The 54,211-nt window shown below is 70.0% G+C and carries 56 protein-coding genes and 1 tRNA gene (1 of these 57 cut by a window edge); 24 read left to right on the top strand and 33 right to left on the bottom strand.

What is annotated here, in order from left to right; translation table 11 throughout:
* Positions 1–417 carry the 5' portion of an RNA polymerase-binding protein DksA gene (gene dksA, locus ACTOWL_RS17130; RefSeq protein WP_441322465.1) on the bottom strand. 3 nt of this gene lie to the left of the window's left edge, so only the first 417 of its 420 coding nucleotides appear in the window; the start codon lies at positions 415–417; its stop codon lies off the left edge, out of view.
* A gap of 498 nt (positions 418–915) precedes the next feature.
* Between dksA and ACTOWL_RS17125 the strand changes: the two genes are divergently transcribed.
* The gene (locus ACTOWL_RS17125; RefSeq protein ID WP_441322464.1) at positions 916–1,524 is read left to right on the top strand and encodes a hypothetical protein; all 609 of its coding nucleotides are present in this window, start codon (positions 916–918) and stop codon (positions 1,522–1,524) included.
* A gap of 6 nt (positions 1,525–1,530) precedes the next feature.
* Here ACTOWL_RS17125 and ACTOWL_RS17120 read toward each other — a convergent pair whose 3' ends face one another.
* Positions 1,531–2,205, bottom strand: coding sequence for a hypothetical protein (locus tag ACTOWL_RS17120; protein ID WP_441322463.1), 675 nt, complete (start codon positions 2,203–2,205; stop codon positions 1,531–1,533).
* Positions 2,206–2,348: 143 nt separating this feature from the next.
* Here ACTOWL_RS17120 and ACTOWL_RS17115 point away from each other — a divergent pair, with 143 nt between their 5' ends.
* The gene (locus tag ACTOWL_RS17115) at positions 2,349–3,362 is read left to right on the top strand and encodes a DUF4424 domain-containing protein (RefSeq protein ID WP_441322462.1); all 1,014 of its coding nucleotides are present in this window, start codon (positions 2,349–2,351) and stop codon (positions 3,360–3,362) included.
* Positions 3,363–3,374: 12 nt separating this feature from the next.
* Here ACTOWL_RS17115 and ACTOWL_RS17110 read toward each other — a convergent pair whose 3' ends face one another.
* The 4 genes from ACTOWL_RS17110 to ACTOWL_RS17095 are packed head-to-tail and all read right to left on the bottom strand — an operon-like array spanning position 3,375 to position 5,213.
* Positions 3,375–3,800 (bottom strand): periplasmic heavy metal sensor, encoded by a 426-nt coding sequence (locus ACTOWL_RS17110; protein WP_441322461.1) that lies wholly within the window; start codon positions 3,798–3,800, stop codon positions 3,375–3,377.
* Entirely contained in the window at positions 3,797–4,207 is a 411-nt protein-coding gene (locus ACTOWL_RS17105; protein WP_441322460.1) for a hypothetical protein, read from the bottom strand. Before ACTOWL_RS17105 ends, ACTOWL_RS17110 begins: the two co-directional genes overlap by 4 nt.
* A 1-nt stretch (position 4,208) precedes the next feature.
* Complete coding sequence (locus ACTOWL_RS17100; protein ID WP_441322459.1) at positions 4,209–4,769, bottom strand: RNA polymerase sigma factor; 561 nt, start codon at positions 4,767–4,769, stop codon at positions 4,209–4,211.
* A 3-nt stretch (positions 4,770–4,772) separates the two neighbouring features.
* Complete coding sequence (locus tag ACTOWL_RS17095; RefSeq protein WP_441322458.1) at positions 4,773–5,213, bottom strand: EF-hand domain-containing protein; 441 nt, start codon at positions 5,211–5,213, stop codon at positions 4,773–4,775.
* A 129-nt stretch (positions 5,214–5,342) separates the two neighbouring features.
* On the opposite strand from ACTOWL_RS17095, the gene ygfZ reads away from it, so the two are divergent.
* From ygfZ to ACTOWL_RS17080, 3 genes are all read left to right on the top strand, one after another.
* Positions 5,343–6,224, top strand: a complete 882-nt coding sequence (gene ygfZ / locus ACTOWL_RS17090) for a CAF17-like 4Fe-4S cluster assembly/insertion protein YgfZ (RefSeq protein WP_441322457.1) — start codon at positions 5,343–5,345, stop codon at positions 6,222–6,224.
* Between the two features lie 83 nt (positions 6,225–6,307).
* On the top strand, positions 6,308–7,126 hold the full coding sequence (locus tag ACTOWL_RS17085) for a c-type cytochrome (protein ID WP_441322456.1): 819 nt from the start codon (positions 6,308–6,310) through the stop codon (positions 7,124–7,126).
* Positions 7,127–7,207: 81 nt separating this feature from the next.
* Positions 7,208–8,596 (top strand): dipeptidase, encoded by a 1,389-nt coding sequence (locus tag ACTOWL_RS17080; protein ID WP_441322455.1) that lies wholly within the window; start codon positions 7,208–7,210, stop codon positions 8,594–8,596.
* Positions 8,597–8,601: 5 nt separating this feature from the next.
* On the opposite strand, the gene ACTOWL_RS17075 is transcribed toward ACTOWL_RS17080, so the two are convergent.
* Both ACTOWL_RS17075 and ACTOWL_RS17070 read right to left on the bottom strand, forming a co-directional pair.
* Positions 8,602–9,432, bottom strand: coding sequence for a GNAT family N-acetyltransferase (locus ACTOWL_RS17075; RefSeq protein ID WP_441322454.1), 831 nt, complete (start codon positions 9,430–9,432; stop codon positions 8,602–8,604).
* Positions 9,429–9,860 (bottom strand): EamA family transporter, encoded by a 432-nt coding sequence (locus tag ACTOWL_RS17070; RefSeq protein WP_441322453.1) that lies wholly within the window; start codon positions 9,858–9,860, stop codon positions 9,429–9,431. Before ACTOWL_RS17070 ends, ACTOWL_RS17075 begins: the two co-directional genes overlap by 4 nt.
* A gap of 404 nt (positions 9,861–10,264) precedes the next feature.
* Between ACTOWL_RS17070 and ACTOWL_RS17065 the strand changes: the two genes are divergently transcribed.
* The 5 genes from ACTOWL_RS17065 to ACTOWL_RS17045 all read left to right on the top strand — a co-directional run bounded on the left by ACTOWL_RS17065 (position 10,265) and on the right by ACTOWL_RS17045 (position 16,511).
* Positions 10,265–10,672, top strand: a complete 408-nt coding sequence (locus ACTOWL_RS17065; protein ID WP_441322452.1) for a hypothetical protein — start codon at positions 10,265–10,267, stop codon at positions 10,670–10,672.
* A 14-nt stretch (positions 10,673–10,686) separates the two neighbouring features.
* Positions 10,687–14,529 carry an nSTAND1 domain-containing NTPase gene (locus tag ACTOWL_RS17060; RefSeq protein WP_441322451.1) on the top strand — a complete coding sequence of 1,281 codons (3,843 nt, stop codon included), beginning with the start codon at positions 10,687–10,689 and terminating at the stop codon, positions 14,527–14,529.
* Positions 14,530–14,572: 43 nt separating this feature from the next.
* Positions 14,573–15,259 (top strand): helix-turn-helix transcriptional regulator, encoded by a 687-nt coding sequence (locus ACTOWL_RS17055; RefSeq protein ID WP_441322450.1) that lies wholly within the window; start codon positions 14,573–14,575, stop codon positions 15,257–15,259.
* Entirely contained in the window at positions 15,249–15,857 is a 609-nt protein-coding gene (locus ACTOWL_RS17050; protein ID WP_441322449.1) for a superoxide dismutase, read from the top strand. The genes ACTOWL_RS17055 and ACTOWL_RS17050 overlap by 11 nt, the downstream gene beginning before the upstream one ends.
* An 84-nt stretch (positions 15,858–15,941) precedes the next feature.
* Positions 15,942–16,511: a flavin reductase family protein gene (locus ACTOWL_RS17045; RefSeq protein WP_441322448.1), complete on the top strand. Its 570-nt coding sequence runs from the start codon at positions 15,942–15,944 to the stop codon at positions 16,509–16,511.
* A 12-nt stretch (positions 16,512–16,523) separates the two neighbouring features.
* Here the strand turns inward: ACTOWL_RS17045 and otnC are convergent, their stop codons facing one another.
* A complete protein-coding gene (gene otnC, locus ACTOWL_RS17040; RefSeq protein ID WP_441322447.1) occupies positions 16,524–17,192 on the bottom strand; it encodes a 3-oxo-tetronate 4-phosphate decarboxylase in 669 nt (222 codons plus the stop codon).
* A gap of 151 nt (positions 17,193–17,343) precedes the next feature.
* On the opposite strand from otnC, the gene ltnD reads away from it, so the two are divergent.
* The 4 genes from ltnD to ACTOWL_RS17020 are packed head-to-tail and all read left to right on the top strand — an operon-like array spanning position 17,344 to position 20,713.
* Entirely contained in the window at positions 17,344–18,273 is a 930-nt protein-coding gene (gene ltnD, locus ACTOWL_RS17035) for an L-threonate dehydrogenase (RefSeq protein WP_441322446.1), read from the top strand.
* Positions 18,274–19,056 (top strand): 2-oxo-tetronate isomerase, encoded by a 783-nt coding sequence (gene otnI, locus ACTOWL_RS17030; protein WP_441322445.1) that lies wholly within the window; start codon positions 18,274–18,276, stop codon positions 19,054–19,056. It abuts the gene before it with no gap.
* Positions 19,057–19,066: 10 nt separating this feature from the next.
* Complete coding sequence (otnK, locus tag ACTOWL_RS17025) at positions 19,067–20,338, top strand: 3-oxo-tetronate kinase (protein ID WP_441322444.1); 1,272 nt, start codon at positions 19,067–19,069, stop codon at positions 20,336–20,338.
* A 45-nt stretch (positions 20,339–20,383) separates the two neighbouring features.
* Entirely contained in the window at positions 20,384–20,713 is a 330-nt protein-coding gene (locus ACTOWL_RS17020; RefSeq protein ID WP_441322443.1) for a hypothetical protein, read from the top strand.
* 12 nt (positions 20,714–20,725) lie between these two features.
* Here the strand turns inward: ACTOWL_RS17020 and murB are convergent, their stop codons facing one another.
* The 5 genes from murB to ACTOWL_RS16995 form a co-directional block, all read right to left on the bottom strand.
* A complete protein-coding gene (gene murB, locus ACTOWL_RS17015; RefSeq protein WP_441322442.1) occupies positions 20,726–21,784 on the bottom strand; it encodes a UDP-N-acetylmuramate dehydrogenase in 1,059 nt (352 codons plus the stop codon).
* Between the two features lie 95 nt (positions 21,785–21,879).
* Complete coding sequence (locus ACTOWL_RS17010; protein ID WP_441322441.1) at positions 21,880–22,590, bottom strand: DUF1194 domain-containing protein; 711 nt, start codon at positions 22,588–22,590, stop codon at positions 21,880–21,882.
* The gene (locus ACTOWL_RS17005) at positions 22,587–23,504 is read right to left on the bottom strand and encodes an alpha/beta fold hydrolase (protein ID WP_441322440.1); all 918 of its coding nucleotides are present in this window, start codon (positions 23,502–23,504) and stop codon (positions 22,587–22,589) included. The genes ACTOWL_RS17010 and ACTOWL_RS17005 overlap by 4 nt, the downstream gene beginning before the upstream one ends.
* A gap of 9 nt (positions 23,505–23,513) precedes the next feature.
* A complete protein-coding gene (ppdK, locus tag ACTOWL_RS17000) occupies positions 23,514–26,189 on the bottom strand; it encodes a pyruvate, phosphate dikinase (RefSeq protein ID WP_441322439.1) in 2,676 nt (891 codons plus the stop codon).
* A gap of 492 nt (positions 26,190–26,681) precedes the next feature.
* Complete coding sequence (locus tag ACTOWL_RS16995) at positions 26,682–27,125, bottom strand: hypothetical protein (RefSeq protein ID WP_441322438.1); 444 nt, start codon at positions 27,123–27,125, stop codon at positions 26,682–26,684.
* Between the two features lie 102 nt (positions 27,126–27,227).
* On the opposite strand from ACTOWL_RS16995, the gene ACTOWL_RS16990 reads away from it, so the two are divergent.
* Positions 27,228–27,869, top strand: a complete 642-nt coding sequence (locus ACTOWL_RS16990; RefSeq protein WP_441322437.1) for a TetR/AcrR family transcriptional regulator — start codon at positions 27,228–27,230, stop codon at positions 27,867–27,869.
* A gap of 1 nt (position 27,870) precedes the next feature.
* Here ACTOWL_RS16990 and glyS read toward each other — a convergent pair whose 3' ends face one another.
* From glyS to ACTOWL_RS16960, 6 genes are all read right to left on the bottom strand, one after another.
* Positions 27,871–29,973 carry a glycine--tRNA ligase subunit beta gene (glyS, locus tag ACTOWL_RS16985; RefSeq protein ID WP_441322436.1) on the bottom strand — a complete coding sequence of 701 codons (2,103 nt, stop codon included), beginning with the start codon at positions 29,971–29,973 and terminating at the stop codon, positions 27,871–27,873.
* 11 nt (positions 29,974–29,984) lie between these two features.
* Positions 29,985–30,866: a glycine--tRNA ligase subunit alpha gene (locus tag ACTOWL_RS16980; protein ID WP_441322435.1), complete on the bottom strand. Its 882-nt coding sequence runs from the start codon at positions 30,864–30,866 to the stop codon at positions 29,985–29,987.
* A gap of 102 nt (positions 30,867–30,968) precedes the next feature.
* Positions 30,969–31,193, bottom strand: a complete 225-nt coding sequence (locus ACTOWL_RS16975; protein WP_441322434.1) for a hypothetical protein — start codon at positions 31,191–31,193, stop codon at positions 30,969–30,971.
* Positions 31,194–31,201: 8 nt separating this feature from the next.
* Entirely contained in the window at positions 31,202–32,041 is an 840-nt protein-coding gene (locus ACTOWL_RS16970) for a S49 family peptidase (protein WP_441322433.1), read from the bottom strand.
* A gap of 85 nt (positions 32,042–32,126) precedes the next feature.
* On the bottom strand, positions 32,127–32,870 hold the full coding sequence (locus ACTOWL_RS16965) for a tRNA1(Val) (adenine(37)-N6)-methyltransferase (RefSeq protein ID WP_441322432.1): 744 nt from the start codon (positions 32,868–32,870) through the stop codon (positions 32,127–32,129).
* Entirely contained in the window at positions 32,863–33,081 is a 219-nt protein-coding gene (locus tag ACTOWL_RS16960; RefSeq protein WP_441322431.1) for a putative signal transducing protein, read from the bottom strand. Before ACTOWL_RS16960 ends, ACTOWL_RS16965 begins: the two co-directional genes overlap by 8 nt.
* A gap of 156 nt (positions 33,082–33,237) precedes the next feature.
* Between ACTOWL_RS16960 and ACTOWL_RS16955 the strand changes: the two genes are divergently transcribed.
* Positions 33,238–34,242, top strand: a complete 1,005-nt coding sequence (locus tag ACTOWL_RS16955) for a polyprenyl synthetase family protein (RefSeq protein ID WP_441322491.1) — start codon at positions 33,238–33,240, stop codon at positions 34,240–34,242.
* 65 nt (positions 34,243–34,307) lie between these two features.
* Positions 34,308–34,384, top strand: a tRNA-Pro gene (locus ACTOWL_RS16950).
* Between the two features lie 289 nt (positions 34,385–34,673).
* Here ACTOWL_RS16950 and ACTOWL_RS16945 read toward each other — a convergent pair.
* The 8 genes from ACTOWL_RS16945 to ACTOWL_RS16910 all read right to left on the bottom strand — a co-directional run bounded on the left by ACTOWL_RS16945 (position 34,674) and on the right by ACTOWL_RS16910 (position 43,158).
* Positions 34,674–35,003: an L-rhamnose mutarotase gene (locus ACTOWL_RS16945; RefSeq protein WP_441322430.1), complete on the bottom strand. Its 330-nt coding sequence runs from the start codon at positions 35,001–35,003 to the stop codon at positions 34,674–34,676.
* 21 nt (positions 35,004–35,024) lie between these two features.
* Positions 35,025–36,095 (bottom strand): DUF2252 family protein, encoded by a 1,071-nt coding sequence (locus ACTOWL_RS16940; RefSeq protein ID WP_441322429.1) that lies wholly within the window; start codon positions 36,093–36,095, stop codon positions 35,025–35,027.
* Between the two features lie 67 nt (positions 36,096–36,162).
* A complete protein-coding gene (locus tag ACTOWL_RS16935; protein ID WP_441322428.1) occupies positions 36,163–36,378 on the bottom strand; it encodes a formate dehydrogenase subunit delta in 216 nt (71 codons plus the stop codon).
* Positions 36,375–37,199 (bottom strand): formate dehydrogenase accessory sulfurtransferase FdhD, encoded by an 825-nt coding sequence (gene fdhD, locus ACTOWL_RS16930; protein WP_441322427.1) that lies wholly within the window; start codon positions 37,197–37,199, stop codon positions 36,375–36,377. Before fdhD ends, ACTOWL_RS16935 begins: the two co-directional genes overlap by 4 nt.
* A gap of 1 nt (position 37,200) precedes the next feature.
* Complete coding sequence (gene fdhF / locus ACTOWL_RS16925) at positions 37,201–40,047, bottom strand: formate dehydrogenase subunit alpha (protein WP_441322426.1); 2,847 nt, start codon at positions 40,045–40,047, stop codon at positions 37,201–37,203.
* A 12-nt stretch (positions 40,048–40,059) separates the two neighbouring features.
* The gene (locus ACTOWL_RS16920; protein WP_441322425.1) at positions 40,060–41,628 is read right to left on the bottom strand and encodes a formate dehydrogenase beta subunit; all 1,569 of its coding nucleotides are present in this window, start codon (positions 41,626–41,628) and stop codon (positions 40,060–40,062) included.
* The gene (locus ACTOWL_RS16915) at positions 41,625–42,104 is read right to left on the bottom strand and encodes a formate dehydrogenase subunit gamma (protein ID WP_441322424.1); all 480 of its coding nucleotides are present in this window, start codon (positions 42,102–42,104) and stop codon (positions 41,625–41,627) included. Before ACTOWL_RS16915 ends, ACTOWL_RS16920 begins: the two co-directional genes overlap by 4 nt.
* Positions 42,105–42,231: 127 nt before the next feature.
* Entirely contained in the window at positions 42,232–43,158 is a 927-nt protein-coding gene (locus ACTOWL_RS16910) for a LysR family transcriptional regulator (RefSeq protein ID WP_441322423.1), read from the bottom strand.
* 202 nt (positions 43,159–43,360) lie between these two features.
* Between ACTOWL_RS16910 and ACTOWL_RS16905 the strand changes: the two genes are divergently transcribed.
* On the top strand, positions 43,361–43,783 hold the full coding sequence (locus tag ACTOWL_RS16905; RefSeq protein WP_441322422.1) for a cupin domain-containing protein: 423 nt from the start codon (positions 43,361–43,363) through the stop codon (positions 43,781–43,783).
* Between the two features lie 85 nt (positions 43,784–43,868).
* Positions 43,869–45,032 (top strand): adenylate/guanylate cyclase domain-containing protein, encoded by a 1,164-nt coding sequence (locus ACTOWL_RS16900; protein ID WP_441322421.1) that lies wholly within the window; start codon positions 43,869–43,871, stop codon positions 45,030–45,032.
* Between the two features lie 3 nt (positions 45,033–45,035).
* Here ACTOWL_RS16900 and ACTOWL_RS16895 read toward each other — a convergent pair whose 3' ends face one another.
* Positions 45,036–46,628, bottom strand: coding sequence for a trimethylamine methyltransferase family protein (locus ACTOWL_RS16895; protein WP_441322420.1), 1,593 nt, complete (start codon positions 46,626–46,628; stop codon positions 45,036–45,038).
* A gap of 156 nt (positions 46,629–46,784) precedes the next feature.
* Here ACTOWL_RS16895 and ACTOWL_RS16890 point away from each other — a divergent pair, with 156 nt between their 5' ends.
* Positions 46,785–47,030: a DUF1289 domain-containing protein gene (locus ACTOWL_RS16890; RefSeq protein ID WP_441322419.1), complete on the top strand. Its 246-nt coding sequence runs from the start codon at positions 46,785–46,787 to the stop codon at positions 47,028–47,030.
* Between the two features lie 69 nt (positions 47,031–47,099).
* On the top strand, positions 47,100–47,918 hold the full coding sequence (gene aguB / locus ACTOWL_RS16885; RefSeq protein ID WP_441322490.1) for an N-carbamoylputrescine amidase: 819 nt from the start codon (positions 47,100–47,102) through the stop codon (positions 47,916–47,918).
* 64 nt (positions 47,919–47,982) lie between these two features.
* Here the strand turns inward: aguB and gcvA (ACTOWL_RS16880) are convergent, their stop codons facing one another.
* Positions 47,983–48,915 (bottom strand): transcriptional regulator GcvA, encoded by a 933-nt coding sequence (gene gcvA, locus ACTOWL_RS16880; protein ID WP_441322418.1) that lies wholly within the window; start codon positions 48,913–48,915, stop codon positions 47,983–47,985.
* Positions 48,916–49,063: 148 nt separating this feature from the next.
* Here gcvA (ACTOWL_RS16880) and ACTOWL_RS16875 point away from each other — a divergent pair, with 148 nt between their 5' ends.
* Entirely contained in the window at positions 49,064–49,246 is a 183-nt protein-coding gene (locus ACTOWL_RS16875) for a hypothetical protein (protein ID WP_441322417.1), read from the top strand.
* On the opposite strand, the gene gcvA (ACTOWL_RS16870) is transcribed toward ACTOWL_RS16875, so the two are convergent.
* Together gcvA (ACTOWL_RS16870) and ACTOWL_RS16865 are read right to left on the bottom strand one after the other, a co-directional pair.
* Positions 49,243–50,148, bottom strand: coding sequence for a transcriptional regulator GcvA (gene gcvA / locus ACTOWL_RS16870; RefSeq protein WP_441322416.1), 906 nt, complete (start codon positions 50,146–50,148; stop codon positions 49,243–49,245). The genes ACTOWL_RS16875 and gcvA (ACTOWL_RS16870) overlap by 4 nt on opposite strands.
* 177 nt (positions 50,149–50,325) lie before the next feature.
* The gene (locus ACTOWL_RS16865; RefSeq protein ID WP_441322415.1) at positions 50,326–51,684 is read right to left on the bottom strand and encodes an aspartate aminotransferase family protein; all 1,359 of its coding nucleotides are present in this window, start codon (positions 51,682–51,684) and stop codon (positions 50,326–50,328) included.
* Between the two features lie 192 nt (positions 51,685–51,876).
* Between ACTOWL_RS16865 and ACTOWL_RS16860 the strand changes: the two genes are divergently transcribed.
* Positions 51,877–52,509 carry a cupin domain-containing protein gene (locus tag ACTOWL_RS16860; RefSeq protein ID WP_441322414.1) on the top strand — a complete coding sequence of 211 codons (633 nt, stop codon included), beginning with the start codon at positions 51,877–51,879 and terminating at the stop codon, positions 52,507–52,509.
* Positions 52,510–52,681: 172 nt separating this feature from the next.
* Here ACTOWL_RS16860 and ACTOWL_RS16855 read toward each other — a convergent pair whose 3' ends face one another.
* Positions 52,682–53,359 (bottom strand): hypothetical protein, encoded by a 678-nt coding sequence (locus ACTOWL_RS16855; protein WP_441322413.1) that lies wholly within the window; start codon positions 53,357–53,359, stop codon positions 52,682–52,684.
* A gap of 281 nt (positions 53,360–53,640) precedes the next feature.
* Between ACTOWL_RS16855 and ACTOWL_RS16850 the strand changes: the two genes are divergently transcribed.
* Positions 53,641–54,123: a type I restriction-modification system subunit M N-terminal domain-containing protein gene (locus ACTOWL_RS16850; RefSeq protein WP_441322412.1), complete on the top strand. Its 483-nt coding sequence runs from the start codon at positions 53,641–53,643 to the stop codon at positions 54,121–54,123.
* The last annotated feature ends 88 nt before the right edge of the window (positions 54,124–54,211 follow it).

Below are 54,211 nucleotides of genomic sequence, written 5' to 3'. Positions count from 1 at the left end.
ATCGTCGCGGTGGGTGCGTTCCAGCCGCTCGTGGCGCTCCTGCGCCTCGAGGCTGAGGGTCGCGGTCGGCCGCGCCTCCAGCCGCTTGACGCCGATCGGCTCGCCCGTCTCCTCGCAGAAGCCGTAGGAGCCGTCCTCGATCCGCCGCATCGCGGAGTCGATCTTGGACAGGAGCTTGCGCTCGCGGTCGCGGGTCCTGAGCTCGAGCGAACGGTCGGTCTCGGCGGAGGCCCGATCGGTCAGATCCGGCTCCTGGATGCCGCCATCCTGCAGGCTGCTCAGGGTCGCGTTGGATTCGGCGAGGAGGTCGGCCCGCCACTTCAGAAGCTTGCGCCGGAAATATTCCAGCATCATCGGATTCATGAAGTCTTCATCATCCGACGGCCGATAATCCGGGGGCAGAAGCATCGCTGTCATCGCAACAACCACTCACTGTCTGACGTGCCGGCCTTCGTCCGAGCCTAAGCGGCGCGGAGTATAGGGAGACGCCGGAACGGAAACAATCGAAACGATGCGCGGATCGTGTTTTATAATGCGCTGTTTTTGTTGGACTTTTAACGACCGCACAAGATCCGTCGCCCCCGGACGCCGCTTCGCCTCGCAGCATCGGGGTGCCGCAGCGACCCACCGGCATCAGGGCCGGCCGGGCACATTGCGGCATGCGGCGCCCTGATAGCGCCGAACGGGGCGGGAACGCAAGGGGATCAGAGTGTGGCGGCAATCCGACCGGCCATGCGCCGGGCGAAAGGCTGCGCCCGAGCGCCTCCCCATTCCTCTCTCCATCAGCGCAATTCGGCCCCAATCCCACCGTCTTCTGGGCCGAAGGCGCCATCAGACGGGGAGAGGCAAATGAGCCTGGAACCGGATGGTCGCGGGCGGCCTTCGACGCGCGGCCCGGCCGGACGGCGCTGCAGAATGCTGCTGCCGATCCTGCTGGCCGGCGCGGCGGCCGGCTGCGCCCCGAAGACCGAGCCGCCCCCGCCATCGCCGCCGGGCACGGCCCAGAAGGACCGGATGGCCGAGATGCTTCAGGTTCCCATCCCCCAGGGATGGATCCTGGCCAATCGCGGCCCGATGCCGGGCATGATCCTGTCCGAATACGTTCCTGCCGGCCAGACCGTGGACCGGTGGACCGACATGATCGCGGTGATGACCATCGATCGCCGGGCGGCGCCTTCGCTGGCGGTGCTGGCGGAGAGACTGGATCAGAGGTTCCGGGCCGGGCCGGGATGCGCCGTGGCGCCACTCGTGGAGCCGCCGACGGTCCGGTCCGACGGTCCCTACCCCTATGCCGCCCAGGCGGTTCTCTGCGGCAGGACCGAACGGTGGGGCAAAGGCGAGTACATGGTGCACCGGATGATCGAGGGCCGTGATGCCTATTATGACATCCAGCGCTCCTGGCGCCTGCCGCCGGCGGCGACGAGTGCGGATCTGCCGGTGACGGCAGAGATGCGCGACGAGGCCATCGGGTTTCTGTGGACCGCCGCCGTCTGCGACAACCGCCTGCCGGACCGCAAATGCTAGGCCACCTTACTTTCCCGGCAACCGGACGAACTGGCTGAGGAAGATTACCAGGGCGCAGCCGATCGGGAACAGCACCTCGTTGACGCCGACACCGACCATCCGCGGCAGCTCGGGCGTGGCGCCGCCGGCCGAGAGGGCCTGCCAGGTCAGGGCGGTGATGGTGCCGCCGAACACCAGCCCGGTCGCGGCACCCGCCAGCAGGAACGGCGCCGGCCCCTTCGCCCCGCGCTGCACCATCCGCCCCAGCAGCCAGCCCAGCAGGCCGTATTCGACCGCCTTGACCGCGGCGATGACGACGAGCGGCACAACGGCGGGCTGGCCGACGGCGCCGAGCGACGCCGCCATCACCTTCTGCCCGGCATTGGCCGCGCCGATCGCGACCGGGGTGCAGATCGCGGCCAGGATCCCGGCCAGCACGGCCCGCAGTTTGACCAGGACGGTGCCCATGCTGACGCCGAAGCAGACCAGGACGGACCAGGTGATGCCCTGCACCAGATCGGCCAGGAACCGGATCCCGGGGATCTGGCCCCCGGCCGAGACCCGCGCCGACAGCACCAGCGCCTGCATGGCGAAGCCGAGCAGGATCGCCAGCCAGGCGATCGTGACGATCTTCCGCACGGTGTACCAGGAGACGCCGGTCTCCGCCCCGCCGTGGTCGAGGGATGCGTTCTCCGCAGCCATGAGGGTCTCCGCGACATCATTGGTCAGCAGGCCTCTGCTTACGGCACTCGCTCTCCGCCCCCTGTTCCCGAGGGAACGGCGCCCTGGAAAAGCCCGATCCGGCGCGCGACATTGCAGCGGGAGCCGACTGCCGTGAGCCGATCGTGACCACCGCCTTCACCGCCCTTTCGCTCGGCCTGGCCGCCCTCCTCGCCCCGCTGGCCGGCGCCTCGGCCAATGATTCGACGGCCGAGCTGGCCGCCGGCGGGCTGGTCCTGACCCGGACCGCCGACATCGAGATGAGGTCCGAGGACCTGTATGTCTCGGCCCAGGAGATCCGGGTCAGCTACCGCTTCTTCAACCGCGCGGCGCAGGACAAGACCGTGACCGTCGCCTTCCCGATGCCGGACGTGACGCTCGACTTCATCGGCGGGCTGACCGCCGTGCCGCATCCCGGCAGCGAGAACTTCCTGGATTTCTCGACCAAGGCCGACGGCAGGCCGGTGGCGACCGAGGTCGAGATCAAGGCCTTCGCCGAGGGCGTCGACCAGACGGCGCTGCTGCGCAAGCTGGGCGTGCCGCTGTATCCCGATGCCGATTATGACGGCCTGACCGCGCTGCCGAAGGCGCAGCGGGACGAGCTGATCGGGCTCGGCCTCGCCGCCGTCAACGAATTCGATTCCGGCCAGGGCTGGGAGCAGCATGTCGTCCCGAGCTGGACGCTGAAGACCACCTACCACTTCCAGCAGACCTTCCCCGCCGGGCGCGAGGTGGTGATCGAGCACCGCTACACGCCCGCCGCCGGATCGAGCGTCGGGTCGGTGATCGGCTCGCCCTATGCCGCCGGCACCCCCGAACATGCGGACGACGTGCGGCGCTACTGCATCGACCGGAGCTTCCTCGCCGCGGTCGAGCGGGCGCAGGCCAAGGCCGGCCAGGACGGCATGCCGTTCAGCGAGCAGCGGGTTTCCTACATCCTGACGACCGGCGCGAATTGGGCGGCGCCGATCAAGGACTTCCGGCTGGTGGTCGATAAGGGCGACGCCCGGAACCTGGTCAGCTTCTGCGCCGAGGGGGTGAAGAAGATCTCGCCAACCCGGTTCGAGGTGCGGCAGACCGACTTCACCCCCAGCGCGGACCTCGACGTGCTGATCCTGCGGCCGATCGCGCCCCAGTAGGAGTCGCAGGCCCTACAGCCGCCAGAGCGCGCTGCGCCGTTCCAGCATCTTCCGCCGCTGCTCGGCCGGCAGCTTGGGCATGATCTCGAGCACCGTCCCCTCCACCACGTCGCGGAGCTCGTTGAACTTGTCGCTCATCGCCGCCAGCGCCGCGGCGGCCTTGGCGGGGTCATAGGGGTCGGCCGACATCGCCTCGGTCGTCGCCGTGCGCAACTGGCCCAGGTCGTCCAAAATCGCCTTGCGCTCGGCGCGGCGCTGGTCGAGCAGATGCCCCAGCGTGGTGCGGTCGGGCTCCGGCAGGGTCGCGACGGCCTCGGCCAGCGCCGACGGATCGGACCGTGAATCCGAGCGCCACAGCCAGGTGCCGAGCACGCCGAGCAGAAGGAGGTTGAGCGCGAGCGAGGCGACGAGGGCCCAGCGCCACGAGCGTGCAATCACGGCGTTCCTCCGAAGGGCGACACGTCGTCGGCCAGGGCATAGCCGAGGGTCGACCAGTCGTCGTCATTGGCCTGCACCGTCGGCACCATGGCGCCGAGATAGACGCCCACCACCAGCGCGGCGGCGAAGGCGACCGCCGGCCGCCAGGACAGGATTTCCGAAATCCAGCGGCGCGGCCGCGGCGCCGCGTCGAGGATGCGGCCGAGCATCGCCGCCGAGGGTGGAGCCACCCGCAGATCGTTGAGCGCGGCGGCCACCGCCCGGGCGTCGGCCATGGCGGATCGCGCCTCGGCCGAGGCCGCCAGCAGCGCCTCCGCCCCGTCCTGATCGGAGGCGGGCCATCGGTCGATCACCGGACCGTGCCGGTCGAGCAGATCGAGGAACCGATCGAGCGTCATCTCGGCCATGTCACACCTCTCCCATCAGATCGGCCCGTTCCGCCGCCAGGGCCTGGCGGAGGGCGCGCCGGCCGCGCGCCAGGAGCGATTCCACCGCCTCGACCCCGACCCCGAGGGCCTCGCCGATCTCACGATTGCCGTGGCCCTCGTAGTGGCTGAGCAGAATCGCCGCCCGCTGCCGCTCGGGCAGCTGGGCCAGCGCCTCCCCGACCCGGCGCGAGACCCGGGCGCGCTGCAGCCCGGCCTCGGCGCCGGCAGCGGGGTCCGGCGGCTCCGGCACCGCGTCGAGCGCCACCGAAGGCTGCCGCCGCAACCGGTCGATCGCCCGGTTGTAGGTGACGCGGGTGAGCCAGGTCGAGACCGTGGCGCTGCCGTCCGGCCGCCAGCGCCCGGCCTCCTTCCACAAGGCCAGGAACGCGTCCTGGGCCACGTCCTCGGCATCGGCGCGGCTGCCCAGCATGCGTTGGGCGAAGGCGAGCAGGCGTCCGAGATGCCGGTCGACCAGGCGGCGGCAGGCGGCGGCGTCTCCCGCCGCCACCGCCGCCACCAGGGCATCGTCGCTCTCGGCCACGCTTCAGTTGCGGTGAGTCTTGAGGTCATCGATCGACAGAACACCCGTCTTGTCGGTGTCGCGGCGGTCGAAGCGGGCCAGAGCCGGCGCCTCGAATTCAGCCGCGGTCACCTTGCCGTCCTTGTTCGCATCGAGCTTGTCGAAGCGCTGTTCCAGGCGGGGGCGGATCTTCGCGATCATGGCGTCGACATACTGCGCCTCGGTCAGCGCCCCGTCACCTGCCGTGTCCAGCGTCTTGAACCGCGCCTCGGACCAGGCCAGAACCTCCGTCCGCTCGATCTTGCCGTCCTTGTTGGTGTCGAGCTGGCGGAAGAAGCCGCCGCGCCAGCCACCGTCCGGCGCGCCCTGGGCGGCCGCCATGGCGGTGCCGGCGACGAGGGCGAGCAGCGCGGAACCGACAATCCACTTCGTCTTCATGGTGCTCTCGACATTGCGCACCGCCATGGGTGCCTGATGTCCCCTTCACGACGCAGCGCGCCGCTTCCGTCGCAAGTCAGACTCGCAGGCGCTTGCGCTACCACCGGACTTGGCCCACCTCTTCCTGCAGATGCCGATCCGCAACCGGGCGATGCCATGGCCGAATTCACCTTCCTGGAGCGCGACGTCCTGCGCCTGACCGGCGAGGACCGGGCCGCCTTCCTGCAGGGGCTGGTCTCCAACGACATGCGGAAGGTGGCGCCGGACCGTGCCGTCTTCGCCGCCTTCCTGACGCCGCAGGGCAAGTATCTGCACGATTTCCACGTGGTCGCGCTGGGCGATGCCTGGCTGCTCGACTGCGAGGCCGGGCGCGGCGCCGACCTGTTCCGGCGGCTGCGGATGTACAAGCTGCGCTCCAAGGTCGAGCTGGCCGACGTCACCGCCGACTGGACGGTGGCGGCGATCCCGGGCGAGGCCGGCAACGCCGCCCTTGGCCTGCCGAATGAGCCGGGGGCCACGCGGGCCCTGGCCGACGGCATCGCCCATGTCGACGCCCGGACGGCGGCGCTCGGCGCCCGGGCGCTGCTGCCGAAGGCGACGGCCAGGGCCGCGCTGGAAGGCCTCGGCCTGGCCGAGGCCGGCCCGGAGGCCTGGGACCGGCTGCGCCTGACCCTCGGCGTGCCGGACGGCAGCCGCGACTTGGTGCCCGAGAAGACGGTGCTGCTGGAGGCGAATTACGACTCGCTGAACGCGATCGCCTGGGACAAGGGCTGCTACATGGGCCAGGAGCTGACCGCCCGCACCCGCTATCGCGGCCTGCTGAAGAAGCGGCTGGCGCCGGTGCTGTTGGATGGCCCGGCGCCGGAGCCCGGCACGCTGATCCTGCGCGACGGCCGCGAAGCCGGCGAGATGCGGTCGAGCCGTGACGGCATCGGCCTGGCGCTGCTGCGGCTGGAGGCGCTGGAGGACGACGCCGGGCCGCTGCTGGCCGGCGACACATCGATCCGCCCTGCGGCCCCAGCCGGAAAGGCGGCCTGACCCGTCCGCGCGCTGGCGACTCACCCCGGTGGCATGGTTTCCTATCCCTCGCGGCGCATTCTCGCTGCAAGGGGGAGGCAATCATGCGCATTTTTGCTGTCATCGGCCTGCTGCTGTGGGCCGCCACCGCCGGTGCTGCCGAGCCGGCGCTGGACCTGACCATCGGCGGCGAGACCCGCCATTTCACCCGCGACCAGCTGCTGGCCCGGCCCGACGCCGCCACCATCGAGGTGGCGAAGGATGCCATCTACGGCCGCGCCATGACCTATCGCGCCGTGCCGGCGGCAGGGCTGATCGCCGGCCTGACGCCGCCGCCCGACACCGTGATCGAGGCGGTGGCGACGGACGGCTACGCGGCGCAGCTGCCGGTCGACCTGATCCTCAACACCGATTCGAGTTCCGTGATCGCCTGGGTGGCGGTCGAGCCGGCGGACGCCCCTTGGCCCGCCCTGCCGGACAAGACGGTCAGCGCCGGCACCTTCTACCTGGTGTGGACCGGCGACCAGGCCGCGACGGTGCGCAGCGAGCAATGGCCCTATCAGATGGCCAGGCTGGCGACCCAGCCCTCCCCCGCCGCGCGCTGGCCGGAGCTGGCGGTCGATGCGGCCCTGACGGCGGCCGACCCGATCCGCAGCGGCCAGACGCTGTTCGTCACCCAATGCCTGGTCTGCCACAAGCTGAACGGCGCCGGGTCGGCCGAGGTCGGGCCGGACCTGAACCGGCCGATGAACCCGATCGAATACCTGGCGCCGGCGGCGCTGCACGCGCTGATCCGCGACCCGGCCACGGTGCGCGACTGGCCGGACCGCAAGATGCAGGGCTTCACGCCGGAGCAGATGAGCGACCGGGAGATCGAACAGGTGATCGCCTATCTCCGCCATATGGCGGGACGAAAGGGCTGAAGACGCTCCCTTCCCCGTTTCCGCCGGGGCCGGATCTACTCTAGGGTCGTTCCAACCCGCGTTTCCCAGAGGATTCTTCCCGTGAGCACGCTCGACCAGGTCCTGTCGGCGATCGATGCCGACCTCGATTCCAGCCTCGATCGGCTGATGGCGTTCCTGCGCCTGCAGAGCATCTCGACCGACCCCGTCTACAAGGAGCAGTGCCGCGCCGCCGCCGAATGGCTCGCCGCCGACCTGGCCGAGGCCGGCATCGCGGCCGAGGTGCGGCCGACGCCGGGCCATCCGATGGTGGTCGGCCATGCCGTCACCGCCGGCGCCGGCCCGTCGGTGCTGTTCTACGGCCATTACGACGTGCAGCCGGTCGATCCGCTGGACCTGTGGCACGCCCCGCCCTTCGAGCCGCGGATCGAGACCGGGGCCGACGGCGTCAAGCGCATCCGCGCCCGCGGTGCCTCGGACGACAAGGGCCAGCTGATGACCTTCGTCGAGGCCTGCCGCGCCTGGAAGGCGGTGACCGGGTCCTTGCCCCTGCCGATCACCGTGTTCTTCGAGGGCGAGGAGGAATCGGGCAGCCCGAGCCTGAACCCGTTCCTGGAGGCCAACCGCGACGAGCTGTCGAAGGACCTGGCCCTGATCTGCGACACCGGCATGTGGGACCCGAAGACGCCGGCGATCACCACCAGCCTGCGCGGCATGGTCTATGAGCAGGTGACGGTCACCGCGGCCAGCCGCGACCTGCATTCCGGCATCTATGGCGGCTCCGCCCGCAACCCGATCCATGTGCTGACCAGGATCCTGGCGGCGCTGCACGACGATGACGGCCGCATCACCGTGCCCGGCTTCTATGACGGCGTGGCCGAGGCGCCGACCCAGCTGAAGGCGCAGTGGCAGTCGATGGGCTTCGACGAGGCCGAGTCCCTGCGCCATATCGGGCTGTCGGTCCCGGCCGGCGAACGCGACCGCGCGCCGCTGGAGCGGCTGTGGGCGCGGCCGACCTGCGACGTCAACGGCATCTGGGGCGGCTATACCGGCGAGGGCGCCAAGACGGTGATCCCGTCCAAGGCCTTCGCCAAGGTGTCGTTCCGGCTGGTCGGCGACCAGGACCCGACCAGGATCCGCGATGCCTTCCACGGCTTCGTGACATCCCGGCTGCCGGCCGACTGCTCGGCCGAGTTCTGGTCGCGCGACGGCAGCCCGGCGCTGTCGCTGGCGATCGACAGCCCGGCCCTGACCCGCACCCGCGCGGCGCTGCAGGACGAATGGGGCCGGCCGGCGATGCTGATCGGCTCCGGCGGCTCGATCCCGGTGGTCGGGTCGTTCAAGCGCATCCTGGGCATGGATTCGGTGATGGTCGGCTACGGCCTGGACAACGACCAGATCCACAGCCCGAACGAGAAGTACGACCTGACCAGCTTCCACAAGGGCATCCGCTCCTGGGCCCGGATCCTGGCGGCGCTGGCGGAGAAGTAAGCCCCCTACCCCAGGTGGAAGCTGGCCATGGCGGCGATCCGTCCCCGGTCGCTCGGGTGGCGGTCGCCGCCGCGGCGCATGTGGCGCAGCCGGCGCAGCTCCGGCACCTCGCGGCGGCGCAGATGGTCGAGCATGGCGGCATGGCTGGAGGGCACGGTGATCGTCATCGGCCCCGCCGGCGCGAGGGCGGACAGCGCCGCGACCAGGGCCGCCGCGGTGTCCTGGTCCTCGGCCAGCACCGGGCCGATCCGGTCCGGGTGGCGCAGCCCGTAGCCGGTCACACGCCCGTCGCGGCGGCAGAGCATGCCGGCCGGGTGCTCACGGAACAGCGCCGTGAGCCCGGCCGTGCGGTCGGCGCCGAACACCGCCGCATCATAGGCCGCGACGGCCGGCAGGTCGGCCTCCGCCATCGGCGCGAGGCCGGGCACCGGCGGCGCCTCGACCGGCCCTTTCGCCTCCAGCACCACCGAGGCGTCGACATCGACGAAGCCGAGCGTCTCGTACAGCGGCGCGCCGGAGGGCGAGGCGTCGAGCAGGATCACGCGGCCGGCCGGCACCGGGGCCAGCGCCGCCTCGACGATGCGGCGGCCGAAGCCGCGCCCCTGCATCGCCGGGTCGGTGCCGACGATGCCGAGATAGGCGGCCCGGCCGTAGTCGACCACCGCCGCCGCAGCGCGCAACGCGCCCTCCGCCTCCAGCACATGGATCGCCGCGTCGGCCATGCCGGCCAGGCGCAGGACGGTTGGGCCGAAGCGCGCATGGCCGTAGGCGGCGGCCAGCAGGGCCGTCAGCTCCGCCTCCTCGCCCGGGCGCATCCGCCGGATGATCGGCGTCATCCGACCGCCACCAGAACCGCGCCGCCGCCGATCAGCGCCACACCGAGCCAGGCCACCCCGGACAGCGTCTCGCCCAGGACGATCGCGCCGAACACCGCCACCAGCACGACGCTGAGCTTGTCGATCGGCGCCACCTGCCCCGCCTGGCCGAGCTTGAGCGCCCGGAAGTAGCAGAGCCAGGAGGCCCCGGTCGCCAGGCCCGACAGCACCAGGAAGGTCCAGGTCCGGCCGGAGATCGAGGAGGCCGGCTGGAACTGCCCGGTGGCCGCGACGATGCCGCCGATCGCCAGCAGGATGACGACGGTGCGGATGAAGGTGGCGAGGTCGGAGTTGATCGCCTCGATCCCGACCTTGGCGAAGATCGCGGTCAGGGCGGCGAAGACGGCGGAGAGCAGCGCCCAGAACTGCCAGGAGGAGAGAAGGTTCATGCGGGTCGACTCGCTGCAGGAGCACCACGCCCACCTTGGCCCCGATCCCGAGCGCAGCGGAAGGGGCCGCGGCGACGCGCCTGCCATGTGGCGGCGGGCGCATGATGGTAGAGCAGCGCGCCAAAGGGCGAGGCGTCGAGCAGGATCACACGGCCGGCCGAAAGCGCAGGTTGCTATAGGCTGCTGCCAGCAGCGCCACCAGGGTCTCCGCCTCCCCTGGCCGCATTCCCCGGCAGCTCGCTTTGTGCACAGCACTCGTGATTGGCTTTCAATCGGCGAGACAGAATCCAGAGACTTGATTGATACTCGCAGCGTTTGCGGTCATCATGAATGTCTATTAATTGGCCTGAAACATTTTCGATAAATCCCGCGAGACAACTCCCATTGTCGATAGGGGACGCATCATGGATCCGATTACGACCGCAATTCTTGCCATCCTCCCGGCCCTGGCCTCAGATATGATTCAATCCGGCGTCAAGGACGCCTATGAAGCGCTGAAGGCGGTGATCCGCCGCAAATGGGGCGATGCCGCTCCGGTCAGCGAGGCCATCACCGCGATCGAGGAGGACCCGACCTCCAAGGCCCAGGCCGCTGTGCTCGAAGAGAAGGTCGCCGCCGCGAATGTTGCCGAGGACCCGGACGTGCTGGAGGCGCTGCGGCAGCTGGTCGAGCAGATGAAGGCGCATGGCGTCGACGGCGAGGCGGTGGCCCGGATCCAGTTCTCCATGAGCGGCGGCGTGGTGCAGGGTGTCGCCGGAGCCCAGAATGTGCAGATCGGCTCGATGACGTTCGGCGCGCCGCCGAAACGCTAGCAGGCGGAAGGCGCATGGTGGACCGGACGATCGAGACGACCGTCACCGGCGGCCAGATCCAGGGTATCGCCGGCGCCGGTTCGGTGGTCATCGAGAACTTCACCATCTACAACCGCGCTGCCGAGGAGACGGCGCCGCCGCCGGACGACGCCAAGCCGCTCGCGCCCAGCCCCTATCCCGGTCTGGCCTATTTCGGGCCGGGCGACGCGGATCTGTTCTTCGGCCGCGACGCGGCGATCGGTCGCCTGGCTGATGCGGTCGGCCGACAGAGCTTCACGGCACTGGTCGGCGCCTCGGGCAGCGGCAAGTCCTCGGTCGTGCTGGCAGGCCTCGCGCCCCGGCTGCACGCGGCCGGCGGCTGGCGCTTCAGCCATTTTCGGATCGGCACCGAGCTGGAACGCAACCCGTTCCTGGCGCTGGCCCGGGCCCTGGTGCCGCTCTACGTCGCGAGCGACTCCGACACCGAGCGGCTGCGCAACACCAGGCAGCTGGCGGAGAGCCTCGCCAAGGGCGAGTTGACCCTGCGCGATGTCTTTGCCGACTGCCGCAGCCGCAACAAGGGGCGGCGAATCCTGCTAATCGCCGATCAGTTCGAGGAAGCCTTCACCCTGGTCGAGGATGAAGCGGTGCGGGCCCGCTTCATCGACGTGCTGCTGGCTGGGTTCCCCGATCCGTCGGTGGGCGAGGCGCCCGACATTTGCCTGATCCTGACCCTGCGGGCCGACTTCTATGGCCGCGCGCTGCGCCACCGGCCGCTCGCCGACGCGCTGCAGGGCCGTGTCGAGAATCTGGGCCCGATGACCCGGGACGAGTTGCAGGCCGCGATTCTCCGCCCGGCCGAGAACGCCGGAGTCGCGTTCGAGCCCGGCCTGGCGGAGACCCTGCTGGACGATGTCGAGAGCAAGCCCGGCAGCCTGCCGCTGCTGCAATTCGCCCTGCGCGAGATGTGGGGGCGGCAGGAGAAGGGAAAGATCACGCGCCGATGCTATGACAACATCGGCGGGGTCGAGGGGGCGTTGGCGCAACGGGCGGAGGCGGTCTTCGCAACGCTGACCGGGGGCGGCGCCAATCCCGAAATGGAGAAGGGTTTCCGCCGCCTGTTCACCCGGCTGGTGACGCTCGGCGAGGGCCAGGAGGACACCCGGCGGGTGGTCGAGCGCCGGGAGCTCGGCGACGAAGCCTGGTCGCTGGCGCAGCGCCTGGCCGGCGAGGACAACCGGCTGGTGGTGACCAATGCGCCCGCCTTTTCGCGGGAGACCGTCGAGGTGGCGCATGAGGCGCTGATTCGCCATTGGCCCAAGCTGGTGGAGTGGATCAACCGGGACCGTACCTTCCAGTCCTGGCTGCGGCAGATCCGACCGAATGTCGAGCTGTGGTCGGCCGACCCGGCCGACGAGGGGCCGCTGCTGCGCGGCGGCATGCTGGCCCAGGCGACGGACTGGCTGGCCCGGCGGCACGACGAGCTCAGCCCGGCGGAGGAAGGCTATATCAAGGCGAGCCTCGCGCAGCGCCAGCGGGCGGAGGAGGAGAAGGAAGCCGCCCGGCTGGCGGAGACCGCACGTCGGCAGGAGCTGGCGGCGGCGTCGGCCAAGCTGGCGGCAGAGAAGCGCCTGCGGATATGGATCGCAGGAGCCGGCGTGATCGTCGCCCTGCTCGCCGTCTTCGGCGGATACCAGGCCATGATGTCGGCCCGCAATGCTCGGGAGGCGCAACAGAGCCGCGTCCTGATGGCCGCCGGCCTGTCCATCAAGGAGACGGATGCGGGGCGGCCCGAGCGAGGGCTGCTTCTTGCCCTCGCCATGGATCCGGAAGGGACGTCCAGGGCCGAGCTGAACCGCATCAGCCGAGAGGATATGCCGGCCCTCTCCATCGCCCTGGAGCATGCAATCTACACCGGCGTGGACTTTCAGCGCCTCCAGCAGGCCGGCAAGATCACCGCGGCCTCGTGGAGTTCCGATGGTCGATTCATCGTCACGGCGTCTGAAGACGGCACGGCGCGAATCTGGGACGCCAGGACCCGACAGGTCCTTCATGATCTTGTCGGACACAAATCAGGCATCTTGGGTGCGGCGTTCAGCGCCGACAGCCATCGCGTCGTGACCGCGTCCAGCGACAAGACGGCACGGATCTGGGATGTCGAAACAGGCCAGCTGGTCAAGGAACAGGAACTTCGCCGACATGAGGAGCCGATTGACAGCGTGGCGTTCAGCCCCGACGGCCGATACCTCTCAACCCATTCGGGCGACGGCATGGCCGTAATCTGGGATCTGGTGAAGGGCAACTATACTGTGATGGGACGACCGGTCGGTGTCAGCAGCGTCACCTTCAGCCCCGACAGTCAGTACGTCCTGCTCGAATCGTCGGGTGCCTTCAGAGTCCGAGGCATCAACGCATATCAGGAGCGCCCTTTCAAGGGACACACGGGCTATGTCGCAAGCGCAGCATTCAGCCCAGAGAACGGCCGGATCATCGTGAGCACATACTCCGACGGCACAGCGCGGATCTGGGACGCGGAGACCGGCGAAGTCTTGCAGGTCCTCATCGGGCACGACGGCTGGGTTTCAAATGCGGTGTTCAGTCCCGATGGTCAGCGCATCGTGACGACGTCCGGGGACAAGACGGCGCGGGTCTGGGACGCGGCGACCGGCCAGGAGTTGCTCAAGCTCGTTGGACACACGGACGGCGTCCTCAGCGCTGCCTTCAGCCGCGACGGGCGACGGATCGTGACGGCATCCGAGGACCATACCGCGAAGATCTGGGATGCCGAAACCGGCCAGGAGCTGCAGTCGCTTTCAGGGCATAGCGGTGCGGTTCGGGCAGCGACGTTCAGCCCGGATGAGCAGCATGTGCTGACCAGATCCGACGATACTTCGGCATCGGTTTGGAGGGTCAAGCCGAACTGGGAGGCGCATGCGCTCGCCGGGCCACGGACTCAGATTTGGAGCGCAGCTTTCACTCCAGACGGACACCGCCTCGTGACCGCGTCCCAGGATCATGAGGCATGGCTCTGGGACGCGGAGACCGGAAAAGTCCTGCGCTCGTTCGACGGACCCGTGAATCTCGTTTCAAGCGGGACCTTCAGTCCCGACGGCCGGCGGGTCGTATCCGCCTCAGGGGACGTTACGGCAAAGATTTGGGATCTGGACACGTCCGGGGAGCCGAAAACGCTCGTCGGGCACGCGGACGCAGTTTTGGATGCGGCGTTCAGCCCTGATGGACAGCGCGTCGTGACACTATCCCGAGACGCAAAGATCTGGGACGCGAATTCAGCCCAGCTCTTACAGACGCTCACGAGCGATAAGGGCTGGTTCGTGGACGCGTCGTTCAGCCCCGACGGGCGACGCGTTGTGATCGCGTCAGGGGACGGAACGGCGCGACTCTGGAATGTCGAGACCGGCCAGTTGCTGGCAACACTTGCGGGTCATACGGATAACATCATGGATGCGGCGTTCAGCCCCGATGGACAGCGCGTCGTAATCCTATCCCGAGACGCAAAGATCTGGGACGCGAATTCAGCCCAACTTTTACAGACGCTCACGAGCGATAAGGGCTGGTTCGTGGGCGCGTCGTTCAGCCCCGATGGACGACGCATCGCGACCGCTTCCGGCGACCGAACGGCGCGGCTTTGGGATGTCGATACCGGCCAGGAAGTGCATGCCTTCGCCGGCCACCAGGCCGCGGTCCTCAGCGTCGCATTCAGCCCCGATGGCCAGCGCCTTGTCACTGTCTCCGCGGACCACACGCTGGGACACTGGACGCTCTTGCCCTTCGGATCCCAAATCTGGGACCAGGCCTACCAGTTGAAGCGCCGCGATCTGACCGAGGTTGAGAGACGGGGATTCTTCCTGTCCCAATGACGGCCGGCTTGCGATCCGGCCGCCCGCCATCTATTTTCAAAGCATGGACTTTGACAATAATCTTTCCCGGGAGCCGGCGACGGCGGCGGAGCGGCTGCTCCTGCTGCTGAAGACACGCGGCAGCCAGAGCACCGCGGCGCTCGGCGCCGCGCTCGGCACCACCGGGGAGGCGGCGCGGCAGCAGTTGGTCAAGCTAGCCGAGGCCGGGCTGGTCGAATCCGCGCCGCAGCGCGCCGGGGTCGGCCGGCCGCTCCAGCTCTGGTCCCTCACCGCCGCCGGCCATGCCCGGTTCCCCGACGGCCATGCCGAGATGGTGGCCGGGCTGATCGCCGGCGTCCGGCGCGAGCTGGGCGAGGCGGCCCTCGACCGGCTGATCGCCGCGCGCGAGGCCGAGACCACCGCCCGCTACGCCGATGCCGTGGCCGGTGCGGCGACGCTGCGCGACCGCATCGCCACCCTGGCTGGCCTTCGCACCCGCGAGGGCTACATGGCTGGGTGGGAGGAAGACGAAAACGGCTTCCTTCTGGTCGAGAATCATTGTCCGATCTGCGCCGCGGCGGCGGCCTGCCAGGGCTTCTGCCGCTCCGAGTTCGACTTGTTCCGCCGCGTGCTCGGGCCGGAGGCCCGGGTGGAGCGCACGGAGCACATCCAGGCGGGGGCGCGCCGTTGCGCCTACCGCATCCTTCCACAACCAAGCCGATCAGAAAGTGAGCACCACCATGGCGTTTGAACTCCCCCAGCTGCCTTACTCGCAGAACGCCCTCGCCGAGCGCGGCATGTGCCAGGAGACGCTGGAGCTGCATCACGGCAAGCACCACCAGGCCTATGTCACGGCGCTGAACGGCTTCGTCGAGAAGGACGATTCGCTGAAGGGCAAGTCGCTCGAGGAGATCGTCGCCTTCGCCTATGGCAAGGACAACCTGGCCCCGGTGTTCAACAATGCCGGCCAGCATTGGAACCACATCCTGTTCTGGCAGAACCTGTCGCCGAAGGGCGGCGCCATCCCGGGCGCGCTGGAGCAGAAGATCACCGAGGATCTCGGCGGCGTGCAGGCCTTCAAGGATGCCTTCAAGGCGGCCGCGATCGGCCAGTTCGGCTCCGGCTGGGCCTGGCTGGTGCTGGGCAAGGACGGCAAGCTGAAGATCACCAAGACCCCGAACGGCTCCAACCCGCTCGCCACCGGCGAGGGCAAGGTGCTGCTCGGCCTCGACGTGTGGGAGCACAGCTACTATCTGGACTTCCGCAACCGTCGTCCGGACTACGCCCAGAACTTCCTCGACAAGCTCGCCAACTACGAGTTCGCCGAAGCCCAGCTCAAGGCCGCCTGACGCCGACCCCGCCCGCCGGTCAGGTTTCCTTCAAGGGAATCGGGCTGGCGGGCGCCCTTTTCCGACGGCCCTCAGGGACAGACCTTGGTCGCGCGCACTTCGCTTCGCCTCAACCCGGACCCGCGCCACCCGCCCGCGGTGCCCCGCGACCGTTTCGCCGAGGCGCTGTCGCGCCTGACCGCGACCATCTGCGTGGTAGCCGCCACCGAGGCCGACGGCACCCGGCACGGGCGCACGGCCACGGCGGTGATGGCACTGGCCGCCGATCCGCCGACCATGCTGGTCTCGATCGACCGCAGCAGCGCCATGGCCGGGGTGATCGAAGCGACCGAGGGCTTCTCCGTCGCCATGCTGGCCGAGCATCAGGACGAGGTCGCCGACGCCTTCGCCGGCAAGCTGGCGATCCCCCGCACCGAGCGCTTCACCCGCGGCATCTGGTCCGCCTGGCCGTCCGGCCGTCCGAAGCTGGAGGGGGCGGTCGCCGTGATCGACTGCCATCTGATCGGCCTGACCGAGGTGTCGACCCACATCCTGTTCGTCGGCCTCGTCACCGAGGTCGAGACCCTCGACGCCTCCCCCCTGCTGTGGAGCCTGCGCCGCTACGCCGGCGTCGCCGCGCGGCGGGGCGCCACGCCCGGTGTCGATGAGGACTGAGCCGGCCGGTCTCTAATGCTCGTGCCCGTGGTCATCCCCCGGCAGGTCGAGCTTGAACGCCTCCTTCAGCTCCGAGATCTGGCCCGGCGACAGCAGGCGGGGATTCAGGCCGCGCAGCAGCAGGTGCAGCTTCGCCGTCTCCTCCAGCTCCTCCGTCGCGTAGACCGCGGCCTCCAGGCTCTCGCCCGCCACCACCGGCCCGTGATTGGCCAGCAGCACCGATGAATAGCGCCCAGCCAGGCCGCGGATGGCGTCGGCCACCGCCGGGTCGCCCGGGCGATAATAGGGAACCAACGCCGTCGCCCCGACCCGCATCAGGTAATAGGCGGTCAGCGGCGGCAGCACCGCCTTCGGGTCGATCCCCGGCAGCATCGGCACCGCGACCGAATGGGTCGAGTGCAGATGCACGATGGCGCGGGCCGAGCCGCGCGTCTCGTAGAGCGCGCCGTGCAGCGGGATCTCCTTGGTCGGCTTGTCGCCGGACAAGAGCCGCCCTTCGGCGTCGAGCCGCGACAGCCGGGCCGGTTCGAGGAAGCCGAGCGAGGCGTTGGTCGGCGTCACCAGCCAGCCGCCATCGTCCAGCCGCAGGCTGATGTTGCCGGAGGAGCCGGGCGTCAGCCCGCGCTCGAACAGCGAGCGGCCGAAGCGGCAGATGTCCTCGCGCAGCCTGGTCTCGTCCACGACTCCGTCCCTTCCCGGCCGATCCGGCCCGCATCCTAGCAGCATCGGTGGCGACACATCGATCCAGGCGGGACGCTGGGTCGCGCCGAATTGCCGTTGCCAGGACCGGTGCGGCCGGGAACCATGCGGTGGCTCAACCGCCGAGGACAGAATGACCGGGAACGAAACCTCCGCCGGCCGTCGCGCCGCCGTGATCGGGCTCGGCTCGATGGGGCTGGGCATGGCCCTGTCGCTGCGCCGGGCCGGCTTCGAGGTCGCCGGCTGCGATCTCTCCGCCGCCGCGGTCGAGCGCCTGGTCGCCGCCGGCGGCACCGGCGCCAAGACCCCGGCCGAAGCCGCGGCCGGCGCCGACATCGTGGTTTCGGTCGTGGTCAATGCGGCCCAGACCGAATCGGTGCTGTTCGGCGAGGCCGGCAGCGCCGCGGCGATGCCGGAGGGCTCGGTCTTCGTCTCGTCCGCGACCATGGCGCCGGAAGCAGCCCGGGCCATGGCAGAGCGGCTGGAGGCGACCGGACGGCACTATCTCGACGCGCCGATCAGCGGCGGCGCCCAGCGCGCGGCGGAAGGGGCGCTGACCATCCTCGCCTCCGGCAGCGCGGCCGCCTTCGCCGCGGCCCGGCCGGCGCTCGACGCCATGGCGGCGAAGCTGTACGAGCTCGGCGATGCCCCCGGCACCGGCGCCGCCTTCAAGATGGTGAACCAGCTGCTGGCCGGCGTGCACATCGCCGCCGCCTGCGAGGCGATCGCCTTCGCCGCCTGCCAGGGCCTCGACATCCGCAGGGTCTACGAGGTGATCACCGCCTCGGCCGGCAATTCCTGGATGTTCGAGAACCGCATCCCGCATGTGCTGGACGGCGACTATGCGCCGCGCAGCGCGGTCGACATCTTCACCAAGGATCTCGGCATCGTCATGGACATGGCGCGCAGCGGCAAGTTCCCGGTGCCGGTGGCCGGCGCGGCGCTGCAGATGTTCCTGATGACCGCCGCCGCCGGCATGGGCCGGGACGACGACGCCTCGGTCGCCCGGCTCTATGCGCAGATCGCCGGCCTCGACCTGCCCGGCGTGTCGAAGGAGGGATAGATGCCGCGCTTCGCCGCCAATCTCAGCATGATGTTCACCGAGTGGGACTTCCTCGACCGCTTCGACGCGGCCGCCGGAGCCGGTTTCACAGCGGTCGAATACCTGTTCCCGTATGAGCATCCGCCCGAAGCGATCGCCGAGCGGCTGGCCCGCAACGGCCTGACCCAGGCGCTGTTCAACCTGCCGCCCGGCGACTGGGCCAGGGGTGAGCGCGGCTTGGCCGCCCTGCCGGAGCGGGCGGACGAGTTCCGCGCCTCGGTCGCCACCGCGCTGACCTATGCCGAGGCCACCGGCGTCGGCCGCGTGCACATGATGAGCGGCAATGCCGATCCGGCCGACCCGCGGGCGCAGCTGGCTTGGCGCGACGCGGTGTCCTTCGCCGCCGAGGCTTTTGCCGCCCGGGGTGTCGACGTGCTGCTGGAGCCGCTGAACACCCGCGACGCCCCCGGCTACTTCCTGGGCGACTTCAACCGGGCCGCGGCGCTGATCGGCGAGCTAGGCCTGCCCAATCTGAAGCTGCAATTCGACTGCTACCACCGGCAGATCCTGCATGGCGACGTGACCATGGCGCTGCGAGCGCTGCTGCCGATCACCGCCCACATCCAGATCGCCAGCGTGCCCGGCCGGCACGAGCCGGATGTCGAGGAGCTGAACTATCCGTTCCTGTTCCAGGAGCTGGAGCGGTTGGGCTATGCCGGCTTCATCGGCTGCGAGTACCGGCCCCGCGCCGGCACGCTCGAAGGGCTGGGCTGGTTCGCGCCCTATGCCGGCCGCAACGGATGAGGAGGAGACGATGACCCTCGTGCTCGGCTGCGTTGCCGACGACTACACCGGCGCCTCCGACCTCGCGAACACCCTGTCCAAGGCGGGGCTGCGCACGGTCCAGACCATCGGCGTGCCGCGCGACGACCTTGATCTGCCGGCGGTCGACGCCGTGGTGGTGGCGTTGAAGAGCCGGTCGATCCCGGCCGCCGAGGCAGTGGAGCGCAGCCTGGCGGCGGCCCGCTGGCTGCGCGGCCGCGGCGCCGGCCATGTGCTGTTCAAGATCTGCTCGACCTTCGATTCGACCGATGCCGGCAACATCGGCCCGGTGACCGACGCGCTGCGGGCCGAGATCGGCGCCGGCCCCGCTTTGGTCACCCCCGCCTTTCCCGAGACCGGGCGGACGGTCTATCTCGGCCATCTCTTCGTCGGCACCGTGCCGCTGCATGAGAGCCCGCTGAAGGACCACCCGCTGAACCCGATGCGGGATTCGAACCTGGTGCGCGTGCTGGGCCGGCAGAGCCGGTCGCCGGTCGCCCTGCTGCCACTGGCCGTGGTGGAAGCCGGGCCGCAGGCGGTGCGCGACGCCCTCGGGCAGCGCGCGGCCGAGGGCGCCGGCGCGGTGATCGCCGATGCGGTGCTGGACCGGCATCTGGAGACGCTGGGCGTGGTGGCGCTGGACCAGCCGGTGTCGACCGGCGCCTCCGGCCTCGGCCTCGGCATCGCAAGGGCGCTGGTCGCCGCCGGCCGGATCACCGCCTCGGGCGGGACCCAGGCGCCGGCCCCGATCGACGGCCCGGCCGCGATCCTGGCCGGAAGCTGCTCGCAGGCGACGCTGGGCCAGATCGCGGCGGCGGAGCGGAGCATGCCCGTCCTGCGCCTCGACCCGGAGGCGCTGGCCGGAGATCCCCGCGAGGTCGGGCGGGCCCTCGCCTGGGCCGAACGCCATCGCGCCGAGGGGCCAGTGCTGATCGCCAGCAGCGCCCCGCCCGAGCAGGTGGCGGCAGTGCAGCAGAAGCTCGGCCGCGACGCCGCCGGCCACGCGATCGAGCAGGCGATGGCGCGGATCGCCCTCGGCCTGGTCGAGGCCGGCGTGCGCCGCCTGGTGGTGGCGGGCGGCGAGACCTCCGGCGCCGTGGTCGACGCCCTGGCCCTGCCCGCCTTCCGCATCGGCGCCGAGATCGCCCCGGGCGTGCCGGTGCTCCACACCGTCGGCCAGGAACCCCCGATGGTGCTGGCGCTGAAATCCGGCAATTTCGGCGGCCCCGACTTCTTCGCCGACGCGCTCGGGGCGATGCCGTAGGAGGAAGGACTGGTCCGGCCGGCACGCCGCTGGCAAGCTGTCCCGATGAACCCAGCCATCGATCAGGCAAAGGCAGCCATCGCCCGGGCCGCGCAGGACATGCTGGACGGCCGTCTCTCCTACATCGAAGGGGCACGGCTGATTCTCCGTCTGGCCGCAGAGGCCGAACTCTCCACCCATGACGACGATATCCTGCCCTTCGTCGGCATCGATTCGGAGACGGATGCGTTCCCGTTCGGCCCCGTCAGGGAGCGTTGGAACAGGGAGGCCCTGGCAAAGCTGCAGCCGAAGATCGACCGGGCCGAGCAATGGGCCCGCGAGCTCGGGCGTCCCTATTGCCAAGTCCTGGTCGCCCGCTTCGCCGGCCCGGCCTGACAGATCCCGGTCTCAGAGGATCACCGGCTCCGGCTCCAGCGCCACGCCGTAGGTGGCGCGGACGTCGCTCTGGATCTGCCGGGCCAGGTCGAGGATCTCGGCGCCGGTGGCGCCGCCGCGATTGACCAGGACCAGCGCCTGCCGGTCGTGCACCGCGGCGCGGCCGACCGCCCGCCCCTTCCAGCCGCAGCGGTCGATCAGCCACCCGGCGGCCAGCTTCACCCTTCCGTCCGGCTGCGGATAGCCGACGATGCCGGGGAAGGACGCGGTGAGGTCGTCATATTGGGCACTCGGCACGATCGGGTTCTTGAAGAAGCTGCCGGCATTGCCGATCACCGCCGGGTCGGGCAGCTTCTGTCGTCGCACCGCGACCACCGCGTCGAAGATCTCCGCCGCCGCCACATCCGCCCGGTCGGCGAACACCCGGGTCAGGTCGGGATAGGTCGTCACCGGCGCCCAGGGCCGCGGCAGGCGCAAGGTGACGCCGGTAACGATCCAGCGCTCCGGCTCGCGCTTGAACAGGCTGTCGCGATAGCTGAACCGGCAGGCCGCGCGGTCGAGCGTGACGAAGCCGCCGGCCGCGATGTCGAAGGCGCGCAGGCTCTCGAACCGCTCCTCCAGTTCCACGCCATAGGCGCCGATGTTCTGGATCGGCGCGGCCCCGACCGTGCCCGGGATCAGCGCCAGATTCTCCAGTCCCGGCTGGCCCTGGGCGATGGTCCAGGCGACTAGGTCGTGCCAGACCTCGCCGGCCCCGGCCTCGACCAGCACCGCCTCGGCGCCCTCCCCCGCCAGCCGCCGGCCGGGAATGCGCATCAGCAGCGTCAGCCCGTTGAAATCGCCGGTCAGCACGACATTGCTGCCGCCGCCCAGCAACCGGCGCGGCAGCCCGGCGAAGCGCGGATCCGCCAGCACCGCCGGCAGCTCCGCCTCGTCGCGGATCTCCACGGCGTAGCGGCTGCGCGCGGCGATGCCGAAGCTGTTGGCGGATTGCAGCGAGTGGTCGGTCAGGATCTGGTACATCAGGAAGGCATGGCGGCTTCGGGACGGTGGCCCATCTTCAACTGTCATGCCCGGACTTGACCCGGGCATCCAGAAGATGTCGAGACCCTCTGGATTGCCGGGTCAAGCCCGGCAATGACAAGAAGAAAAGATCGTCAGGGTTGCTACACGATCTCGTCGATCAGCTTGGCGATCAGCGCCTGGATGAAGCTGTCGCGGCCCTCGGCGGTGCGGACGAAGGCGCCGATGCCGCCGATCACCTGCTGCCGGTAATAGCCTTCGAGCCAGTCGTACTCGTCGAGGATGACCAGCGCGTTGACCGTGACATCGGCCGCCTCCGCCGTGTCGCGGGCCAGCGAAGGATCGACCCCGGCGTTGGAGAAGCCGTTCGAGACGATGTCGATGGTCCGGCGCGGGCCGTCGAAGCCGCTGCCCTTGAACAGCTCGAGGGCGTCGAGCACGGCGCTGCCGATCGCGGTCGACCCGGTCTCCTGCCCCGCCGGCGCCGCCAGCACGGCATCGGCGAAGGCATCGGCATCGGCGGCGCTGGCGAGCCGACGCCAGGGCAGCAACACTTTGAGGGTTCGCGGGCCGTCGAAGCGCGCCACCGTCACCGCGATGCCGGGGCCGGCGGCGATGGCCGCCTTGACCTTGTCGTCGCGGAAGGCGGCGGCATGGCCGCGCAGCTGGAAGTCGAGTGCGCCGGTGGTGATGCTGGCCGAGGCGTCGACCAGCAGCACCAGCTCGAGATCGACCGGCTGCGGCGCGGGGGCCGCCGGGAGCTGCGGCTCGGGAGTAGGGCTCTGGGCCGTGGCCAGCAGCGGCCGGGCCAGCAGCGCGCCGGCGAGCCAGCCGGCGAAGTGCCGCCGCCTCATGGCGCCAGCGTTGCCAGGAAGTCGTCGGCGTCGCGCCAGAAGGCGCTGCGGATGTCGTCGCGTTCCATCAGGATCTCGTGCCGGGCGTCCGGGTAGACGCTGACCCGGCACTGCGGCAGCAATCGGGCGACCCGCCGGGACGCCGCATTGTCGACCAGCCGTTCCTGCCCGGCCAGCAGCATCAGCACCGGCACCCGGATGGACGGCGCCTCTCGCAGGATCGCGGCGGAGGACCGGAAGGCGGCGGCGAGCCAGCCCCAGGTGATGCCCGAGACGCGGTAGTCCGGATGGTCGCGGAACCAGTCGGCCTGGATGCGGTTGCGCACCGGGTCGCTGGACAAGAGTCGCCGCGGGTCGATCAGCCGCTGCGCGTCGTAGCCGCCCTCGCCCGGGGCGTAGCGGCGGCCGCGGCCGAACGACGCCGCCATCGGCGACAGCAGCCGCGCCACCCGCTGCGCCACGGGCATGGCGATCGGCACGACCATCGGCGCGGTCAGGATCGCGCCCGCCGCCAGGTCCGGCCGGTCTGCCAGCAGCCGCAGCACCAGATGCCCGCCCATGGAATGGCCGAGCAGGATCAGCGGCCCCTGCCCCGCCGGCCGCACCACCTGGTCGATCAACCGGGCAGCGTCCTGCACCAGCGGGTCGAAGCTGTCGTAATGGCCGGTCTCGTCGCCCGCCGGCGTGCGCGACGACAGGCCCTGGCCGCGCCAGTCGAAGCCGAAGACGCGAAAACCGCGGGCGATCAGCTCGCCCGCGGTCTCACGGTACTTCTCGATGAACTCGCTGCGGCCGTTCAGGATCAGCACGGTGCCGCGCACCCGCCCCTCCGGCTCCGGCCACGCGGCCCAGCGCAGCCGCGCCCCGTCCGGCGTCGTCAGGACATCCGTGCGGGGCGCGGCGGCGAGGTCCATGCGGCTACTCTACTCGGCCTTCACTTCGGACCGCAGCGCCGCCTGCGCCGCGGCCAGGCGGGCGATCGGCACCCGGTAGGGCGAGCAGGAGACGTAGTCGAGCCCGACCGATTCGCAGAAATGGATCGAGGCCGGGTCGCCGCCATGCTCGCCGCAGATGCCGAGCTTGATGCCCGGGCGGGTCTTGCGGCCGCGCTCCACCGCCAGCGACACCAACTCGCCCACCCCGTCGCGGTCGAGGGTGACGAAGGGATCCTGCTCCAGGATGCCGGCGCGGGTGTAGTCCGGCAGGAAGGTGCCGGCATCGTCGCGGCTGATGCCGAAGGTGGTCTGGGTCAGGTCGTTGGTGCCGAAGGAGAAGAACTCCGCCGTCTCCGCCAGCTCATGCGCCCGCAGCGCGGCGCGCGGCAGCTCGATCATGGTGCCGATGAGGTAGTCGAGCTTGAGCCCCTTCTCCTTTTCCACCGCGGCGGCCACCGCCACGATCGCGGCCTTGAGGATGTCGAGCTCCTTCTTCGAGAAGGCGAGCGGGATCATGATCTCCGGCGTCACCGTCTCGCCGGACGCGGTCTTGACCTCGGCCACGGCCTCGAAGATCGCCCGCGCCTGCATCTCGTAGATCTCCGGGAAGGAGATGCCGAGGCGGCAGCCGCGATGGCCGAGCATCGGGTTGCTCTCATGCAGCTGGGCGGTGCGGTGCCGGACCCGGCCGAGATCGACGCCAGCGATGCGGGCGACCTCCTCGAGATCCTCCTCGGTCCGCGGCAGGAACTCGTGCAGCGGCGGGTCGAGCAGCCGGATCGTCACCGGCAGGCCCTTCATGATGGTGAACAGCTCGACGAAATCCTTGCGCTGCATCGGCAGGATCTCGGCCAGCGCCGTCTTCCGCGCATCCACCGATTCGGCCACGATCATGCGGCGCACGGCGGTGATGCGGTCGGCCTCGAAGAACATGTGCTCGGTCCGGCACAGGCCGATGCCCTCGGCCCCGAACTTGCGGGCGGTGCGGGCGTCGAGCGGGGTCTCGGCATTGGTGCGGATCTTCATCCGCCGCACCTCGTCGGCCCAGCCCATCAGCTTGGCGAAATCGCCCGACAGCTCGGGCTGCACCGTCGGCACCTCGCCCTTCATCACCTCGCCGGCGGCACCGTCGATGGTGATGATGTCGCCGGCCTTCAGCGTGACGCCGCCGACCGAGACGGTCCTTGCCTTGGTGTCGATGCGCAGCTCGCCGGCGCCGGAGACGCAGGCCCGGCCCATGCCGCGGGCGACCACCGCCGCGTGGCTGGTCATGCCGCCGCGCGTGGTCAGAATGCCGGCGGCGGCGTGCATGCCGTGGATGTCTTCGGGGCTGGTCTCCTCGCGCACCAGGATGACCTTGTCGCCCATCTGGGCCAGGGTCTCGGCCTCGTCCGCGGTCAGCACGATCTTGCCCGAGGCCGCGCCGGGCGAGGCCGGCAGGCCCTTGGCGATGACCTCGCGCTTCGCCTTCGGGTCCAGCGTCGGGTGCAGCAGCTGGTCGAGCGCCTGCGGCTCGACCCGGCGCACCGCCTCGCGCTGGTCGATCACCCCGGCCTCGGCCAACTCGACCGCGATGCGCAGCGCCGCGGCGGCGGTGCGCTTGCCGTTGCGGGTCTGCAGGATGTAGAGCCGGCCCTGCTGGACCGTGAACTCGATGTCCTGCATGTCGCGATAATGGCCTTCCAGCCGGTCGCGGATGTCGCAGAGCTGCCGGAAGGTCTCCGGCATCGTCTCTTCCATCGACGGCAGGTCGCTGCCCGCCTGCTCACGCGACACCTTGGTCAGGTTCTGCGGCGTGCGGATGCCGGCGACCACGTCCTCGCCCTGGGCGTTGACCAGATACTCGCCGTAGAAGGCGTCCTCGCCGGTCGACGGGTTGCGGGTGAAGGCGACGCCGGTGGCGCAGTCGTCGCCCATGTTGCCGAACACCATGGCCTGGACGGTGACCGCCGTGCCCCAGCTGGCCGGGATGTCGTGCAGCCGGCGATAGGTGATGGCGCGCTGGTTCATCCAGGAGCCGAACACGGCGCCGACCGCGCCCCACAGCTGGTCCTTCGGGTCCTGCGGGAAGGGCTGGCCGAGATCGGTCTGGACCACGCCCTTGTAGCGGTCGACCAGGGTCTTCAGGTCGGCGGCCGTCAGCTCGGTGTCGAGCGACACGCCGCGCTCGCGCTTGATGCCCTCGAGCTCGTCCTCGAAGCGGTAATGCTCCACCCCCAGCACGACGTCGCCATACATCTGGATGAAGCGGCGGTAGCTGTCATAGGCGAAGCGCTCGTCGCCGGTGCGGGCGGCGAGGCCGCTGACGGTCTCGTCGTTGAGACCGAGATTGAGCACCGTGTCCATCATGCCCGGCATCGAAGCGCGGGCGCCGGAGCGGACCGAGACCAGCAGCGGATTGGTCTTGTCCCCAAACTTGGCGCCGACGATCGTCTCGATCTGGCCGAGCGCGGTCTGGACCTGGTCCGTCAGCTCGTCCGGATAGGACCGGTCGTGGTCGTAATAGTGCGAACAGAGTTCGGTGGTGACGGTGAATCCGGGAGGCACCGGCAGCCCCAGAACGCTCATCTCGGCGAGATTGGCCCCCTTGCCGCCAAGCAGGTTGCGCATGTCGGCGCGGCCATCCGCCTTGCCGTTCCCGAAGCCGTAGACCCATTTGGTCATTTCGTTCGATTCTCCGCCTTGGCGTTCGTGGGAGACGTTGGTCCGATCTTAGACCGGAAACGACGGAAGCGGTACGCCGGCCCCCGACCGGGCGTTCGGGCAGGCGACGGGCAGACGGCCGCCTTCCAGAGCCCTTGCGGTCGGAATCATCGTACCTCCGCCTCGATCCAGCGCAGCGGGAACAACGGTTCGATCCCCGTGCGTGTTCCGTGTCTTGCAGCGCAGCGAGGCGACGAAGTCAAGCGCAGAAAAACCAGCGGAATTCCTCAGAGTTTTATAGTTTTGCGATGCAACATGAAGGAATCACGGACTGCTAAGGGCGAAGACGGAAATCTGGGCACATTTGATAAGTGGACATAGCTGATCAGCGGCATTTCACCGCCCCGGCATCTTCATGCCGAAGCGGTCCCGTCCACCACGACACACGAACGAATCTGTCCGTCAGACCCGATATGCGGAGGCGCCGCCGGCGCGGCGGAATGCCACGCGGGCCTATCGAGTCGTCACGAAGGCGGTGGCCACGATCGGCCGGCCGTCGACGATCACCGGCTTGTGGTCGTCCTGCGCCAGCAGGATGCCGATCACATGCGGCCCGGTCGGCGACGGGCAATGGCCGAACCGGGCGCGGATGACGTCGCCGCCGGTGTCGCTGTTCATGCTGTTGTAGCTGCGGCCCAGGATGTTGCAGCTGTCGCCCTCCGGATCGATCTTGAGATGCAGGTGGCCGCAGCGGGGCTCGCCGCCGCATTGGCCGGCAGCCCGCAGCGTAAACCCCGTCACCCGGACCCGGACCTCGATCGACTTCTCGGCATCGCCGCCGAGAGCAACCGTCGCGCCCTGCAGCGGATCGAGGATGGCGAGGGTCGGCGCCTCTTCGGCCGCCGCCAGGACCGGCAGGCACAACAGGCAGGCGGCAAGCGAAAATCTCAGGGCCATGGCGGTGTCTCCTCATTATGTAATCGGAGATTACATTCAGAACACCGCGCCGCTCAACGAAAAATAATCGCCGCTTACATCGTGCCCCTTTATGCTGCGGCGATGACCGAGCCCCCTGGCCCGACCCGCCGCCCCTACCATCACGGACATCTGCGCGACGCCCTGATCGCCGCCGCCTTGCAACTGATCGAGGAGGACGGGCTCGACGCCGTGACGGTGCGCGAGGCGGCCAAGCGGGCCGGGGTCTCGCCCGGGGCGCCGTTCCGGCATTTCCCGACCAAGCGCGCCCTGCTGACGGCGGTGGCCGAGCAGGCGCAGGAGCGGCTGGGGCAGGAGATGGCGGCGGCACTGGCGGCGACCGGAGGCCTGGACCCGCTGGCGCGCTTCGCCGAGACCGGCGCCGCCTATCTGCGCTGGGCGACGCGCAACCCGACGCATTTCCGCATCATCTCGTCGCGCCGGCTGATCGACTTCGACAGCTCGCCCGCCCTGCGCGAGGCCAATGCCGGGCTGCGCGACCGGATCACCGGGTTGCTGCAGGACGCGGTGCGGCAGGGCCAGCTCGCCGCCGGGACCGACATCGGCCATGTCCGGCTGGCCGGCCGCGCCCTGGTCTATGGCCTGGCCCGCATGGCCGCGGACGGGCACTTCCCGGAATGGGGCGTGCCCGGCGAGTCGGCGGAGCGGTCGATGCGCGCCGCGCTCGACCTGGTCATCGGCCGGATCCGGACGGACGGCCCTTAGGCTACCCCTCGACCCGCGAGAAGTCGGCGACGTCGTTCATCGAGCTCGTCAGATCCTCGAGCAGCGCCAGACGGTTGCGCCGCAAGGCCAGGTCCGGATCGTTGACCAGCACCGCATCGAAGAAGGCGTCGACCGCTGGCCGCCAGCCGGCCAGCGTGGTCATCGCCCCGGCGAAATCGCCCTCGTCCAGCGCCGCCCTTATCGGCTGCGCATCAGCCTCCAGCCGCTCGAACAACGCCCGCTCCTCGGCCATGGCAAAGCGGCCGGGATCGACCTCGCCGAAGCCCTCCACCCCGTCCTTCTTGCGCTCGATCCGGCCGATGTTGCCGGCGCGGCGATAGGCGGTGAGGAGATTCGCCCCGTCCTCGCTGCCGAGGAAGGCGGCCAGGGCGTCGACCCGGCCGAGCAGGCGCAGCAGGTCGTCCTCGCCGCCGACGGCGAAGACCGCGTCGATCAGGTCGTGGCGCACGCCCTTCTCGCGCATCGCCACCTTGAGGCGGTCGGCGATGAAGGACAGCAGCTCCTCGACCACCACCGCCTTGTCGAGCAGCCCGTCGACGCGATAGGCGTCCCAGACCGCGCCGAAAGCCTCGCGCAGCGGCAGGGCGGCACCGTTCTCGACCACCAGCCGGATCACGCCGAGCGCGGCGCGGCGCAGCGCATAGGGGTCGCGGCTGCCGGTCGGCTTCTCGTCGATGGCGAAGAAGCCGGCCAGGGTGTCGAGCTTGTCGGCCAGCGCCACGGCGATCGAGACCGGCGCGGTCGGGCAGCGGTCGCCCGGCCCCACCGGCTTGTAGTGGTCGGCGATCGCCTCGGCGACGTCCGGCGCCTCGCTTTGGGCCAAGGCGTAGTAGCGGCCCATCAGCCCCTGCAGCTCCGGGAACTCGCCGACCATCTCGGAGGTCAGGTCGGCCTTGGCCAGCCGCGCGGCGCGGTCGGCCCGAGCCGGATCGGCGCCCAGCTTCGGCGCCAGCCAGGCGGCCAGCGCCGCCATGCGCTCGACCTTCTGCGCCACGCTGCCCAGCTTCGCATGGAAGATGATCGGCTCGAGGCTCTTCACCCGGCCTTCCAGCGGGGTCTTGCGGTCCTGGTCCCAGAAGAACTTGGCGTCGGACAGGCGGGCGCGCAGCACCCGCTCGTTGCCGTCGATCACCGTGGCGCCGCCGTCCTTCGTCTCGGTGTTGGCGACCACGGCGAAGCGTGGCGCCAGCTTGCCATCCGCGCCCTCCAGGGCGAAGTAGCGCTGATGGGTGCGCATCGACGTGACCAGCACCTCCTCCGGCACCGCCATGAAGGCGTCGTCGATGCGGCCGAGATAGGCCACTGGCCATTCGACCAGCCCCGCCACCTCTTCCAGCAGGCCCGGATCATCGCGCAGCGCCAGGCCCGCGGCCCTGGCCTGGGCCTCGACCTGCTCGCGGATCAGCGCCTTCCGCTCCTCGCGGTCGAGCACGACATAGGCGTCGCGCAGCTTCGCCCGATAGTCGGCGAAGCCGCTGACCGTGATCCGGCCGGGCGCCAGGAAGCGATGGCCGACCGTCGAGCCGACGGCCTCCTTGGCCCCCTCGCCCGAGCCGTCGATGTCCGGCTTGTGCAGGTCGTAGCGGAACGGCACGACCCGGCCGTCGAACAGCGCCAGCACATGGTGCAGCGGGCGTACCCAGCGCACCACCTGCTCCGCCGCGCGCATCGACTTCGGCCAGGGCAGGCCGAGGATCGCCTTGCGGATCACCTCCGGCAGCAGGTCCGCGGCCGGGCCGCCCGGGGTGGTCAGGCTGGCGAACCAGATCTTGCCCTTGGGCGTGTCGCGCTGCTCGCACTGGTCCAGCGTCAGCCCGGTCGCCTTCAGGAAACCGTCGATCGCTTGGCTCGGCGCGTCGACCTTCGGCCCCTTGCGCTCCTCGGCCATGTCGGGCCGCACCGCCGGCAGGCCGTCGACCACCAGCGCCAGGCGCCGCGGCGTGACGAAAGCCTCGGCCCGGTCGAAGGCCAGGCCCGCCGCCTTCAGCGCGTCGTTGACGAGGGACTTCAGATCCTCCGCGGCCCGCGCCTGCATGCGGGCCGGGATCTCCTCGGAGAAGAGTTCGAGCAGGAATTCAGCCATGTCAGCCCCCCTCAGGCCGCGTCCAGCCAGAGTCGGCAGCAGGCCCGGGCGAGGTCGCGCACGCGGCCGATATAGGCGGCGCGCTCGACCACGGAGATCACGCCACGGGCGTCGAGCAGGTTGAAATTGTGCCCGGCCTTGAGGCACTGGTCATAGGCCGGCAGCGCCAGGCGGCGATCCAGCAGCGCCTTGCACTCCTGCTCCGCATCCTTGAAGTGCTGCAGCAGGATCGCCGTGTCGGCATGCTCGAAATTATAGGCGGAGTATTCCCGCTCGGCCCGCAGGAACACCTCGCCATAGCGCTTGGCGCCCGGGGTCTGCGGGTCGTTGAACGGCAGGTCGTAGACGCTCTTCACGTTCAGCAGGTACATCGCCAGCCGCTCCAGCCCATAGGTCAGCTCGACCGGCACGGGGTCGCATTCGATGCCGCCGACCTGCTGGAAATAGGTGTACTGGGTGACCTCCATGCCGTCGCACCAGACCTCCCAGCCGAGGCCCCAGGCGCCGAGCGTCGGGTTCTCCCAATCATCCTCGACGAAGCGGATGTCGTGCAGCGCCGGATCGATGCCGAGGGCGTAGAGGCTCTGCAGATAGAGGTCCTGCGCATCCGCCGGCGCCGGCTTCATCAGCACCTGGAACTGGTAGTAGTGCTGCAGCCGGTTCGGGTTCTCGCCGTAGCGCCCGTCCTTCGGCCGGCGCGACGGCTGGACATAGGCGCAGTTCCACACCCGGTCGGGACCGAGCGAGCGCAGCGTCGTCGCCGGGTGCGAGGTGCCGGCGCCGACCTCCATGTCGTAGGGCTGCAGGATCAGGCATCCCTGGGCGGCCCAGAAATTCTGCAGCCGCAGGATGATCTCCTGAAAACTCTTCGGGGGTGGGGCGACCGTCTGCATGTCTCGGGCTGGCGCTGAATGGAGGCCGCGCACCATAGGGCGCCGGGCGGGAGGCTTCAAGCGCGCGGGGGCGTCAAACGGTCATGAATAGTCGGAGGGCTGTCACCCCTCGCAGCGATGGCTCAGTCCGTCGGCGTGGTAGGCGCCGCAGCTCGGGCAGCGGACCAGGTCCTCGGTGCGCTTCTCCGCCTTCCGGGCGCGGTGCTGCTGCGACAGCGCATCGCGTCGCGCCGCCGTATCGCGGGCGACGCCGACGCGGCGGGCCATGCCCATCAGCCAGAGCACGCCGGCCACCAACGCAATCGCGACGAGGATCTTGCTGAGCATTTAAATCCTTACATCCCGTAGCGGGACCAGTGCAGCCGATCCTCCACCGCGCCGACGGCGCTGTCCACAGCGGCGGCAGCCAAGCTGTCGGCCCGGGTCAGGCGGCGCAGCCAGCCGGTCGGCTGCTGCACCAGCTTCAGCCGCACCTTCGGGCCGAACTTGGCGCGCAGCACGGCATGGGGATGGCCGATGCCGTCGGCCAGGCCGAGGGCCCGGCCCTTCGCGCCGGTCCAGAACTCGCCGGTGAACAGGGTGGCGTCGTCCGCCGTCAGCCGGCCGCCGCGCCGAGCGCGGATATGGGCGATGAAGGCGGCGTGGATGTCGCGCTGCAACTCCTCCAGCTTGGCCAGGTCCTCCGGCCGCTCCGGCTGGAACGGATCGAGGATCGACTTCCGTGTGCCGGCGGTGTGGACCCGGCGCTCGACGCCGATGCGCGCGATCGCGTCCTGGAAGCCGAATCCCGAGGAGACCACGCCGATCGAGCCGACGATCGAGCTGTCGTCGACCCAGATCTCGTCGCCGGCACAGGCCAGCCAGTAGCCGCCGGAGGCGGCGACGTCCTCGACGAAGGCGTAGACCGGGACCTTCTTCTCCTCCGCCAGGTCGCGGATGCGGCGCGCGATCAGCGAGGATTGCACCGGCGACCCGCCCGGGGAGTTCACCAGCAGCGCCACCGCGGCCAGGCGCTTGGGGCTGAAGGCGGCGGCGATCGGGCGGGCCAGCTTCTCCATCGACAGGCCCTGGGCCAGGAAGCCGCGCCCGCCCCCGATCACGCCGCGCAGCGGCAGAACGGTCACCAGCGGCCCGTTGCCGCGGCCGAGGAAGGGAAGTCGGGACAGGAGGCCCATGGTTGCGCTCTCGATCGGTTTGTTGCCGTCACGATACGGGGCAGGATATGGCCCGTCGGGCCGCGATTTCAAAAGGTCCGGCGCATCAGAGCACCAGCGGCGCCGCGTCGCGCAGCACCGCCTGCGCTGCCGGGGTGTAGCCGCCATCGGCCTCGTGCAGCACCAGCCCCGACGCCAGCACCGCGGGCGACCGCCCGCCCCGCCGGGCCTGCACCAGCACCCGCCGCGCCGGCTCCCCGGCCCTCGGCCAGAGCGGGAACAGGGTCAGCGCGCCGAAGCCGGGCTGCAGCGCGGCGCAGATCTCGTCGACCCGGTCGGCGCGGTGGATCAGGGTCAGCCAACCGCGCGGCTTCAGCACCCGCGCCGCGGCGGCGACCCAGCCGGCGAGGTCGATCCCGTCCTCGACATTCGCCGCCGCCCTGACCGGGTGGGCGGAGGCCCGGCCGCGGCCGGGCGGCAGGAAGGGCGGGTTCATCATCACCCGATCGAAAGGCGCGCCCGGGATCGGATCGGCGACGCTGCCCTCGACGATCGCGGCGCGGCCGGCGAGCCCGTTCAGCCCGAGATTCTCGCGCGCCAGTGCCGCCAGTCCGGGATCGCGCTCGACGCCGGTGACCGAAACCTCCGGACAGCGCGCGGCGAGGCAGAGCAGCGCCGTGCCGACGCCGCAGCCGAGATCGGCCACCCGCTCGCCGGGCCCGGCCGGCACCGCGGCGGCCAGCAGCACCGGGTCGATCGCGGCGCGGTAGCCGTCCCGCGGCTGCAGCAGGCGGACCCGCCCGCCGAGCAGCCGATCCTCGCCGGCCGCCCGCTCCGCGGCCTCAGGCATCCGGCAGGCTTTCCCCCGCGGATTGAAGGACATACCGCGCTCTGGCCCAGTCATCGCCCGCCACCATCAGGCGGCGCGGCAAGATGCCCAGGCTCCCTTCCAGCACGGATGTGTGCATATCAAGGATGACGCTTTCGATCCGGGCATCGGTCAGCAGCGCCGTCAGGAAGGACAGCCGGACCGGGTCATTGGTTCGCAGAAGCTCTTTCACGGGGCCCATTTCTCGTTTATGCAGCGCACACAAGGGTCATGGTGACACAATCCGGTCCGGATCGCTGCCCCGCTGCAGGCCGGTGCCGGAGATCGGAATGTGGATGTTGAGGAGCCGGGCTTGACCGCCAGTCTTGGAGCGACGAGAGCCGAGTCCCTGCCGCCGGAGCCGACCACCGATTCCGGAGCGCTCGACCGCCTGACGGCCCTCGTCGCCGAGGATCTGGAGGCGGTGAACGCCCTGATCCTGGAGCGGATGCAGAGCTCGGTCGAGCTGATCCCGCAGCTGGCCGGCTATCTCATCGCCTCGGGCGGCAAGCGCATCCGTCCGGTCCTGACCCTCGCCTCGGCCCGGCTGTGCGGCCATCGCGGCCAGCGCCATGTCGGCCTCGCCGCCGCGGTCGAGTTCATCCACACCGCCACCCTGCTGCATGACGACGTGGTCGACGAGAGCGACCTGCGCCGCGGCCAGGCCTCGGCCAATGTCGTGTTCGGCAACCAGGCCAGCGTGCTGGTCGGCGACTTCCTGTTCTCCCGCGCCTTCCAGGTGATGGTCGAGGACGGATCGGTCGACACGCTGCGCATCCTGGCCAACGCCTCGGCCGTGATCGCCGAGGGCGAGGTGCTGCAGCTGTCGGCGGCGCACGACACCGTGACCAGTCGCGACACCTATCTGCGGATCATCCGCGCCAAGACGGCGGAGCTGTTCGCCGCGGCCTGCGAGATCGGCGCCGTGGTGGCCGACCGCAGCCCGGCCGAATGCGCCGCCATGCGCAGCTTCGGCACCGAGCTGGGAATCGCCTTCCAGATCGTCGACGACGTGCTGGACTACTCCGCCCGCCAGGCCCGCCTGGGCAAAACCATCGGCGACGATTTCCGCGAGGGCAAGATCACCCTGCCGGTGATCCTGGCCATGGAGCGCGGCAGCGAGGAGGAGCGCGGCTTCTGGCGCCGGACGCTGGAGGATGGCGAGCAGGCCGAACAGGAGGATCTCGACCACGCGGTGGCCCTGCTGCAGCGCCACGGTGCGCTGGCCGACAGCATGGCGGCGGCGCGCGTTCATGCCGAAAGCGCGTTGCGCGCCATTCGCCTGCTGCCCGCCTCGCCGATGCGCACAGCGCTGGAGGACGTGGTCGAGTTCGTGGTCGAGCGAGATTTCTAACGGAACTGCGTCACAGGCCTTGCGGGCCCCCGCCAGTCTCGCTATAAGCCCAACCGCCGGTGCAACGGAGTGTAGCTCAGCCTGGTAGAGCGCTACGTTCGGGACGTAGAAGCCGGAGGTTCGAATCCTCTCACTCCGACCATTTCCAACCGGTTCGACGGCGCCCTCCCGAGGCGCCGTTTCTATGTCTGCCTCCTGCGCCCCGGAGATAAAAGAGGCCGGCCCGGTTGCGGTGCGGGCCGGCCCTGAAGTGGAGCAATGGAGTCAGTCCGGCGAAGCCTTCGCCGGCCACCCCGACCGGGTCGAGGTGGTAAGTCGGACTATCTTTGATCCGGCAGGGTCCCGACACCCCCATATGGGAGGGTCGCGTCGGAATTCCGCGACGCGAAATTGCCCGGTTCACGAGCGATTCACGGGCACGCGCCCGGTTGTCAGTCGTGGTGGAACACCTCCGGCATCATCGCCCACCACTCTCCCTCCTCCCGGGTCTCGAACGGCTCCTGGCAGGGCGAGCACAGCGCCCACCACTCCCGGGTCTTCGGGTCGGCCGCCATCTGCGCCATGTCGGTGGCGAAATCCGCACCGTGATACTCCCAGTGGGCGAACAGGATGTTCTCCGGCTGCTTCAGGAAGATCGAGTAGTTGCGGATCTGGCAGGCGCTGATCATCGCCAGTACCTCCGGCCACACGGCCTGGTGCAGCCGCAGATACTCCGCCACCGCTTCCGGCCTCAGCCGGATGCACATGCCCATGCGCTGCATCGCCCTCTCCTCGACCCATCCTCAGCGGCGGCCCCGCCAGGCCACCCGGTCCTGCCGCGTCGCCTCGGCCACCCTGCCCGCGGCGTCGCGCAGCCAGGCTGGCTTGCGCGTCTCGAGATCCTCGGAGACGGCACGGGCGCGCGAGCGGCGGGCGGAGTGCAGGTTGGCCAGCTCCGCCCCCATCGCGGTCAGCAGACGGCGCAGCAGGCCGGGATCGGCCAGGGCCGGAAAATCGAGCTTGCGGCTGTTCGGCGCCAGGCGGCGGACGACGATGCCCTTGCGCGGCTTCAGCCAGGGGTCGGCGATGCGGAACTTGCCGAAGGCGATCTCGGCGAAGCGCATCTTGCGGTCGCCCCCCTGGACCAGCGACCAGGCCGAGGGCAGCAGCGGCTTGGCCTCGCGCGCCACCGGGCCGCCATGCCAATCGGCCATTCCGACCCAGCGCGGCCGGCCCAGGCTGCCGAGCCCCGCCACGCGCTGGGCGGTGGCCACGATCAGATCCGAATCAGGCATGGCCGCGGCCAGGACGTCGCGATAGCTGCGCGGCGGCAAGGCGCGCGGCAGCTGTTCCAGCGCCGACCAGAACCGCTCGCGCTCATCGTCGCTGGCCAGCACCAGGTCGCGCAGCCAGAGATGCCGGCGTTCCAGCACGAAGGCGGCCGGTGCCCGCAGGCCTTCGACATAGCCACCGAGGATGGCGGCGCAGATCTCGTCGGTCGAGACCGAACGGTCGCGGCCGCGCGCCAGCACGGCGCTGGCGGCGAGGCGGACGAGGTCGAGCGCATAGGGCGTCTCCGCCGCCTCGTCGAAATCGTTCACGCCCCAGACCAGCCGGCCTTCGGCGTCGCGCCACAGCCCGAAATTGCCGATATGGGCGTCGCCCACCGCGACCACGCGCGGCGTCTCCATCAGGCCGGGGCACAGCTCATGCGCGGTTTCGGTCCAGCGGAAGCAGGTGGCGCGCAGGAAGAGGAAGTCGCTCTCCTCCATCTTGCGATGCTTGCGGTCGAGGTCGGCCTGCACCAGCTGCCGGCCAAGCTGCTCCTCGAGCCAGACCTCGTAGCGCTTGACCGACGCTGTGATGGACCCCATGCAGACCCCGGCTTTGCCCGGCCGACATCATAGTCGGCCACGGCCCGCCGTCCACCGGGACGCGCTGTCAGCGCGGCAGGGTCTCGACCGCCTCCACCACCAGCGGGTTCAGCTCGGCATTCTTCGCCGCCACCTGGGCGCGGATCTGGTCCTTCATCCGGGGCTCCCAGAAATCCTTGATGTGCTTGCGCACCCCGGCCACCGCCTCCTCCTGGGGATAGGAGGAGAAGAAGCTGGCGATCTGGTTCGCCATGCGGGTGATCTTGTCGGAGCTGCCGCTCATGCTTCGACCTTGGCTGGACTCAGGGAAGAGAAATCGGTGTAGGCGGTCATGCCGTCGCCGCGGGCGAAGGCGATCAGGGTGACGCCGGCCGCCTTCGCCGTGTCGATGGCCAGCGTCGTCGGCGCCGAGATCGCGACCAGGATCGGGATCCCGGCCGCGGCCGTCTTCTGCACCATCTCGAAGCTGCAGCGGCTGGTGATCACGCAGAAGCCCTGCCCCGCATCGATGTCCGCCCGGGCCAGGGCGCCGACCAGCTTGTCGAGCGCGTTGTGCCGGCCGACATCCTCGCGCACCAGCCGGATCCGGCCCTCACGGTCGGCCCAGGCGGCGCCGTGGACGGCGCCGGTGCGGCTGCGGATGTCCTGCAGCCCGTCGAGGTCGCGCAGCGTCCGGCGCACCGCCGCCCGCTCGACCTCGATCGGCTTGGGCGCGCGGCGCTTGCGGCCATGCAGCGTGTCGAGATCGCTGGTGCCGCAGATGCCGCAGCCGGTGCGGCCGGTGATGGTCCGCACCTTCTGCAGCATCTGAGAGAACTGCGCGCCGCGCAGCGCCATCCGCACCTCGATGCCGCGCTCCTCATCGCCCACGACCTCCTCGACCGTCAGGTCCGCCGGCGTATCGGCCAGGCCTTCGGTCAGGCTGAAGCCGAGGGCGAAATCCTCGAGATCGGCCGGCGACGCCATCATCACGGCATAGGACAGGCCGTTATAGACCAGCGCCACCGGCACCTCGGCCGCGACCACCTCCTCCACCGGCTCGGCCCGGTCGTCCCGGGTCAGCCGCCGGGCCGGCAGGCGCAGATCGGTGGGAGGCAGGGCCATTCTATTCCGCGGCCTCCTGCGGACGCTCGATCTGGATCGTCTTCTCGCGCAGCTCGCGATAGCCGATCTGCCAGTCGGACAGGTGGTTGACCCGCCGCACCTGCACCGCCGTCACCTTGTATTCCGGGCAGTTCGTGGCCCAGTCGGAATAGTCGGTGGTGACCACATTGGCGCCGGTCTCGGCATGGTGGAAGGTGGTGTAGACGACGCCCGGCTGCATCCGGTCGGAGATCTTGGCCCGCAGGCTGGTCTCGCCCGACCGGCTGTGCAGCGCCACCCAGTCACCGTCGCGGATGCCGCGGTTCTCGGCGTCGGACGGGTGGATCTCCAGCAAATCCTCCTCATGCCAGGCGACGTTGTCGGTGCGCCGGGTCTGGGCGCCGACATTGTAGTGGCTGAGGATGCGCCCCGTCGTCAGCACCAGCGGGAAGCGCGGGCCCGTGCGCTCCTCGGTCGGCACGAACTCGGTGATCATGAACCGGCCCTGGCCGCGGACGAAGCGGTCGATATGCATGATCGGCGTGCCCTCCGGCGCCGCGTCGTTGCACGGCCACTGCACCGAGCCCAGCTCATCCAGCCTCTGGTACGAGACGTTCTTGAAGGTCGGGGTGGTGCGGGCGATCTCGTCCATGATCTCGCTGGGATGGGTGTAGCCCATCTTGTAGCCCAGCGCCTCGGACAGCATCATCGTCGCCTCCCAGTCGGCATAGCCGGCCTTGGGCGGGGTGACGCGCCGGACGCGGCTGATGCGCCGCTCGGCATTGGTGAAGGTGCCGTCCTTCTCCAGGAAGGAAGAGCCGGGCAGGAACACATGGGCGTAGCTGGCGGTCTCGTTCAGGAACAGGTCCTGGACGATGACGCATTCCATCGCCGCCAACCCGGCCGTGACGTGCTTCACGTCCGGATCGGACTGGGCGATGTCCTCGCCCTGGATGTAGATACCCTTGTAGGTGCCCTCGACCGCGGCATCGAGCATGTTCGGGATGCGCAGGCCCGGCTCGGCCGACAGCGGCACGCCCCACATGGCCTCGAACAGCTGCCGGGTGTTCGTGTCGGAGACGTGGCGGTAGCCGGTGAACTCATGCGGGAAGGAGCCCATGTCGCAGGCGCCCTGCACGTTGTTCTGGCCGCGCAGCGGGTTCACGCCGACGCCGCGGCGGCCGATGTTGCCGGTCAGCATCGCCAGGTTGGCCATGCCCATGACCATGGTCGAGCCCTGGCTGTGCTCGGTGACGCCGAGGCCGTAATAGATCGCGGCCCGGCCGCCGGTGGCATAGAGCCGCGCCGCCGCCCGGACCTCGGCCGCCGGCACGCCGGTGAGATCCTCCACCGCCTCCGGCGAATGGCGCGGATCGGCGATGAACTCGGCCCAGCGCGAGAACTCGGCGATGTCGCAGCGCTCGCGGACGTAGTCCTCCGCCACCAACCCTTCGGTCACGATCACATGCGCCAGCGCGTTGACGACCGCGACATTGGTGCCGGGCTTCAGCGGCAGGTGGTGGTCGGCCTTGATGTGGGCCGACTTCACCAGGTCGATGCGGCGCGGATCGACCACGATCAGCCGGGCGCCTTCACGCAGCCGGCGCTTCATCCGGCTGGCGAAGACCGGATGGGCGTCGGTCGGGTTGGCGCCGATCACCACGATCACGTCGCTCTCGTCGACGCTGTCGAAATCCTGGGTGCCGGCCGAGGTGCCGTAGGTCTGGCCCAGGCCGTAGCCGGTCGGCGAGTGGCAGACCCGGGCGCAGGTGTCGACATTGTTGTTGCCGAAGCCGGCGCGGATCATCTTCTGGACGAGGTAGGTCTCCTCGTTGGTGCAGCGCGACGAGGTGATGCCGCCGATCGAATCGCGGCCGTAGGTGGCCTGGATCCGCTTCAGCTCGGAGGCGGCGTAATTGATCGCCTCCTCCCACGACACCTCGCGCCACGGGTCGGTGATCTGCTTGCGGATCATCGGCTTGGTGATCCGGTCCTTGTGCGTGGCGTAGCCCCAGGCGAAGCGGCCCTTGACGCAGCTGTGGCCGTGATTGGCCTTGCCATCCTTGTACGGCGTCATCCGCACCACCTCGGTGCCCTGCATCTCGGCCTTGAAGGCGCAGCCGACGCCGCAATAGGCGCAGGTGGTGACCACCGAATGCTCCGGCTGGCCGGCCTCGATGATGCTGTTTTCCATCAGCGTCGCGGTCGGGCAGGCCTGGACGCAGGCGCCGCAGGAGACGCACTCGCTCTCCTTGAAGCCGTCATCCTGGCCGGCCGAGACGAAGGAGCCGAAGCCGCGGCCGTCGATGGTCAGGGCGAAGGTGCCCTGCACCTCCTCGCAGGCCCGGACGCAGCGCGAGCAGACGATGCACTTGGTCGGGTCGAAGGTGAAATAGGGGTTGGAGGTGTCCTTCTCGCCGACCAGGTGGTTGGCGCCGTCATAGCCGTAGCGCACCTCGCGCAGCCCCACGACGCCGGCCATGTCCTGCAGCTCGCAATCGCCGTTGGCGGCGCAGGTCAGGCAGTCCAGCGGGTGGTCGGAGATGTAGAGCTCCATCACGTTCCGGCGCAGCTTCGCCAGCTTCGGCGACTGCGTCCGGACCTTCATCCCGGGCTCGACCGGCGTGGTGCAGGAGGCCGGCGTGCCGCGCCGCCCCTCGATCTCGACGACGCAGAGCCGGCAGGAGCCGAAAGGCTCCAGGCTGTCGGTCGCGCACAGCTTCGGGATTGCGGTCTCGATCTCGGCCGCGGCGCGCATCACCGAGGTGCCGGCGGGCACGGTCACGGCCTCGCCGTCGATCTCCAGCGTCACCATGCTGGGCGAGATCCGCGCCGGGGTCCCGAAATCCTGTTCCGTCACGAGAGCCATCGGATGGCCTCCTTACTCGGCCGCTTGCGCCGGGGCGGGCGCGCGGTCGAAATCATCGGGGAAATGGGTCAGGGCGCTGAGCACCGGATAGGGGGTGAGGCCGCCGAGGGCGCAGAGCGACCCGTCCAGCATGGTCTCGCAGAGGTCTTCGATCAGCGTCAGGTTGCGGCCGAGCTCGCGCCCGCCGGTCTCCCGGTTGGCGATGATCTTGTCGATGGTCTCGGCGCCGCGGGTCGAGCCGATGCGGCAGGGCGTGCACTTGCCGCAGCTCTCGATGGCGCAGAACTCCATGGCGAAGCGGGCCTGGACGGCCAGGTCGACGCGGTCGTCGAACACCACCACGCCGCCATGCCCCAGCATGCCCTTCTTCGCCGCCATCGACTCGTAGTCGAGCGGCGTGTCGAGCAGGCTGTCCGGGAAATAGGCGCCGAGCGGGCCGCCGACCTGGACGGCGCGGAACGGCCGGCCGCTGGCGGTGCCGCCGCCGAAGCCCTCGATCAGCTCGCGCAGGGTCAGGCCGAAGGCGACCTCGATCAGCCCGCCGCGCTTGACGTTGCCGGCCAGCTGCAGCGGCTGGGTGCCGCGCGACCGGCCGGTGCCGTAATCGGCATAGAAGGCGGCGCCCTTGTCGAGGATGATCGGCACCGAGGTCAGCGACAGCACGTTGTTGATCACCGTCGGCTTGCCGAACAGGCCCTTCAGCGCCGGCAGCGGCGGCTTCGGCCGGACCATGCCGCGCTTGCCTTCCAGGCTCTCCAGCAGCGAGGTCTCCTCGCCGCAGATATAGGCGCCGGCGCCGACCCGGACCTCGAGGTCGAAGCGCTTGCCGCTGTCCAGCACGCTGGGGCCCAGCACCCGGCGCTGATAGGCGATGTCGATCGCCGCGTTCATCGCCGCCACCGCATGCGGGTATTCCGAGCGGATGTAGATGAAGCCCTTGGTGGCGCCGGTGGCGATGCCGGCGATGATCATGCCCTCGACCAGCAGGAAGGGGTCGCCTTCCATGATCATGCGGTCGGCGAAGGTGCCGCTGTCGCCCTCATCGGCGTTGCAGACGATGTATTTCCGGTCGGCCTGGGCCTGCAGCACGGTGCGCCACTTGATGCCGGTCGGGAAGCCGGCGCCGCCGCGGCCGCGCAGGCCGGAGGCCGTGACCGTTTCGACGATCGCCGCCGGCTCCATCGCCAGCGCGGCGCGCAGGCCCTTCAGCCCATCATGCGCCTCGTAATCGTCCAGCGACAGCGGGTCGGTGATACCGCAGCGGGCGAAGGTCAGGCGCTGCTGCTTGGCGAGATACGGGATTTCTTCCGGCCGGCCGTGGCGCAGCGCATGGTCGCCGCCCTCGGCGAAGCCGGCGGCGAACAGGCCGGGCACGTCCTCGGCCGCGACCGGGCCGTAGCCGATCCGGCCGGACGGCGTCTCGACCTCGACGAAGGGCTCCAGCCACAGCAGGCCGCGCGAGCCGTTGCGGACCAGCTGCAGCTCGATGCCGCGGGCCGCCGCCTCGGCCTGGATCGCCTGGGCGACGTCGTCGGCACCGACCGAGATAGCGGCGGCGTCGCGGGGGACGAAGACCTTCATCGCCCGGCCTCCATCCTGTCGACGATGCGGTCGAGGCGCTTGGCGTCGATCCGCCCGACCAGCTCGCCATCGGCCAGCGCCGCCGGGGCGCAGGCACAGTTGCCGAGGCAGTAGACCGGCTCGACCGTGATCCGGCCGTCCGCCGTGGTCTGGTGCAGGCCGATGTCGAGCCGCCGCCGCAGATGCTCGGCCAAGTCGCGCGCGCCCATCGACTGGCAGGCCTCGGCCTGGCACAGCTTCAGCACATGGCGCCCCGCGGGCTCGGTCCGGAAATCATGGTAGAAAGTGACGACCCCGTGCACCTCGGCGCGGGACAGGTTCAGCGCGTCGGCCAACAGCGGCAGCGCCTCGCGCGGTACATGGCCGAAGACCGATTGCAGGTCGTGCAGGATGGGCAGCAACGGCCCTTCGGTCGCACCATGCGATGCGATCACGTCACGCGCCACCTCGGCGTCCCAGCCCCGGTGTTCGGGCATTCCGTCCCACTCCCTTTGCGGGTTTGTTGGACCGGGCGGCCCTTGGCTGCCACCCGACAGGATTCAGGATGGACGGGTGCGTATACCAGATTCAAATACAAAGCCCGGATGAATTGATAAACAGCGTTTATGAAGAAGGCGGCTGCAGCGGCGTGCCCTGCAGCTCGGCGTCGAGGTTCAGCGTGCGGGCGGTGTCGAACAGGCCGCGGGCCAAGGGCGAAGGCGGGTCGCGGTCGGCCATCACCAGCCCGACGGTGCGGGTCGCCTCCGGCTCGACCAGGCGCAGCGCCCGGGTCCCGGCCGGCACCCCGAACAGGTGCAGCAGCGCCCGCGGCATGACGCTGGACCAGGGGCCGGAGCGGACATGCGAGCACAGGTTGATGATGCTGTCGGTCTCGACCGCCGCATGCGGCGAACAGCCGACCGAGCGGAAGATGCCGTCGATGATCCGCCGGTTCTGCATGGTCGGGGTCAAGAGGCACAGCGGCAGCTCCGCCGCCTCGACCCAGCGGATGGTGCGGCGCGATGCCGCCGCCTGATCCGCCGGCATCAGCAGGATGTAGTCCTCCTGGTACAACGGCAGGCTGCGGACATGGCGCAGCGGCTCGTTGTCGAGATAGGTGACGCCGACATCGATCTCGAAATTCTCCAGCCCGGCCTCGATCTGGATCGAGGTCTGCGACAGCACCGAGACGGTGACCGCCGGATGCGACTGGGCGAAGGGCGAGGTGATCAGCGACACGATCGGCAGGGCCGAGGGCACGGCGCCGATCCGCAGCCTGCCCGCCAGGCCCTGCTGCAGCATCGCCAGCTCCTGCGCCAGGCCGTCGCGGTCGGCCAGGATCTTCTTGGCCCAGTCGAGCACGCAGGCGCCTTCGCGGGTGAAGCCCTGGAAGCGGTGGCCGCGCTCGACGATCGGCACCTGCAGCTCGTCCTCGAGCTGGCGCAGGGCGGTGGACAGGGCTGGCTGCGACACGCTGCAGGCTTCCGCCGCGCGGGCGAAATGCTTCTCGCGGGCGAGCGCGACGAGGTATTCGAGCTGGCGGATGACCATCGGGCCTCCGGAATGCGACTTGATAACGCATGGTTATCGGTCGGTTCCGCCCGGCCTGCAATACAAACGCCGCCAGCGTACCGGACCGGCTGCGACAATCGATCCCTCATTCTTGTCGCCCCTGAGATCGGCAGCCATCTCTCGGCGGCGCAATGCGCGGTTCCGGAATGACCGACGCGGCGTGCCATCTGGAGTCTCCGCCATGAAGCCCGAAAACGACCGTCCCGCCTTCGGCCGGTTCGATGTGAACGAGATCGCGAGATCGTTCCCGCCCACCTCGGACACGTTGCTGCTGGACACCTATCTGACCAACGAACCGGCGGCGAGCGCCCGCGTCTTCCGTGTCTATCGGGCCACGCCGCCGCACTACCACGCGACCTGCGACGAGTATCTCTACGTCCTCTCGGGCCGCAGCACGTTCTGGATCGGCAGCCCGGAGAACAAGGGAGAGTTCGCCCCCGGACATCTGCTGTTCTTCACGCGCGGCACCGTTCACGCCTTTCCGGAGATCATCGAAGGCCCCGTCGTCTTCCTCTCGGTGGACACCCCGCGGCGCGATCCCAAGGACGTCATCTTCGTCAATCCCGAAGACGGCACGCCGGAGACGTTCATCCACGCGCGGTAAGGCGCGTGGCGGCACGAGGATCTGGCACGCATCGCCCCGATTGGCGATGGCCGGGGCCGCGGCGGTGATCCTATAATCGGCCACCATGATCGAACCCCGCCCCGATGCCGGACTGGCCGACCTGATCGAATGGCTGTCGAGCGACGAATGCCACGACGCCTCGAACACGGAGATGCTGGCCGATCTCGGCCGCCTGCTGCGCGCGCTGGGCCTGCCGATCGACCGGCTGAGCCTGCACCTGCGCACCCTGCACCCGCAGATCCTTGCCCGCACCCTGGCCTGGACGGAGGGCGAGCCGGTGGAACTGCGCGACCGCGACATCTCGATCGAGCGCCTGCCCTTCTACGCCACCAACCCGATCCGCCGGGCCACCGAGGGACAGGCCTGGCTGAGCCTGGCGACGCCGGAGGAGATGGCCGGGATGGAGGAGCTCGACTTCTTCCAGGGCCGCGGGCTGCGCGCCGCCATCGTCGCACCGCTGGTGATGGGCCAGGGCCCGGCCAGCGCCGCCGTCTTCGCCACGCGGAGGCCGGAAGGGTTCGCGCCGGCCGACCGGGCAGCCTTCGAGCGCGTCGTCCCGGCCCTGCGCGGCGTCTGCGAGATCCGCCTGCTGCGGGCGGCCGAGGCGACCATGCTCAACACCTATGTCGGCCCGATCACCGGCCGGCGCATCCTGGACGGGCATATCCGGCGCGGCGATGTCGAGACGCTGGAGGCGGCGCTGCTGCTGTGCGACCTGCGCGACTTCACCGTGCTGTCGAACCGGCTGCCGCCCGAGCAGATGCTGGACCGGCTCAACCTCTATTTCGACCAGATCGTCCCGGCCATCACCACCGGCGGCGGCGAGGTGCTGAAGTTCATGGGCGACGCGGTGCTGGCGTTCTTCCACCTGGACGACGGGGCGGTGGCCAGCTGCGCCGCGGCCTTCGGGGCGGCCCGCCTGGCCCTGGACCGCATCCACTCCGTCTCCCAGGCCGGCACGCCGCTGAGCGCCGGGGTGGCGCTGCATCACGGCGAGGTCGCCTATGGCAACATCGGCTCCGGCGGGCGGCTGGACTTCACCGTGATCGGCCGCGACGTCAACCTGGTCAGCCGGATCCAGACCGCCTGCGCCACCACCGGCGAGCCGCTGCTGATGTCGCCGCGCTTCGTGGCGCTGCTGGGCCGGCCCGGCTGCCGCAGCATCGGCCCGCACCCGCTGAAGGGCTTCGCCGAGCCGCTGGAGCTGTTCGCCTGGAGTCCCGAGTAAGCCTCAGGTGAAGGCGTCGGGCATGCTGTCCTTCTTGCGCCGCATGAAGTCCTGCAGCGCCTCGTCGATCGCGGGGTCGATCGCCGGCGCTTCGTACTCCTCCAGCATCCGCTTCCAGATCTTGTTGGCGCGCTGCGAGGCGTCCTGCCGGCCCTCGGCCTCCCACTGCTCGTAGGAGTTGTTGTCGGCGACGGTCGAGCGGTAGAAGGCGTTCTCGAAATTGCGCTGGGTGTGGTCGCAGCCGAGATAGTGGCTGCCCGGCCCGACCTGGCGGATCGCGTCCATCGCCTGGCCGTTCTCGCTGAGGTCGATGCCCTCGGCCATCACCTGCATCATGCCGAGCTGGTCGGTGTCGAGGATGAACTTCTCGTAGGAGCTGACCAGGCCGCCCTCGAGCCAGCCGGCGGCGTGCAGCACGAAGTTGACCCCGCCCAGCATGGTCGGCAGCAGGGTGTTGGCGCTTTCGAACGCCGCCTGCGCGTCCGGAGCCTTGGAGCCGCAGAGCGAGCCGCCGGAGCGGAACGGCACGCCGAGGCGCCGGGCCAGGGCGGCGGCGCCGTACAGCACCAGCGCCGGCTCCGGCGTGCCGAAGGTCGGCGCGCCCGACTGCATCGAGATCGAGCTGGCGAAGGAGCCGAACACGACCGGCGCGCCGGGGCGGCACAGCTGCGCCGTGGCCATGCCGGCCAGGCTCTCGGCCAGGGTCTGGGTCAGCACGCCGGCGCTGGTCACCGGCGCCATCGCGCCGGCCAGGATGAACGGCGTGACGATCACCGCCTGGTTGGCCCGGGCATAGGTCTTCAAGGCGCCGAGCATGGTGCCGTCCCACACCATCGGCGAGTTGGCGTTGATCAGGCTGATCAGCACGCAGTTCTGGTCGACGAACTCCTCGCCGAACACCAGCCGCGCCATGGCGACCGTGTCCTCGGCCCGCTCCGGCGCCGTCACGGAGCCCATGAACGGCTTGTCGGAGTATTTGATGTGGGAATAGACCATGTCGAGATGCCGCTTGTTCACCGGCAGGTCGACGGGCTCGCACACGGTGCCGCCGGAATGGTGCATGACCGGCGTCATGTAGGCGAGCTTGACGAAGTTGCGGAAATCCTCGATCCGGGCGTAGCGGCGGCCCTCGTCGAGGGTGCGGATGAAGGGCGGGCCGTAGACCGGGGCGAAGACGGTGTTGCCGCCGCCGATCTGCACCGTGCGCTCCGGGTTCCGCGCATGCTGGGCGAACTCGCGCGGCGCGGTGGCCTGCACCAGCTGGCGGCACAGGCCGCGCGGGAAGCGGATGCGGGTGCCCTTGACGTCGGCGCCGGCCGCCTTCCACAGCTCCAGCGTCTCCTCGTCGTCGCGGAACTCGAGGCCGATCTCCTCCAGCACCGTGTCGGCGTTGTGCTCGATCAGTTCCAGCCCGTCGGTCTTCAGCACCTCGTAGAGCGGGATCTTGCGCGAGATGTATTTCAGCTGCTGCAGCCCGCCGCCGCGGCGCAGGGCGCGCCGAGCCTCGGCGCCGCCGCGGCCGCGCCGGCCGGACCGGCCGGTGTCCTGGGTCTCGTCCGATGGCAGGGGGGCCGATGGGGTGGAGGCGTCGGTCATCGCGGGCAATCCTTCTCGCAGAGTCCCGATGCTACGCCCCGAGGCTCCGGCGACCATCGCGCCTGCGACCCGGCCTCGCCCGGTCACGACACCACGGCCGCGGCCGGCACGCGCCGCCTTGAACCCGGCCCGCGGGCGGGTTACCTGGAAGGGGCCATGGACTCCGAACTCCCGCCCGCCGACCTGCCCCCGATCGTCTCGCCCTGCACCGGCGTCTGCACGCTCGAGACCGGGACCGGGCTGTGCGCCGGCTGCCTGCGCACGGGCGACGAGATCGCGGCCTGGCGCGACGCCGACAACGCCTGGCGGCTGGCCGTGCTGCGGCAGTTGAAGGAGCGCCGCCGCGCCCGCGGCCGCACCAGCGCCGCCGACAGCCGGCCGCGCCGGCGCCAGACCGTCTGAGGATCCGCCAAGACCACCGTCACCGTCGCCGCCACCCAGACCTTCTGCACCTGGAACGAGGCCGAGACCCTGGACCGGGTCGAGGCGCTGGTGCGCCAGGCCGCCGGCCGCGGCGCCCAGATCGTGCTGCCGCAGGAGCTGTTCGCCGCCCCCTATTTCTGCCGCGACCAGCTGCAGACGCACTTCGCCCTGGCCCAACCGATCGACGGCCATCCGGTGGTGGAGCGGTTCCGCCGGCTGGCGGCGGAGCTGCAGGTGGCGATGCCGGTCAGCGTGTTCGAGCGCGCCAACAACGCCTATTACAACTCGATCGCCATGGTCGATGCCGACGGCAGCGTGCTGGGCGTCTACCGCAAGTCGCACATCCCGGACGGGCCGGGCTATGAGGAGAAGTTCTATTTCAACCCCGGCGACACCGGCTTCCGGGTGTGGCAGACCCGCTACGGCAAGGTCGGCTGCGGCATCTGCTGGGACCAGTGGTACCCGGAGGCGGCGCGCTGCATGGCGCTGCTGGGCACCGATGTGCTGCTGTACCCGACCGCGATCGGCAGCGAGCCGCAGGATGGCGGGCTGGACAGCCAGCCGCACTGGACCCGGGTGATGCAGGGCCATGCCGGCGCCAACCTGGTGCCGCTGGTCGCCTCGAACCGCATCGGCACCGAGCAGGGCGAGCGCTTCAGCCAGACCTTCTACGGCTCCTCCTTCATCGCCGGCCCGACCGGCGAGCTGGTGGCCCAGGCCGGCCGCACCGAAGAGGAGGTGCTGGTCGCGCGCTTCGACCTCGACGCCATCCGGGCCCAGCGCGCCAGCTGGGGCCTGTTCCGCGACCGCCGGCCGGAGCTGTATGGGGCGATCCTGACTTATGACGGGGTGACGCGTCCTTCCTGAGGGCGCTGTTGCGGCGGCCCGATGTTGGGTTCGCTTGCCGCGAACCCAACCTACGACGGCGGGGCTATGACGGGCCAACCCGGCCCTCCTGCCTCTCATCCGCGGCGATCTCGGCCAGGACCCAGTCGCGGAAGGCGGTGATCTTCGGCACGTCGCGGCGGCTGTCGAGATAGACCAGGTAGTAGGAGCCCTCGTCGCGGATGTGGAACGGGAAGGGCCGGACCAGCTCGCCGGCGGCGAGCTCGTCGAGGAAGAAGGTCGGGTTGACCAGGGCCAGCCCCTGCCCCGCCTGCGCCGCGCGGCCCATCATCTGCTGGTTCTCGAGCCGCAGGCCGCCATTGGACACGGACTCCGGCACGACCACGCCGGCGGCGGCGAACCAGCGCTGCCAATAGGCGTCGCCGCCGTCCCACAGCAGCGGCAGCCGCAGCAGGTCGCGCGGATCCTTGAGCCCGCCGGCGCGGTCGCGCAGCGCCGGGCTGCACAGGGCGGTGTATTCGATCGGCATCAGCGGGTGCGCGACCAGGCCGGGCCAGACGCCCATGCCGTGGCGGATGCCGATGTCGCTGTCGCCGCGGGTGAAGTCGACCAGGCTGGTGTTGGTGTCGAGCCGCACGGCGATGCCGGGATGGGCCAGCTGGAACCGGCCGAGCCGCGGCACCAGCCAGTTGGTGGCGAAGGTGTGGATCGCGGTGATCGAGAGCGGCCCGCCGGTGTCGTCGCGCGCCGCGGCGAAGGCGCCGACCAGCCGGGCCAGCGCCTCGGTCACCGCCGGCGCCAGCCGCGCGCCGGTCTCGGTCAGCGCCACCTTGCGGGTCAGGCGGAGGAACAGCGGCGCGCCGACGCGGTCCTCCAGCAGGCGGATCTGGTAGCTGACCGCGGCCTGGGTCATGCCCAGCTCCGCCGCCGCTTTGGTGAAGCTGAGGTGGCGCGCCGCCGCCTCGAACACCCGGATGGCCGGCAGCGGCGGCAGGCGCGAGGCTGATCCTTCATCCATAAAGACAGCTTATCCGTTGCTTATCGAGAACGCGTTGGTCGAACGCCCGCGGAACCCCGATATTCCTCTCATACAGAGCCCATCGCAACGACCGGCCCGTCGAACCCATCAACAGAGCTGATGCGTTCCGGGTCCCCAGGAGACCGAGATGACCAGCATCGTTCAGCGGGCGCCTTTGCGCCCGATCCCCCGGCTTCGCCCTCGGCGCGGCCTGCTCTCCACCCTGCGCGCCGCCGCCAGCCGGCTGCTGCGCCCGGCCGGCGGCCGGATGCTTGATCCGAAGTCGCTGTCCGACCAGCTGCGCCGGGACCTGGGGTTCGATCGGAGCTAACCACTCCCCGCCGCCTCGGCCAGCAGCCAGTCGCGGAACAGCGCGATCTTCGGGACGTCGCGGCGGGTCTCGAGATAGACGATGTAGTAGGCGCCGTTCTCGCGCAGCAGCGTCGGGAAGGGCTGCACCAGCTGGCCGGCGGCGAGCTCCTCGGCGAAGAACAGCGGGTTGAGCAGCGCCACGCCCTGCCCCGCCTTCGCCACCTGCCCCATCATCTGCTGGGTGTCGAGCCGGAGGCCGTTGTCGGCGACCGAGACCGGCACCGTGACCCCCGCCGCGGCGAACCAGCGCTGCCAGGCGTCGGCGTCGTCCCACAGCAGCGGCACGGCCAGCAGGTCGCGCGCATGGGCGAGGCCGCCGGCGCGGTCGCGCAGGGCCGGGCTGCACAAGGGCGTGCAGTCGACCGGCATCAGCGGATGCGCGGCCAGGCCGGGCCAGACGCCGCGGCCGTAGCGGATGCCGAGATCGTATTCGCCGCGGGTGAAGTCGACGTTGCTCTGGCCGGTGTCGACCCGCACCGTAGTGCCGGGATGGGCGGCCTGGAACCGGCCGAGCCGCGGCACCAGCCAGTTCGAGGCCAGGGTCAGCACGGTGGTGACCGACAGCAGCCCGCCGCCGGCGTCGTCGCGCAGCGCGGCGAAGGCCCCGGCCATGCGCGACAGCGCCTCGGTCAGCACCGGCGCCAGCCGCGCCCCGGCCTCGGTCAGCGCCACCTTGCGGGTCAGGCGCAGGAACAGCGGCGCGCCGACCCGGTCCTCGAGCAGGCGGATCTGGTAGCTGACCGCCGCCTGGGTCATGCCCAGCTCCGCCGCCGCGCGGGTGAAGCTGAGGTGGCGGGCCGCCGCCTCGAACACCCGGACCGCGGCGAGCGGCGGCAGCTGGAAGCCTGGCTGGGTGTCCATGGGGTTCGTCTACGCGCGGTTCAGGGTATGTTCCAGTTTCGCTCCGGATGCGCGGTACTACAAGACCGGTGACGGCTCTTGCGGCACGAACCCCCTCCCCCTACCCCCCTCCCGCGAGGGGAGGGGGGACTCGTTTTGCTTTGGCGGCTGGCTTCGGCTCCGGCCCCTGCCCCCTCCTCAGTCCAGGGTCTGCAGGGTCTCGCGCATGGTTTCGACCAGGCGGTCGATCTCGGACTTCTCGATGATGAAGGGCGGCGACAAAGCGACGATGTCGCCGGTGGTGCGGATGCCCACCCCTTTCTGGAAGCACTTGATGAACAGGTCGTAGGCCCGGGCGGTCGGGCGGCCGGCGATCGGCTCCAGCTCCACCGCGCCGATCAGGCCGAGGTTGCGGATGTCGATGACGTGGCGGGTGCCCTTCAGGCTGTGCAGCGCCTGCTCCCAGTACGGCGCCAGCTCGGCGACGCGCTCGAACAGCCCCTCCTCGCGGTACACGTCGAGGGTCGCCAACCCGGCGGCCATGGCCAGCGGATGGGCCGAGTAGGTGTAGCCGTGGAACAGCTCGATCATGTGCTCCGGCCCGGTCATGAAGGCGTCGTAGATGTGCTTGCGCACGCCGACGGCGCCGGCCGGGACGGCGGCGTTGGTCAGGCCCTTGGCCATGGTCACCATGTCCGGCTGCACGCCGAAATAGTCGGCGGCGAAGCTGGTGCCGAGGCGGCCGAAGCCGGTGATGACCTCGTCGAAGATCAGCAGGATGCCGTGCTTGTCGCAGATCTCGCGCAGCCGCTGCAGATAGCCCTTGGGCGGCATCAGCACGCCGGTGGAGCCCGCCACCGGCTCGACGATCACCGCGGCGATGGTGGAGGCGTCGTGCAGCGCGACCAGCCGCTCCAGGTCGTCGGCCAGCTCGAACCCGTGCTGCGGCAGGCCGCGGCTGTAGGCGTTGCGCGCCAGGTCGTGGGTGTGGCGGATGTGGTCGACGCCGCTGAGCATGGTGCCGAAGGTGCGGCGGTTGGCGACCATGCCGCCGACCGAGATGCCGCCGAAGCCGGTGCCGTGATAGCCGCGCTCGCGCCCGATCAGCCGGGTGCGGGTGCCCTGGCCGATCTGGCGCTGATAGGCCAGGGCGATCTTCAGGGCGCTATCCACCGCCTCGGACCCGCCGCCGGCGGCGAAGAAGACGTGGTCGAGGTCGCCCGGCAGCAGCTGGGCGACGCGGGAGGCCAGCTCGAACGCCTTGGGGTGGCCCATCTGGAAGGACGGGGCGTAGTCCATCTCCGCCGCCTGGTCCTGGATCGCCTGGACGATCTTGGGGTGGCAGTGGCCGGCGTTGACGCACCACAGGCCGGCGGTGCCGTCCAGCACCTGGCGGCCGTCGACCGTGGTGTAGTACATGCCCTTGGCCGAGGCGTAGAGCCGCGGCGCCGCCTTGAACGACCGGTTCGCGGTGAACGGCATCCAGAAGGATTCGAGGTTGTTCGGGGCGCGCAGGTCGCCGCGGGCCGAGATAACGTCCAAGGGGGCATCGTCCATGGCAAGACTCCGGTCGGCTGTGGAGGGAACCGAACGCTCGGGCCGGTTCGCCCCCGGATCATGAGGGGCCGGAGGGAAGCCTAGGACCGCCCGGATCGCTGGACAAGCGGGCGCGCGCCCCGGAGAATGCGAAAAGCGCCGGCGGAGGCCGCTCCGATGCCGGCGTTCGGGATTTCGAACAGGAAAACACCCATGGCCGATGCTGCGGCCGCCCCTCCGCTCTCCGGCGCCGATGACGCGGGGATCGACATCGGCGGCAAGCTGCGGCGGCTGCGCGAGGAGCACGGGCTGAGCCAGCGCGAGCTGGCGCGGCGCGCCGGCGTCTCCAACGCCACCGTCTCGCTGATCGAGCAGAACCGCGCCAGCCCCTCGATCGGCTCGCTGAAGCGGGTGCTGGACGGGCTGCCGCTGAGCCTGGCCGCGTTCTTCGCCCTGCCCGAGGGGCCGGAGGACCCGGTGTTCTTCCCGGCAGCCGAGCTGACCGAGATCGCGGGGAAACTCGGTGGGCATGGCGGCGGCTCGGACGGACCCGACGGGCTGATCTCCTACCGCCAGGTGGGCTGCGACCTGTCCGGCCGGGCGCTGCAGATCCTGCACGAGCGGCTGGCGCCGGGCGCCGACACCGGCCCGACGGCGCTGAGCCATGCCGGCGAGGAGGGCGGCGTGGTGATCCGCGGCCGGGTGGAGCTGACGGTCGGCCCGCGCCGCCGCATCCTCGGCCCCGGCGACGCCTATTACTTCCAGAGCCGCCTGCCGCACCGCTTCCGCGTGGTCGGCGAGGAGGCAGCGGAGATCGTCTCGGCCTGCACCCCGCCGTCTTTCTAGGCACCGCCCGGGCCGCAGGCCCGGGCGCTCGCAGGGGACCTTCCTGTGTGCCTCTCCCGCGGCCCCTCCCCTCGCCCGGAATCGCAAGCACCTCCAGCCCCTCCCGCGGGCGGAAGAGGCGAAGCACGTCGATGTGTCATGGAGATAGGGCATATCGCGACCGCGGCGGCGCTCAGCTGCTGTCGGGCTTCGGCGGTCGGGATGGCAGGCAGCCGTCTCCGGACTCCTCCGGCGGCTCGGCCCAGCCCTCCGCGGCCGTGGGGCTCACAGCGACCAGGTCCACGCACCTGACGGGCGTGACGACGGTGCCATCGCCGTCGATGTCGGCGGCATCGTCCCAGCCCCGCGGCTGCCAGGCCGGATTCGGCGGGCGGCCGATCTTGCGGCAGACCTCGCGCACGAACTCCTCGGCCGACAGCGTGTCGAGCTGCTCGTCCAGGATCTCGTCCTCGACCAGTTTCTCCCACACCCAGGACCGCATGTACTCGACGTCCTCGGGCTGCGCGACCGCTTCGGCCACGGCCTGGGCGGCCTGCTCCCGCCGTTGCCGGCGGTGCTCCTGCTCGCCCGACTCCTTGCGCTTTGTCCGGCGCATCAGATAGTTGGCGCGGATTCGCTCGGTCATGGCGATCGACAGCCGCACCGACCGGGACAGCCGCGACTGCTTCAGGTCGAAATCGGGGATCGACTCCCCCCTTGCCGGCATCGCCTGCTGCTGCGTCGAGATGATCCGCTTGGTGCGCAAGTCGATCGTGACCAGTTCACGCAGCGAGTCCAGCGCCCACCCCGTCCACTTCATGTCGGGATCGGTCGGCCGGATCTCGTCGGAATCGGATTGCGCCATGTCCATAGAACGTATCATGAACGAGAGTCGCGGGTTAACGCAAGTGGACATTGCGTTCACAAACTCACAGCCGGAAGGCGTCGGTCGGCCCGTCGCTCTATCCAGCGAGTGGACTGGACAGTAGCTCCCGTTCTAGGCTCGCTGCGTGATTCACTGCCCATGCCAGAGAGGCTGCTCATCCTCACGCCAAATGTCAGTTGAGGCGAGCCTGCCTGAAACCTCTGGGCAAGCACGGGCTTTCGCCTAGTAGAGGCTGGGCAACGCTATCTGGGGGTATGATAGAGCGCATGACGGAAGCGCAGAAGAAAGAGCTGGAAAAGGCGCTTTGGGGCATCGCCAACGACCTACGCGGCAAGATGGATGCGGACGAGTTTCGGGACTACATCCTGGGCTTCATCTTCTTTAAGTACCTCTCCGAGAGGATGCGCCTCTACGCCAACGGCATCCTTGAACCTGACGGCATTGAATTTACTGACATTGTCGAAGGAGCCACGGAAGGCGAGGAGGTGCTGGAAGCGGTTCGCACAGAAGCCGTTGAGGAGTTGGGGTACTTCCTGAAGCCGTCAGAGCTCTTCGCCTCAATCGCTCAACGCGGCGCGCAGAAGGGCAACAACTTCATCCTCGATGACCTGAGCCGCATTCTCGACAATATCCAAAAGTCGACGATGGGCACGGAAAGTGAGGAGGATTTCAACCACCTTTTCGAGGATCTGGACCTCGGTTCGACTAAGCTAGGCAGTGTGGACGAATTGACTCAGGTATCGGTTTGAGGATTCCGCCAAGAGACTCGATGTGATTCATGGAATGCCGGCTGGTTCGGAGGTCGGCGATGTTGACGAGAATGACGGAGACGGATTG

Origin of the sequence: Inquilinus sp. CA228 (genome assembly GCF_052078665.1) — a bacterium.
Taxonomy (GTDB): Bacteria; Pseudomonadota; Alphaproteobacteria; order DSM-16000; family Inquilinaceae; genus Inquilinus.
This window is presented reverse-complemented; position numbering and strand designations above follow the sequence as displayed.

Coding starts and splice junctions, on each gene's coding strand:
- ACTOWL_RS17125 (WP_441322464.1), top strand. CDS start 916: ATGCTGCTGCCGATCCTGCTGGCCGGCGCGGCGGCCGGCTGCGCCCCG.
- ACTOWL_RS17120 (WP_441322463.1), bottom strand. CDS start 2,205: ATGGCTGCGGAGAACGCATCCCTCGACCACGGCGGGGCGGAGACCGGC.
- ACTOWL_RS17105 (WP_441322460.1), bottom strand. CDS start 4,207: ATGGCCGAGATGACGCTCGATCGGTTCCTCGATCTGCTCGACCGGCAC.
- ACTOWL_RS17095 (WP_441322458.1), bottom strand. CDS start 5,213: ATGGCGGTGCGCAATGTCGAGAGCACCATGAAGACGAAGTGGATTGTC.
- ygfZ (WP_441322457.1), top strand. CDS start 5,343: ATGGCCGAATTCACCTTCCTGGAGCGCGACGTCCTGCGCCTGACCGGC.
- ACTOWL_RS17085 (WP_441322456.1), top strand. CDS start 6,308: ATGCGCATTTTTGCTGTCATCGGCCTGCTGCTGTGGGCCGCCACCGCC.
- ACTOWL_RS17075 (WP_441322454.1), bottom strand. CDS start 9,432: ATGACGCCGATCATCCGGCGGATGCGCCCGGGCGAGGAGGCGGAGCTG.
- ACTOWL_RS17070 (WP_441322453.1), bottom strand. CDS start 9,860: ATGAACCTTCTCTCCTCCTGGCAGTTCTGGGCGCTGCTCTCCGCCGTC.
- ACTOWL_RS17065 (WP_441322452.1), top strand. CDS start 10,265: ATGGATCCGATTACGACCGCAATTCTTGCCATCCTCCCGGCCCTGGCC.
- ACTOWL_RS17060 (WP_441322451.1), top strand. CDS start 10,687: ATGGTGGACCGGACGATCGAGACGACCGTCACCGGCGGCCAGATCCAG.
- ACTOWL_RS17055 (WP_441322450.1), top strand. CDS start 14,573: ATGGACTTTGACAATAATCTTTCCCGGGAGCCGGCGACGGCGGCGGAG.
- ACTOWL_RS17050 (WP_441322449.1), top strand. CDS start 15,249: ATGGCGTTTGAACTCCCCCAGCTGCCTTACTCGCAGAACGCCCTCGCC.
- ltnD (WP_441322446.1), top strand. CDS start 17,344: ATGACCGGGAACGAAACCTCCGCCGGCCGTCGCGCCGCCGTGATCGGG.
- otnI (WP_441322445.1), top strand. CDS start 18,274: ATGCCGCGCTTCGCCGCCAATCTCAGCATGATGTTCACCGAGTGGGAC.
- otnK (WP_441322444.1), top strand. CDS start 19,067: ATGACCCTCGTGCTCGGCTGCGTTGCCGACGACTACACCGGCGCCTCC.
- ACTOWL_RS17020 (WP_441322443.1), top strand. CDS start 20,384: ATGAACCCAGCCATCGATCAGGCAAAGGCAGCCATCGCCCGGGCCGCG.
- murB (WP_441322442.1), bottom strand. CDS start 21,784: ATGACAGTTGAAGATGGGCCACCGTCCCGAAGCCGCCATGCCTTCCTG.
- ACTOWL_RS17010 (WP_441322441.1), bottom strand. CDS start 22,590: ATGAGGCGGCGGCACTTCGCCGGCTGGCTCGCCGGCGCGCTGCTGGCC.
- ACTOWL_RS17005 (WP_441322440.1), bottom strand. CDS start 23,504: ATGGACCTCGCCGCCGCGCCCCGCACGGATGTCCTGACGACGCCGGAC.
- ppdK (WP_441322439.1), bottom strand. CDS start 26,189: ATGACCAAATGGGTCTACGGCTTCGGGAACGGCAAGGCGGATGGCCGC.
- ACTOWL_RS16995 (WP_441322438.1), bottom strand. CDS start 27,125: ATGGCCCTGAGATTTTCGCTTGCCGCCTGCCTGTTGTGCCTGCCGGTC.
- ACTOWL_RS16990 (WP_441322437.1), top strand. CDS start 27,228: ATGACCGAGCCCCCTGGCCCGACCCGCCGCCCCTACCATCACGGACAT.
- glyS (WP_441322436.1), bottom strand. CDS start 29,973: ATGGCTGAATTCCTGCTCGAACTCTTCTCCGAGGAGATCCCGGCCCGC.
- ACTOWL_RS16980 (WP_441322435.1), bottom strand. CDS start 30,866: ATGCAGACGGTCGCCCCACCCCCGAAGAGTTTTCAGGAGATCATCCTG.
- ACTOWL_RS16975 (WP_441322434.1), bottom strand. CDS start 31,193: ATGCTCAGCAAGATCCTCGTCGCGATTGCGTTGGTGGCCGGCGTGCTC.
- ACTOWL_RS16970 (WP_441322433.1), bottom strand. CDS start 32,041: ATGGGCCTCCTGTCCCGACTTCCCTTCCTCGGCCGCGGCAACGGGCCG.
- ACTOWL_RS16965 (WP_441322432.1), bottom strand. CDS start 32,870: ATGCCTGAGGCCGCGGAGCGGGCGGCCGGCGAGGATCGGCTGCTCGGC.
- ACTOWL_RS16945 (WP_441322430.1), bottom strand. CDS start 35,003: ATGCAGCGCATGGGCATGTGCATCCGGCTGAGGCCGGAAGCGGTGGCG.
- ACTOWL_RS16940 (WP_441322429.1), bottom strand. CDS start 36,095: ATGGGGTCCATCACAGCGTCGGTCAAGCGCTACGAGGTCTGGCTCGAG.
- ACTOWL_RS16935 (WP_441322428.1), bottom strand. CDS start 36,378: ATGAGCGGCAGCTCCGACAAGATCACCCGCATGGCGAACCAGATCGCC.
- fdhD (WP_441322427.1), bottom strand. CDS start 37,199: ATGGCCCTGCCTCCCACCGATCTGCGCCTGCCGGCCCGGCGGCTGACC.
- fdhF (WP_441322426.1), bottom strand. CDS start 40,047: ATGGCTCTCGTGACGGAACAGGATTTCGGGACCCCGGCGCGGATCTCG.
- ACTOWL_RS16920 (WP_441322425.1), bottom strand. CDS start 41,628: ATGAAGGTCTTCGTCCCCCGCGACGCCGCCGCTATCTCGGTCGGTGCC.
- ACTOWL_RS16915 (WP_441322424.1), bottom strand. CDS start 42,104: ATGCCCGAACACCGGGGCTGGGACGCCGAGGTGGCGCGTGACGTGATC.
- ACTOWL_RS16910 (WP_441322423.1), bottom strand. CDS start 43,158: ATGGTCATCCGCCAGCTCGAATACCTCGTCGCGCTCGCCCGCGAGAAG.
- ACTOWL_RS16905 (WP_441322422.1), top strand. CDS start 43,361: ATGAAGCCCGAAAACGACCGTCCCGCCTTCGGCCGGTTCGATGTGAAC.
- ACTOWL_RS16900 (WP_441322421.1), top strand. CDS start 43,869: ATGATCGAACCCCGCCCCGATGCCGGACTGGCCGACCTGATCGAATGG.
- ACTOWL_RS16895 (WP_441322420.1), bottom strand. CDS start 46,628: ATGACCGACGCCTCCACCCCATCGGCCCCCCTGCCATCGGACGAGACC.
- ACTOWL_RS16890 (WP_441322419.1), top strand. CDS start 46,785: ATGGACTCCGAACTCCCGCCCGCCGACCTGCCCCCGATCGTCTCGCCC.
- gcvA (WP_441322418.1), bottom strand. CDS start 48,915: ATGGATGAAGGATCAGCCTCGCGCCTGCCGCCGCTGCCGGCCATCCGG.
- ACTOWL_RS16875 (WP_441322417.1), top strand. CDS start 49,064: ATGACCAGCATCGTTCAGCGGGCGCCTTTGCGCCCGATCCCCCGGCTT.
- gcvA (WP_441322416.1), bottom strand. CDS start 50,148: ATGGACACCCAGCCAGGCTTCCAGCTGCCGCCGCTCGCCGCGGTCCGG.
- ACTOWL_RS16865 (WP_441322415.1), bottom strand. CDS start 51,684: ATGGACGATGCCCCCTTGGACGTTATCTCGGCCCGCGGCGACCTGCGC.
- ACTOWL_RS16860 (WP_441322414.1), top strand. CDS start 51,877: ATGGCCGATGCTGCGGCCGCCCCTCCGCTCTCCGGCGCCGATGACGCG.
- ACTOWL_RS16855 (WP_441322413.1), bottom strand. CDS start 53,359: ATGGACATGGCGCAATCCGATTCCGACGAGATCCGGCCGACCGATCCC.
- ACTOWL_RS16850 (WP_441322412.1), top strand. CDS start 53,641: ATGACGGAAGCGCAGAAGAAAGAGCTGGAAAAGGCGCTTTGGGGCATC.